Raw genomic sequence first — 57,671 nt, 5'->3', positions numbered from 1 at the left:
TCGGCTCGCTGATCGTCGCGGTGGCCCTGGAGCGCGGCCTCGCGGTGACGGTCGACATCCGGCGCGGCGAGCAGCAGGTCTTCCACGTCGCGCTGCCGGGCACCAGCGCCGACAACGACGACTGGATCAGCCGCAAGGCGGCCGTGGTCCGCCGGTTCGGCGAGGCATCCTACCTGGTGGGCGAGCGCCACCGGGTCAAGGGCCGGGCCTTCGACCTCGACCCGGCGCGCTACGCCGCGCACGGCGGCTCCTTCCCGCTGCTGGTGCGCGGCACCGGGATGGTCGGCACGGTCACCGTCTCCGGCCTGCCGCAGGTGGAGGACCACCGCCTGGTCACCGAGTGCCTGGCCCGGTACCTGGCGCAGACCGGACACTAGGGCGCGTCCGTCCGGCGCAGGGCCAGCACCGTGTTGTGGCCGCCGAAGCCGAGCGAGTGGCTGAGCGCCAGCCGGGGGCCGTGGTCGCGGGGGCGGCCGGTGACCAGGTCGATTCCGGCGGTGTCGGGTCCGGGGGCGTCGTGGTTGGCGGTGGGCGGGGCGGTGCCGGTGCGCAGGGTGCGGACGGTGAGGGCGGCCTCGATCGCGCCGGCCGCGCCCATGGTGTGGCCGAGGGCGCCCTTGGCGGAGGTGACGCTGGGCGGGGTGCGGGCGAACAGGTCGCGGATGGCGGCGGCCTCGGCCCGGTCGCCCCGCGGGGTGCCGGTGCCGTGCGCGTTGACGTGCTCGACCTCGCCGGGTGCGGCGTCCGCGGCGCGCAGCGCGAGGGCGACGGCGGCGCGCAGGCCGCGGCCCGCCGGGTCGGGGGCGGTGGGGTGGTGGGCGTCGGAGGTGGTGGCCCAGCCGGCGAGGTGGGCCAGGGCGGGGGCGCCGCGGGCGGCGGCGTCGGCGGCGCGTTCCAGCACCAGGACGCCCGCGCCCTCGCCGAGCACGAAGCCGTCCCGGTCCCGGTCGAAGGGCCGGGAGGCGGTGGCGGGCCGGTCGGTGCGCCGGGACAGCGCGCCGGTCCGGGCGAACGCGGCCGCGCACAGCGGGGTGGCCATCGCGTCGGTGCCGCCCGTCACGGCGAGGTCGCAGGCGCCGGTGGCGAGCAGCAGGGCGGCGTGCGCGATCGCGTTGGCGCCGGAGGCGCAGGCGGTGGAGGTGTGCAGGGCGGGGCCGGTGGTGCGCAGCGCGAGGGCGAGGTGGCCGGCGGCGGACAGGTTGGGCAGGTAGCCGGTGAGGGTGAGCGGGGAGAGCGCACCGGGGCCGCGTTCGAGCAGGCGGCGGTGGGCGTCCTCCAGGACGGCCACGCCGCCGGCGGCCGAGCCGACCACCACGGCGACCCGGGCCGGGTCCCAGTCGGGGGGCCGGGTGCCGAACGCCTCGATCCCGGCTTCCCGGAGCGCTTCCTGGGCTGCGGTCAGCAGGTAGCGGGTGGAGCGGTCCAGCCGCCAGCCCTGCCGGACGGGGGCGTCCTCGGGGTGCGGCGGGCGGCAGCTGATCGGTACCGGGGTGCCGTCCAGGGCGGGGTCGTGCCGGGCGGTGCCGCGGCCCCCGCACAGGGTGCGCCAGGTGGCGGCCATCCCGTCGCCCCCGGCGGTGACGGCCCCGGTGCCGGTGACGACGATCCGTGCCCGGTCGGTCCGGTCAGTCATCTCCGGGTCGCCGCCCGTCCAGCAACGTGCGTACTTCGTCGGCGAGTTCACCGACCGTCACGTCGCCGGTGGCGGCTTCGGCGTCCAGCGGGACGCCCCACTCCTCCTGCAGGGTGACGTACAGCTCGACGACGGACAGCGAGTCGAGGTCGAGGTCCTGGAAGCTGGCCCGGGCGGTGATGAGGTCGGCGGGGACGTCGAACTTCCCGGTGAGGACGGCGGCGATGCGTTCGGTGACCTGGTCCACGGGGTCTCTCCTCCTGGTGGGACGTCAGTCCAGGGTGCGGCGGACGGGGGTGGCGGCGGGCCAGGTGAGGGCGACGGACGCCCAGGTCAGGCCGCCGCCGAAGGCGGTGAGCAGGGTCGGGGTGCCGGGGGCGAGGGCGCGTTGCGGGCCGTCGTCGGCGAGCACCAGCGGGATGGACGCGGCGGCGGTGTTGCCGAGTTCGCGCAGGTTGCCGAAGCGGACGGCGGGCGGCAGGCCGAGGCGGTCGGCGACCGAGTCGAGGATCCGCTGGTTGGCCTGGTGGGCGACGAACGCGCCGAGGTCGGCGGGTTTCCAGCCGGCCCCGGCCAGCGCCCGGGCGGCGGAGTCGGTGAGGTGCCGGACGGCCCGGCCGTAGACGGAGCGGCCGCGCATCCGGAACCAGTGCCCGTCCGGATCCTGCCGCTGCCGGTCGGGGTGGCGGGAGCCGCCCGCGTCGATGGTGATCAGGGCGGCACCGCCGCCGTCGCTGCCCAGGTCGGCGGCGTGCAGCGCGCCGGGCGCGCCGTCCTCGGCGGCGGCCAGCAGCACCGCCCCGGCGCCGTCGCCGAACAGGGCGGCGGTGTCCCGGTCGGTGGGGTCGACGATGGTGGAGTAGGTGTCGGCGCCGATCACCAGCGGGTGGCGGCAGGCCCCGGCGCGGACCAGCGCGTCGGCGGTGGCCAGCGCGTACAGGAAGCCGGAGCAGACCGCGGACAGGTCGAGGGCGGGGACCCGCGGCAGGCCGAGCCGGTGGGCGACGGCGGGTGCGGTGGCGGGGCAGGGGTGGTCGGGGGTGGTGGTGGCGAGCAGCACGAAGTCCGGTGCGGCGTCGGCGGATTCGATCGCGGCGGCCGCGGCGTACACGGCCAGGTCTCCGGTGGCGGTGCCGGGTGCGGCGCGCCGGCGGCGGTGGATGCCGGTGCGCCGGCGGATCCACTCGTCGCTGCTGTCGAGGCACCCCTCGGTGATCACCTCCTGGTTGTCGACGCTGCGGGCGGGCAGGCAGGAGCCGATCCCGACGACGGCTGCGCGGGGCACCGGACGCCCCCTCAGGCCGCGAACGGGGAGGGCGGCTTGGGGATGGCCCCGAGTCCGCCGTCGGGGGTGCTCAGGCCGCCGTCCAGCACCAGGGCCTGCGCGGTGACCAGCGCGGAGGCGGGCGAGGCGAGGAACAGCACCGCCCCGGCGACGTCCTCGGGGGTGCCCCAGCGGCCCTGCGGGACGTGCGCCATCAGCCACTGCGAGAACGGCTCGGTGCCGGACGCGAAGCTGGTCATGTCGGTGGTGATCCAGCCGGGACAGACCGCGTTGACCCGGATGCCCTCGCGGGCCCAGCCGACGCCCAGGCTGCGGGCCAGCGAGATCTGCCCGGCCTTGGTCGCGGCGTACGCGTCCAGCAGCGGGGTGCCCATCACTCCCGACGCCGAGGACATCAGGATCAGCGAGGCCCGGTCAGACGCCGCCAGGTGCGGGTGCGCGGCCCGGCAGATCTCGGCCGTCGCGTTCAGGTTGACGGCGATCACGTGCTCCCAGTCCTGCTGGGTGGAGTGCTGGAACGGCACCAGGACGGGGCTGCCGTCCGCCGCGGTGGGCAGCACCCCGGCGTTGTGCAGCAGCACGTCGATCCCGCCGAGCGCCGCGGCCGCCCGCTCCACCAGGGCGCTCGGCGCGCCCGGGTCGGCCAGGTCCGCGGCCAGCGCCACGGCCCGCACCCCGTGCCCCTCGGCCTCCTCGGCCGCCTCCCGCAGCGCGGCCCCGGTCCGGGCGCTCAGCACCAGGTCGCACCCGGCCTCGGCCAGCGCCAGCGCGCAGGCCCGGCCGATGCCCCGCGACGCCCCGGTGACCAGCGCGCGGGCGCCGTCCAGCCGGAACGCCCCCGGCAGTGTGCTCTTGCTCATGGCAGTGCGTCCTTCCGTTCGTGGTCGGTTCCCCCCGGGGCCGCGGACCAGCGCAGCAGGGCGCTGCCCCAGGTCATGCCGGCCCCGAAGACGGTCAGCAGGATCAGGTCGCCGGGCCGCAGCCGGCCCTCGGCGTGCGCGGTGGCCAGCGCGTACGGGGCGCTGGCGGCGCCGATGTTGCCCACCAGGTCGCCGACCACGGTCATCCGGTCGGCGAGGCCCGCCTCGGCGGCGAGCCGGCGCACCAGGACCGGGTTGGGCTGGTGGGTGATCACGTGGTCGATGTCGTCGACGCCCAGGCCGTGCCGCTCCAGCGTCTCGTGCAGCATCCGCGGGAAGGCGTCCCGGATGAACCGGCTCACCGTCCGGCCGTCCATCCGGATCCGGTGCGCGCCCTCCGCGAGGGTCTCCCGGGTCGCCGGGCGGCGGCTGCCCCCGGCCGGGATCAGCACCCGGTCGGCGAGCCGCCCGTCCGTGCCGAGCCGGAACCCGCCCAGCCCGCCCGGCGGTTCCACCGGGCCCAGCACGGTGGCGGCGGCGCCGTCCGCGAACAGCACGGCGGTGGCCCGGTCCGCCGGGTCCAGGAACTTCGAGTACGCCTCCGCCCCGACCACCACGGCGAGCACCGGCCCGTCCGCCTCGCGCAGCCAGTCGTGCGCGACCTTCGCCCCGAACAGCCAGCCCGAGCAGGCCGCCGACACGTCCAGCGCGACGGCGTTGCCGGCCCCGACCAGCGCCTGCACCCGGCAGGCCGTGGCCGGGCCCAGCTCGTCCGGCGTGGACGTCGCGCACACCAGCAGGCCGAGCCGCTCCGCCGGCACCCCGGCCGAGGCCAGCGCCCGGCGCACCGCCTCGGCGGCGAGGTCCGAGGCCGCCTGCCCGTCCGCCGCGACGTGCCGCCGCCGCACCCCCGTCCGCTCCGCGATCCACTCCGGCGTCACCCCGGCCCCGGCCGCCACCTCCCCGTTGCCCCGCACCCGCACCGGCACGTACCGCCCGGTGCCCCACACGCCCACCGCGTTCACCACCGCGCACTCCTCACTCGGGGAACCCCCGCCCGGACGGGGCGTTCGGCCCCTCGGGACGGCCCTCCCGGGCGGGGCCGTCGGGGAAGCCTTCCGGGAACCCGTCGGGGGATCCCTCCGGAAGGACGATGTCGTCGGGGAAGGCGAAGGCCCGCTCGACCTGCTCCAGGTGCGGCAGCAGCCGGTCGTAGCCGCGTTCGAGGGCGTTCTCCAGCCCGGCCAGCTCGCCGGGGGCGAGGGTGCGGTGGCGCAGCAGGGCGCCGGCCGTCCGGTCGGCGGCGCGCAGGGCGGCGAGGTGGGCGAGGGCGTCGGTGGCCCCGTCCGGCGGGAGGGCGGCCAGGGCGCGCGGGAGGTCCTCGGCGGCGAGCCGGGCGGCGTACGCCGCGCCGAGTTCGGCCGCCCGGTCGAGCAGCGGGTTCCACACCTCGAAGGGGGTGGCGCCGCCGCGGGCCCGCTCGGCGGTGGCGCGCCGCAGCCAGTCGGTCAGGGTGTGCTGGTGCCGGGCCAGGACGGCGGGCCACCAGCCGGGGTCGCCGAGGTCGGCCGGGACCGGCGGGGGCCCGCCGGGGCCGGCCTCCGCCAGCAGGGCGCGCCCGAGGTCGTAGCGGATCAGCCGGCTGTCGCCGCCGGCCGGGTCGAAGGAGCGGGCGAAGCCGTGGTAGCCGGCCAGCCGGTTGCCGTCGGCGAGCCCGGCGTGGCCGCAGCGGCGCTGGCACTCGGCGATGATCCGCTCCGCCTCGTCGGCGCAGTGCGCCTTGTACGCGGACAGCGGGCGGCTGACGGCGGCCCACGGCGCGAAGCCGCTCTCCGCGCCCGCGGCGTCGGACTCCCGGGCGGCGGCGAGCAGTTCGCGGGCCCGGGCGGCGGCGCAGCTGAGCGCGAAGGCGTCGGCGAGGGCGCCGAGCAGGGCGCGCTGCTGGCTGCGGTGGGCGAGCAGCGGGCTGCCGGGGGCGAGCGCGGCCCGGGTCTCGCGGTGGCGGGAGTGCCGGACGGCGAGCACCGCGGACTGCCGGGCGAGCGCGGCCAGCGCGGTGGGCAGGACGCCCCACAGGTCCTGGCCGACCGCGAGGGTGCGGCGCAGCCGGTCCTCGGGGGTGCGCGGGTCGTGCAGGTGCCCGTCCGCGTCGAGGTCGGCGTCGTCGCGCAGCCAGTGCGCCTCGGGGACGCGGACGCCGTCGAACCGGACCCGGTGGTAGCTGAGCGGGAGCGCGCCGACCGGGACGGGCGGGGAGAGCGCCACCCCGGGGCGGGGCCCGTCGTGGTCGGCGAGCCGGACCAGGAAGGCGAACACCCCGCCCGCCCGGCCCGCCGCGTCCACCGCGCGGGCGATCACCACGGCCCCGCGCGGGCCCGGGTACTGCGGCACCCCGCCGAACTTGACGTCCGCCTCCTCGGCGGTACGCAGCACGAACTCCCGCCGCTCCGGCCGGAATTCGGCCACGGTGCCGGCGCCGAGGTGGCTGCTGGCCCGGCCCGCCTCGGTCACCAGGTAGCCGATCCGCAGGTCGCCCGCGTCGACCGCGCCGAGTTCCGGGGCGACGCCCTTGCGCGCACCGGCCAGCCGCAGCAGCGACCCCTGCCCGAGGACGCTCTGGGTGACCACCGTCATCCCGAGCCGGGGATCGGCGACAGCGGCCCAGGCCAGCGCCGCGGCCAGCCCGTCGGGGTCGGCGTGCAGGTCGGCGGCCGCGGGCAGGGCCCGCAGCAGGGCCCGCAGCCGGCGGTACAGGTAGGGCTCGCGTTCGGCCGCGGCCTCGGCGACCCGGTAGGGGTACCGGGCCAGCGCCCGGTGCAGGCGGGGCAGCCGGCCGGGGTGGTGGCGGCCGTGCAGCAGTTCGTCCAGGGTGCGGTCCGTCGTCACCGTTCGCGGTCCCCTCTCGCTGTCTTCCTCCCCCGTGGCGTGCACGCGGGCGCCGGTGCCGCGCAGGCAGTCGGCGGCGTTGCGGCCGAGCGCGCTGCCCGGTCCGGCCTCGCGGTAGTCGGTGTGGCCGTGGGCGGCCAGCAGGGCGAGGACCCGGGGCAGGTGGGCGGGCCGGACCAGGCAGTCGGCGACGCGGGCCGCCAGGTCGTCGGCCGGGGTGTAGCGGCGTCCCGCGACGGCCGAGTAGACCGGCACGGCGGTCGGCCCGATCGGCGGCCCGTCGCGCAGCACCTCCTCGAACTCGCCGCGCTGCCGGCCCAGTTCGGGGTGGTGCGAGCCGAACGGGAGGTGCAGCCGGACGGCGCTCAGTCCCTCGGCCGCTGCCAGCCCCTCGACGGCGGCCAGCCGGTCCGGCGGCCCGCCGAGCACGCACTCCCGGGGGCTGTTGACGCAGCCGACCGCCACCCGCCCGCCCCCGGCCCGCGCCGCCAGTTCGGCCGCCCGCGCCTCCCCGCACCCGATCAGCGTCAGCCCGCCGGGCGTCCGCGCCAGCACCCCGGCCAGCCCGTACGCGGCCCGCGCCCCGGCCCCGACCGTCCAGGCGCCGGCCGCGGTCAGCGCGGCGAGCTCACCGAAACTGACGGCCAGCAGCGCGTCCGGCGGCCCGTACCGCGCGGCCAGCACCCGCTGCCAGGCCACCGCCGCCCCGTAGTGCGCCACCTGCTGGAGCCCGACCGGCCCCCGCGCCAACTCCCGCCCGCCGGGCGGGTCCGCACCCAGCAGCAGAGCGGCCGGCGACGGCAGTGCCCCGGCGCCGGCGCTGGCGTCGATCTCCTCGTAGACGGCCCGCAACGCGCGGCGCAGCGCCCCGTCCCGGGCGGCGGCCCGGGACAGCACCTGCACGGGGAAGTCCCCCTGGCCTGGAAACATGTGAACCGACACGGGCATGACTGCACGCTCCGCAGCAGCGAGAGGGCCGATCCGGCAGGGGCCGCACCACGCCCGCCCCCGCGCCGACCCCCCTCGGCGCGGCCGGCGTCCGGCCCGCCACCACAGTGCCCAATCAGTACACCCACCATCCAGTCATATGAGCCTTGAATGTGTTGAAAGTTCCACCCCCTGTTGAACACCCGCCCCGGAAGCCCCCCGCGCCGACCTCCGGCAAGAACAGCCGACCGGCCGGCCGACCGGAGCGGACACGGGCACGGGCACGGACGTCGAGGAGAGGCCGGAACGGCTCGGTCGACGCCAGGAGGCGAATTGCCCGTCCGCCCGCCGTCGGCCGGACCCTATGATCAGCCCGTGCAGCCGCCCTCCACCGGCAACGCCCCGCTGACCGCCGCGTTCCCGGCCGAACTCGCCGAAGACGCCCGAGCGGTGCTGGCGGTCATGCCCGCCTCCCGTTTCCGGCCGATCACCCCGTTCCCCGTCCTCGTCGGGGGCCGGCAGGTCACCGTCCCCGGGCGCCTCTACAACGACGAGCCGCCGGCCCGCGCGGTGGCGTCGCTGTCGGAGCGCCAACGGCAGCTCCTGCACTGCCTCTACACGCGGAGCCGGGACGGGCGAATCCGGCAGCGCCACCTGGAGGAGATCGTCGGATCCGTAGACCCCTGGGTCGTCCCGTTCGTCGTGCAACTGGTCGGCGAGTACGTCCTGGAGATCCTGGTCGTCATCCGCGACGCGCTTTCCGGCCTCGCCGCCCCGGGCACCGCCGCACACCTCGCCTACGGACAGTTCATCGCGGAGAACCCGGCCTTCTTCGCCCGCACCCAACGGCGCGTCGTGAGCTACTGGAGCTGCTACCACCGCGCCGCCCACCCGAGTTTCCGCAACCACCCGGGGCACACCGTCCTCGACCTCCTACGCTCCGCCGCCTCCACCCGGACGGGACACCCCTGGCCCGACCTCACTCCGGCCGCCACCCGGGCGGGCGGCCACCGCGACTTGCCGGCGCAATAGCCCACACTCGACCCGTCCGGCCGGGTCGGAGCGCTTGACCGCCTCCCGGAGCGCCCGCACTCGACCAGCGTGGACGCAGGTGCTGGCTGGCCTGCTCGACGACGGCGACTTCGCACAGGTTCTACAGCGACTCGACGACGACTGACCGTCCGGCTCCCATGCTGAAACGATCAGTCAACGACCGCGTACGACCCCCTCAGCCGGGGTTTCCGTCAGGTGGGGCGTCACGGACCATGCGGAGGTTCGGCAGTTTCCCCCGCCAGAGCTCTCGTTCGCCTGTCGCCTCGAATCCGTGGCGCCGGTAGAAGCGGATCGCGCGTTCGTTGTAGTCGGTGACCCACAGGCGCACAGGCGCGGCTCCCGCCCAGGTGAGGAACTCGTCCATCAGCCGGTCTCCGGTGCCCCGGCCCTGGGCCTCGTCCAGCAGGTACATCGGTCCGAGGGCGACCATCTCGTCCCGGCGGCCGCACAGGAAACCGACGATCTCCGTTCCGGAGCGGACGACACGGCAGAACAGCAGGTCCGGCTGTCTCGCCGCCGCTTCGATGAACTCCCGCCACCGGGCGATCCCCTCCGCGGTGGCGGAGGAGCCGCGGTGCTCGCGGATCCAGCCCTCGTCGATCCCGGCGTCCGTGCAGGGATACGTCTGCAGCCAGACCCTCAACTGCAGCGGGCCCAGCGCCGCGGCGTCGTCACGGCCAGGGGGTTCGATCACGTGGCGGCCCATGGTGACCATCATCGACGAATCCCACCGGCCGGCTCACCTGTTTTTCGCCGTCTCACCGTCGCGGACCGGCGTTCTGGCACTGGGACAGGTGCTACGCGAAGCCACTGGCCGCTCCCGGCCTGCCCGACACCGGCTGACGTGGCCCCCGGCAGGACGGTCGGCCCGCGCCGGCCGTCCGCGCCCTACACCTCCCGCGGACCGGGCCATCCGCCACCACCCGCCCCGCGCAGCGCAGTTGAGTACGGGTACTCTGTCCGCCGATCCACCGCACACGGAACGATCGTCACACCGCCGGGCCGCCGGGCCCGCCCCACCGAACCGACCGGAGCGCCCACCGTGAAACGTCCCGCCCTGGCCGCGGCCACCGCCGCACTCGCAACGGGCGCCCTGCTCACCGGCTGCGGCTCCACCCACGCCCCCTCCGACCAGGCGGGCGCCGCACGCCCCGCCGTCTCCGCCTCCCCTTCCGTCTCGGCCTCCGCGTCCGGTTCGGCGGGCAGCACCCCGGAGGAGGCCCAGCGGAAGTTCGAGGAGCAGCGGAAGCAGGCGGCGGCCGAGCACGACAGGACCTTCCCCGCCGTCGCCGCGGCCTGCGCGGGCAAGTCCACCGCGACACCGTCGCCCGCCGCCACGGCCACGGCGTCCGGCGGCTACCAGCCCGAGAACCCCAAGTACAACGAGAACCACGTCTACGCCCAACTGGTGCCGCTCAACCCGCTCCAGCAGTGCCGCGGCGACGCCCACGCCGCCCGCGTCACCGCCGAGGTCGCCAAACAGCCCCCCACCGGACCGGACCAGGCCAAGGCCCTGCTCACCCGCCTCGGCTACCCCGGAGCGGCAGTCGGCCAGACCACGAACGGCGTCCAGTTCTCCGTCTCCGTCCCGGGAGTCGGCCCCTGCCTGTCGGGCACCCTGTCGGCCACCCCCCGGGTCGAGGCACACGGCCCGTACCTGGAGGGCGGCTGCGAACGCCCGAAGGGCGGCCACTGAGAGCCCCGGGGAAACCCCTCGCCGACGCGTCAACCGCCCGGCTCCGCTCAGCGACGGGCCGAGACCAGCAACGCCGCGTGCGGGAGGGCCAATCCGCCGTCCGCCGTGCGGAACTCCTCGGCGAGGCGCCCGAACTCCCGCCGGACCCGGGTCCGGACGGCCGGTGGCTGGCTGTGCAGCAGTTCGCCGAGGAAGGCGACCCGGGTGGCGGGGCCGGACCACCACTCCTCCTCGGTGGTGCGGTGGTCCCAGCGCAGGGTGCGGCACTGCGCGTCGTGCAGGCCGCCGGCCGTGAGCAGCGCGGTGAAGCCGTCGGGGCTGCCGAGTGCCTGGAGTGCGGCGGGTGGTGGCGGGAGGTGGGCGGGCCGGGGCACGCCGGCGGCTTCGACGGCCCGGCCCAGCAGGGCCTGTCCGGGCGGGGCGGGGGTGGCCCAGGCGGTGAGGGCGAGGCGGCCGCCGGGGCGCAGGACGCGGCGCAGTTCGGCGACGGCGGCGCGCTGCCGCCCGACGTGGTTGATCACGAAGTTGCCGACCACCGCGTCGAACGAGGCGTCGGCGAAGGGGAGTTCGGGGAGCGTCGCGGCGCGTACCTCGGCCGCCGGGGCGTTGCGCCGGGCCTCGGCGAGCATGCTCGGTTCGGCGTCGACGGCGGTGACCCGGGCGTCGCGCGCGCAGGCGGCGGCCGCGGCGGCGTCCAGCAGCGCGGGTACCGGGTGGGCGCACAGGCGGGCGAAGCTCGCGGCGTAGGCGGCGGCCCGCCCGCTCCACATCCGCCGTTCCAGAGCGTCGAACGCCTCAAGGACGGCCGCCGTGTCCGGTACCCCGGCCGCGTCGTCCACCGCGAAGCCCGCCATCCACCCCACCCGCCCCTTCGCCTGCACACCGGTTCGCCCGTTACACCGGCCGTCCGCACGCCGGTTCGACCGCAGCCTACCCAGCCGCCCCGCTCCCCCTGGCGGTGGTTCAGCCCGTCGGCGCCGTCTCCCCGCGGACCTTGGCCAGGAAGGCCGCCAGGTTGCCGCGCATCCGTTCGATCCGCTGCTCCTGCGTCAGCGACTCGTGGATCTTGGTGCCGGTCTCGCGCAGGCCGCGGACGTACAGCGGGCAGGCCAGGTCGCTGCATATGTACGCACCGACCGAGTTGCCCTGTCGCCCGGCGGGGCCGGCCAGCGGGGCCACCAGCAGGGAGACCCCGCCGGTGTGGGTGGTGACGCAGAGCGAGCAGATGCTGCGGCGGGGCTGCCAGGACGCGCCGGAGGAGGAGCGCAGGACGACGGCCTGCGGGCGGCCGTCCAGCTCGGCGACCAGGTAGGCCCGGTCGGGGGCCTGCGGGTCGCGCCAGCCGAGGAAGTCCAGCTCCGGCCAGGGCTGTTCGGGCAGCTCGCGGGGCAGGTTCAGTCGTTTCGCCTCGCCCTTGGAGCAGTTCAGGAACGCGGCGCGGATCTCGGGGTCGGTCAGCTGTCTCACGAAACACCACGCTAATTTGCCTAAGTCGTTTAGGCAAATGGATAATGGGTTCAGGAAGCGTGACCGGACGACGAGGAAGGGACGGGTGACCGCGGTGGCACGTGCAGGTCTGACCCCGGAGGTACTGGCCCGAGCGGGCGCGGAACTCGCCGACGAGGTGGGCTTCGAGCAGGTGACGGTGACCGAGCTGGCCCGCCGCTTCGACGTCAAGGTCGCCAGCCTGTACTCGCACGTCAGGAGCTCGCACGACCTCAAGGTGCGGATCGCCCTGCTCGCCCTGGCCGAACTCGCCGACCGCGCCACCGACGCCGTCGCCGGCCGGGCCGGCCGCGACGCCCTGGCCGCCTTCGCCGAGGCCTACCGCGGCTACGCCCGCGAGCACCCGGGCCGCTACGCCGCCGCCCGGCTGCGCCTCGACCCCGAGACCGCCGCCGCCAGCGCCGCTCCCCGCCACTCCCGGCTGACCCGGGCCATCCTCCGCGGCTACCACCTCCCCGAGCCCGCCCAGACCCACGCCGTCCGCCTCCTCGGCGGCGTCTTCCACGGCTACATCGACCTCGAGGCCGCCGGGGGCTTCGCCCACACCCCCGTTCCCGCGCAGGAGTCCTGGGACTGGATCGTCGACTCCCTCGACACCCTCCTCCGTACTCACCCCGCGCCGGGGTCACAGCCGCTGCAGGAGCCGTAGCGGCCGTACGGCCGACGGGTCGTCAGCCCGCGGGGCGGCGCCCGGTGCCGCTCACCGGCCGCCCCACCCGCCGGCGACGCCGGACGCGGCCGCCTCCCGCCACTTCGCCCGCCGGCGCTTCTCCTCCTCCCGCTGGGCGGCGACGTCGGGGATCGCGGCGATCGCCTCGGCGAACCGGCCCTGCCGGATCAGCAGTTCGGCCAGCTGGGTGCCGGCCCGCTTGCCCGGCATCCCGCGCAGGAGGGCGTCGGCCTCCGCGACCCGGCCGTCCTGGGCGAGCAGCCAGGCGATGGTCAGCTCGCGGTCGTCGACCTCGTCGGCCCCGTCGACCGGCAGGGCCTCGATCTCCGCGAGCGCCTCCGCGGCCCGGCCCGCCTCGCCCATCAGCCACCAGCGGTTGGAGCGCACCCAGTACGCCTCGTTCTCGGCGAGGAATTCGGGGCTGCGCTCCCGCGTGAGCGCGATCGCCCGGTCGTGCAGGCCGTGTTCGGCGAGCAGGAGCAGGGCCGACTGGAGGAGGTTGTCGTCGTAGAGGTCGTCGAACGTGCCGGCCGCGGCCTCGATGCCGTCCGCCGGGCGGCCCTGTCGGAAGAGCAGCTCCATCAGCATGCTCTCGTACCAGCCGGGCTTTCCGGCGGCGATGAGGCCGCGCAGGTACGCCTCCGCCTCCCCCGCCCGTCCGGCGTCCTCCAGGGCCCTGACGTACCTGGGGACGGCGGCGTGGCTCTCGGTGTCGGCGAGGCTCCGCAGCTCCTCGATCCGGCCGTGCCGGGCCAGCAGGTCGGCGTAGGACTCCACGTTGTTCAGCGGCCCGTACCGGCGCGCGGCCACGTCCGCGCCGAACTGCCGGATCGCCTCGTCCACGCGGCCGGAGCGCTCCAGCACCCGTGCCTGCCCGGACAGCACCTCCCACGGGCCGCCGCTCCCGCCCCGCCCCGGGCTGCGCCGGAACTCGTCCGCCAGCCGGGCCAGCAGCTCCAGCACCCGCTCGTCGCACCCCTGCCCCTCGGTCAGCTCCACCAGGGCGCCCAGCACCCGCCGGTCGCGCAGGTGCGGCGCCAGGACGTCGACCGCCTCCTCCGCCCGCCCCGCGCGGACCAGCACCTCGGCGTGGTCCCGCACCGCGGCGGCCAGGTCCTCCGTCCCCGCGCTCCCCGCCGCCACCGTCCCCGCCGGGCGCGACAGCTCCAGCGCCTGCTCGATCCGGCCCCACCGCACCAGGACGTCGGCCCCCACCCGTACCGCCGGCCGCCACCCCGTCCCCACGAACGGCTCCACCACCGCCCAGGCCCGCCCGAACTCCCCCGCCGCGCACAGCCCCCGCACCGCCCCCTCGGCGCAGAACCAGTCCCCCCGCTCCTCCGCCGCCCCCACCAGGGCCTCCAGCCCGCCGCCATCGAGGACCTCGTCCACGATCCGCGGCAGGACACCGCAGAGGTTCGTCACCTGCCACTGAAGATCATCCACGTTCACGGGGGCACCCTACGGCCTGCCCGGCGGGCGGTCACCCCGCGCAGCCCCCCCCCCCGGTGGAGCCGCCGGGGGGCGCCCGCCGTACTGTGGCCCGTCACGATCATGGGGAGTGCAGTATGGACGTCGCGCTGTTCTCGGCGGGCCACCACGCCTGGCTGGGCGGGTACGACAGTGCGACGGCGTGGACGCCGCTGCCGTGGGACTGGTGCGAGGTCTCGGCGGTCGAGGTGGACGCGGTCCGGACCCCGGACGGCACCGTCACCGTCGGCCGCTGGCACCGCGCGCTCGGCGCCCAGCTGGTCCGGGTGACCGACGGCGTGATCCGCGAAGTCCCGGGGCCCGCGGTGACCGGCGGCCCGCACTGGCTGCGCGTGCTGCCCAGCGGCCGGGTGTTCGTCGGCAGCGAGGGCCCCGAAGGCCCCTGGCTGCTGGCCCCGGGCAGCGAACAGTGGATCAACCTGCCCGCCCAGGACGGCCCCTGGATCTGCCGCAGCGGGGTCCGGGACCTCCCGGACCGCGTCCTGCAGGTCGACCGGGACGACCCCGCCCGGGTGCTCGCCGAACTCGACCCGTCCACCGGCCGCCCGCAACCCGCCCCGGACGGCACGACCCTGCCCTGCCTCGACGTGCCGCGCGGGCCGCGGCGCCGTTCCTTCAGCCGGCCGGCCCTGCGGATGGCGGACCCGGACGCCCTGCCCGGCGGCCTGCTGACCGGCGAGGAGAGCTTCGGCGGCCGCTCCGGCCGGGCCCGCACCCTGCTGCACGCCGCCGGCCCCGGACCGGGCGCCCGGGTGCACAGCCGCCGACTGCGACGCAACCGCACCGCGATGCGCCACTTCCTCCCCGCCGACGGACGCGTCCTGGTGGTCGACGACTTCGCCCACCTGTACACGACCGGCCCCCGCCCCGGCCGCTGGTCCCGGACCCCCCTGTGGCGGCGGATCGCCGAAGTCTGCGGCCAGCGCGACCTGCGCCGGTTCCAGCTGCTCGACGCGGTCCTGCGCGGCGAGACCCTGCACGTGGCCGTCCAGTTCGGCGACCGCCCCGCCTACTACGCGGACCACGTCGTCGCCGCGTCCCTCGACGGCTCGCACGCCGAACTCCTCCACCGCGCCAACCCGGGCATGTCCGTGCTCGCACTGGCGTAGGCCCCGGATCGGGCCCGGATCGGGCCCGGGCCGCCGCTGCTCCGCCCCACTCACCGCGAACGGCGGCCACCGGAACCGGTGGCCGCCGCACCCCTTGGTGTTTCGCCCCTCAGCCCTCGACGGGGCCTCCGGTCACGCGCCCTCGCGCACCGGTCACGCGCCCTCGCGCACCGGGAGCTTCCAGCCCGGGCGCGGGTAGTGGCAGGTGTAGCCGTTGGGGTAGTGCTGCAGGTAGTCCTGGTGCTCGGGTTCGGCCTCCCAGAAGTCGCCGACCGGGGTGACCTCGGTGACGACCTTGCCCGGCCAGAGGCCGCTCGCGTCGACGTCCGCGATGGTGTCGAGGGCGGTGGCGCGCTGGGCCTCGTCCGCATAGAAGATCGCCGAGCGGTAGCTGCTGCCGATGTCGTTGCCCTGCCGGTCCAGGGTGCTCGGGTCGTGGATCTGGAAGAAGTACTCCAGCAGCGTCCGGTAGCTGATCCGCTCCGGGTCGTAGACGATCTCCAGCGCCTCGGCGTGGCCGGGGTGGTTGCGGTAGGTGGCGTGCGCGTTCTCGCCGCCGGTGTAGCCGGTGCGGGTCGACTGGACGCCGGGGAGGTTGCGGATCAGCTCCTGCATTCCCCAGAAGCAACCGCCGGCCAGGACAGCACGGTCCGTGGTCATCTAGTACTCACTCCTCGCATGGGACGTCGACTCGTCCCGCCCGGGCGCCGCCCCGGCGGGACCATCCGGTCCAACCTCCCGGACGCCCCCGATGTTCCCCGTCCTGCTCCCCGTGCGCCGGGGCTCCCGCTCAGCCGGCCAGCCCCTCCAGCACCTGCGCGCCGGGCAGCGCGCCGACGACCGTGCCGGGCAGGATCAGCTTTCCGCGCCGCCGCCCGCTGCCGACCAGCACGTACGGGGCCGCGGCGACCGCGGCGTCGACCAGCAGCGGCCAGTGCGCGGGCAGGCCGACGGGGGTGATGCCGCCGTACTCCATGCCGCTCTCGCCGACGGCGGTGTCCATCGGCGCGAACGAGACCTTGCGCGCGCCCAGGTGGCCGCGGACCGCCTTGTTGACGTCGAGCCGGGTGGTGGCCAGCACCAGCCCGGCCGCCAGTGCGCTCTCGCCGCCGCGCTTGGCGGCGACCACCACGCAGTTCGCGGACGCCTCCGCCGGGACGTCGTACGCGGCGCAGAACACGGCGGTGTCGGCCAGTTCGGGGTCGGTGTCCACGTAGAGCACCTGCCGGGCCAGTTCGGCGTCCCAGCGCCCGAGCAACTCGGCCACCGGCGGCGCCAGTTCCCCGGCGACGTCCACCGCCCGCCGCACCTTCGGGAAGTTCCCGAACGGCGCCCGCACCGACTGCCCCAACTGCTCCACCTGCTCCGTCTGCTCGCTCATCCTCCGACTCTAGCGAAGCCGCCGGCCCACCCCGCCGGCCGCCTCGGCTGCTACTCGGGGAGCGCCGCCCGCCACGTCCAGGACTCCCGGCGCGGGCGGCCCGGCAGTTCGGCGCGGCCGGTGCACCAGAGCAGGACGGGGGCGGGGTCGCCGGCGGGGGCGTCGGGGAAGAGCCGGGCCAGGACGGCGGCGCAGAGCGCGGGCGGCGGCGTCCGGTCGAGGGCGAGGCCGGTGGTGATGTCGTGGGTGTGCAGCAGGGTTTCGGCGACGCCCATCGCGGCGAAGCCGGCCGGGTCGGTCGGGCCCCAGTGCCAGGCCCGCAGGCCGGGGTCGGCGGCGGCCAGCGCGAGGGCCAGCAGCTCGCCGCAGGCCAGGGCGGTGGCCAACAGGTCGGCCGGGTCGGCCTCCTGGCGCACCGTCAGGTCGAAGGGCAGGTAGCGGTCGGCGGGCCGGGCGGTGAGCTGCCCGGCGTAGGCGAGCAGGTCGTGGCCGAGGTGGGCCAGCGTGTCCCGGCAGTTCCACTCCAGCGGACCGGCCGGGACGCCCCAGTCCCGGCCGAGGTGCGGGGTGAGGACGTTCCGCGTCTCCGCCAGGGCGGCGCGCAGTTCCCGGTGACCGATCCGATCCATCGGCCCATCCTCGCACCCGCGCCCCGCGCCTCACGCCCCGCCCCCCGCGCCCGAGGCCGCACCCGCCGACCCGCGTCAACGGGTCGGCGGGGAACGGCGGTTCAGCGGTTCGACGACGGCTCAGCGGCTCACAGGTAGGGGCGGGTGATCAGCTCCAGCCCGTGCCCGGCCGGGTCGAGCACGTAGACGCCGCGGCCGCCGTGCTCGGTGTTGGTCTCGCCGGGGCGCTGCATCTGCGGGTCGGCCCAGTGGTCGATGCCGCGTTCGCGCAGCATGGCGTGGGCGCGGTCGAACAGTTCGTCGTCGACCAGGAAGGCGTAGTGCTGCCGCTGGATCTCCACCGGCGGCTCGGCGAACTGGAGCAGCACGCCGTCGGTGAGCTGCAGGTTGGTGAACGGGCCCCAGGAGGGCGCCTGTTCGGCCTCCAGCAGGTCCTGGTAGAAGCGGGCGGACGCGGCGCGGTCCTTGGAAGCGATGATGGTGTGGTTGAAAGCGGCGGGCATGGTTCGGGTCTGACCTCGTTCCGGATCCGGTCGGCAGGGGGGCGTGTACGCGCACTGCTCCGAGGAGGTGGTGGTCCTCGGGCGTGCGAGCGCCCCTGCGACACCCGGGGCGCGGTCAGTCGCCCACCGGGTCGCCGATCCGTGCGTGGCCCATGGCCGTTCCGGTGTTCACCCGGACACCGTACGGAATACCGCTCCCTCTCGCCAACCCTTTTCCCGCCGCACCCACCGCCCACGAACCCCCGCCCCCGGACCCCCGCCCCCGGACCCCGCCGGAAAACCGGGCGCGGCCGGCACCCCGTCGGCGCTACCGTCGCGCGGGTGGCCGACGAATGCTTCACACTGCCCCGGCTGGCGGCGCTCTACGACGCGCTCGACCCGGAGCGCGACGACCTGCTGCCCTACCTGGCCCTGGTCGACGAGCTGGGTGCCTCGCAGGTGCTCGACCTGGGCTGCGGCACCGGGGTGTTCACCCTGCTGCTGGCGGGGCGCGGCGTGCGCGTGCTGGGGGTGGACCCGGCCGCGGCGTCGGTCGCGGTGGCCCGCCGCAAGCCGGGCGCCGAGCGGGTCCGCTGGCTGGTCGGGGACGCGACGGACCTGCCGCCGCTGGGCGTCGACCTGGTCACCATGACGGCCAACGCCGCCCAGGAGATCACCGGTCCGGACCACTGGCGCGCCACCCTGCGGGGCGTGCGCGACGCGCTGCGCCCGGGCGGCCACCTGGTGTTCGAGAGCCGGGTGCCGGCCCGCCGCGCCTGGGAGTCCTGGACCCGGGCGGCCTCCCACCGGGTGAGCGACCTGCCGGGCGTCGGCACGGTCGAGGACTGGGTGGAACTGCTGGACGTCACCGGCCCGTTGGTGGCGTTCCGCCGGCACTACGTGTTCGCGGCGGACGGGCAGCACCTCACCTCGGACTCCACCCTGCGCTTCCGCGAGCGCGCCGAGGTGGAGGCCGACCTGCGCGCCGCGGGCCTCGAACCGCTCGGGGTCCGGGACGCACCGGACCGCCCGGGCCGGGAGTACGTCTTCCTGGCCCGCCGCCCCGCGGAGCCCACCCCTTGACACCCGTCCCCGAACCGGACCGCCCGGCAACGGACTTGACGACGCGGCTGGTCGAGGCGGTGCGCGGCGGGGACGCCGGCGCGGTGGACGCGCCGTGCCGGGCGGGCGCCGACCCGGACGCCGTCGACGGGCACGGCACCCCGGTCCTGTCGCTGGCGGTGCGGGCGTTCGACGACCCGACGGCGCAGGCCCTGGTCGCGGCGTACGCCTCGCCGGACCGCACCGACGCCCTCGGACGCAGCCCGCTGCACCTCGCGGTCGAACTGGGCTGCTACGACCTCTTCCGGCTGTTCGCCGGCCACGGCGCCCGGCTCTGGCGCCCGGACGCCGACGGGCGCGACGCCCTGGCACTGGCCCGGCACTGGCACGGCGTGGACCTGGCCGCCGAGCTCCGGCGCCGCAGCGGTCTCGCCGGGCCGTCGAGCGGCGCACCGTCCGGTCCGAAACGGGGGCCTGCGAGCGGCTCTCGCTGGGCGGGCACGCCTTCCTGACCGGGCACGCCGCGCTGCTCACCGGCCTGGAGGGCTCGTACGGCGTCCCCGCGCCCGCCGCGGACCTGCTGGCCCGCGCGCTGGCCGCGCCCGACCTCGAGCACGTGGTGTGGTCCGAGACCACCCGCGCCGTCGCGGAGCGCCGCATCCCCGCAGGGCACCACACCTCCGCGGGGCACCACACCGGCTGGGACTTCGCGGCCGCCCTGCGCGACCGGTCCGACCCGCGGGAGCGGTACTTCGGCGCGGAGGTGCTCCGGACGGTCCACTTCTCCGCGGAGGTCGACGGCGACCAGCACGGGGACGACAACCCGTTCGACGCCCCGCTGGTCGACCTCTTCCTGCCCTGGCTGGCCGCCGAGCCCGACCACCGCGTAATCCTGGCCCTCACCGCCGGCCTGGGCGCGGCCCGGGACCGGCGGGCCGCGGAGCCGCTCCGCGCGCTGACCCGCCATCCCGACCGCCGGGTCCGGACCGCAGCCCGTACCGGCCTGGCGGGTCGCGGGTGAGTCGCCGGTAGGTCGCCGCCCCCTCCGCGACAACTGGTGTCCATGCCAAGTTCCTCGTTTCACAACGTTGGAAAGACTGCTCCCGCGACACCAGAGCACCCGCCGCCACCGCTGTCCAGCCCTCGCGCAGCGCTGCCCCCACCCTTTCCAACATCGGCGCAGATCAGCAGCCACACCACAGCATTGACGCCCCGTCGGGTCGCCACGAGTTGACGCGCGACTTCTTGACACTGTCCGGCGGAATGCCCCATCGTCCCTCTACATCGTTGGAAACCGGCGGGTAGCCGGTGACTTCCCCACGCAGTCAAGGATGTGATCGGGCGTATGAACCCCACCCTGCGCGCCAAGTCCGCCGTCGCCGCACTGCTCGTCGCGGGACTGTGCGCGTCGGCGTCCGCCTGCACCAACCAGGGTTCCGGCCAGGGCTCCGGGAGCGGAGCTGCGGCGGCGGGCGCGAACAGTGCCGCCGCCCAGCAGGTGGTCTCGCCGTCGGCGAGCGCGAGCGGCCCCGGCTGTACGGCCGACACGTACGGCGCGCCGAAGCTGGACCTGGCCGACGGGAAGACCGTGGTCGGGTTCTCGCAGTCGGAGTCGACCAGCAACCCGTTCCGGGCCGCGGAGACCGCCAGCATCGAGGCGGAGGCGAAGAAGCTCGGCGTGAAGCTGATCGAGCGCAACGCGAACGCCGACGTCAACGCCCAGAACGCGCAGATCCAGGACATGATCGCGCAGGGCGCGCAGGTACTGATCGTGGCGCCGGAGAACTCGGACGGCCTCGGCCCGGCGCTGGCCGCGGCGAAGGCGAAGAAGATCCCGGTGCTGACCATCGACCGCACGGTGACCGGCACCGCGTGCGGCGACTTCGTCGCCTTCATCGGCTCGGACTTCTACGGGCAGGCGCAGATCGCCGCGGACGACCTGGCCGCCGCGACCGGCGGGCAGGCGCACGTGGCGGTCCTGCAGGGCACGCCCGGCAACAACGTCTCGGCGGACCGCACCAAGGGCTTCACCGACCGGCTCGCCGCCAAGTACCCGAACGTGCAGGTGGTGGCCTCGCAGACGGCGAACTTCGACCAGACCGAGGGCCAGAAGGTGATGGAGCAGCTGCTCCAGGCGCACCCGGACGTCAACGCCGTGTACGCGGAGAACGACGGCATGGCGCTGGGCGCGATCCAGGCGATGCGCTCGGCCGGGAAGACCCCGGGCAAGGACATCCGGATCGTGTCGATCGACGGCATCCGGCAGGCCGTGCAGGGCGTGGTGGACGGGCAGCTGGTCGCGGACATCGAGACCAACCCGCGGTTCGGCCCGCTGGCGTTCCAGTCGCTGAAGGACTTCTACGGGACGGCGGGCGTCCAGCCCAAGGTGATCATCAAGGACGGCCACTTCACCAAGGACAGCGCCCAGCAGGCCCTCGCCCAGGGCCTCGTCTACTGACCCCGCGCGGCCCCGCGCGACCCCGCGCCGCCGCCGGGGGCGTTCCCCGCCCGGCACGCCCCCGGCGGCGGCCCGCGACCACCCACCGCGACCCGAACAGGAGGACCCATGCCCGAGGCGGACACCCCACCGACCGCCCCCGCGCCGACACCGCCCGGCCCCGCCCCCGCACCCCCGCCGACCACCCCCGTGCTGACGGCGGCCGGCATCGACAAGAGCTTCGCGGGCGTGCACGCCCTGCGGGGCGTGGACCTGGTGCTGCGGGCCGGCCGGGTGCACGCCCTGGTCGGCGAGAACGGCGCCGGCAAGTCCACCCTGATCAAGGTGCTGACCGGCGTGCACCGCCCGGACGCCGGCCGGATCGAGCTGGCGGGCCGTCAGGTCGCGTTCCGCACGCCGCTGGAGGCGCAGCGGGCCGGGATCTCGACGGTGTACCAGGAGGTCAACCTGGTGCCGATGGTGTCGGTGGCCCGCAACCTGTTCCTCGGCCGGGAGCCGCGCCGCCGGGGCCTGCTGGACGTCCGGCGGATGAACCGGGAGGCGGCCGCGCTGCTGGCCCGCTACGGGGTGCGCGCCGAGGTGTCCCGGCCGCTGCGCGAACTGGGCCTGGGCGCGCAGCAGATGGTGGCGCTGGCCCGGGCGGTGCAGCTGGAGGCCCGGGTGGTGGTGATGGACGAGCCGACCTCCTCGCTGGAGCCGCGCGAGGTCGACACGCTGTTCGGGGTGGTCCGGGAGCTGACGGCGCAGGGCATCGCGGTGGTGTACGTCAGCCACCGGCTGGACGAGCTGTACGCGCTCTGCGACGAGGTGACGGTGCTGCGCGACGGCCGGGTGGTGCACGCGGGCGACCTGGCGGGGCTGGGCCGGCGGGAGCTGGTGGCGCTGATGCTGGGCCGGGAGCCGGGCCCGGGCACCCGTGCGCCCGGCACCCGGCGGGCCCCCGTGGCAGCGGTGGCGGGCGACGACGTCCCGGTGCTGCGGGCCGAGGGCCTGACGGTGCGCCACAAGGTCCGCGGGGTGGGTTTCGCGCTGCGCCGGGGCGAGGTGCTGGGGCTGGGCGGCCTGCTCGGGTCGGGGCGCAGCGAGACCGCGAAGGCGGTGGTGGGCGCGCTGGGCGCGGACGCCGGGCGGGTGGAGGTGGCGGGGCGGGTGCTGGCGCGGCGCAGTCCGGCGGCGGCGGTCCGGGCGGGGGTGGTGCTGCTGCCGGAGGACCGGAAGGCGGAGGGGATCGTGCCGGGCCTGTCGGTGCGGGAGAACATCGTGCTGGCGGCGCTGCCCCGGCTGTCCCGGGCGGGTCTGGTCTCGCGGGCCCGGCAGGACCGGATCGTGGAGACCTTCATGACCCGGCTGCGGATCAAGGCCGCGAGCCCGGAGCAGAAGGTGTCGGACCTGTCGGGCGGCAACCAGCAGAAGGTGCTGCTGGCGCGCTGGCTCTGCCTGGGCCCGAAGGTGCTGCTGCTGGACGAGCCGACCCGGGGCATCGACGTCGGCGCCCGGGCCGAGGTGCAGGCGCTGGTCGACGAGCTGGCGGCGGAGGGCCTGGGCGTGCTGCTGATCTCCTCGGACGCCGAGGAGCTGATCGCGGGCGCGGACCGGGTGCTGGTGCTGAAGGACGGCGCGGTGGTGGAGGAGCTGACCGGCGCCTCGGTCAGCGCGGACGGCCTGCTGGCCGCCCTCTCGCACGACCCCGACGGCCCCCCGGACGACCCCGACGACCCCCACGTCCCGCACGTCCCCGACGACCCCCGGCATCCCGACGGTCCCCCGGACGATCCGCACGTCCCGCACGTCCCCGACGACCCCGACGGCCCCGGCCGTCCCGCCGACCTCGACGACCCGGAAGGAGGCCCCCGGTGAGCGCCCTGACCCTGGCGGGTGCGGTGCGCGGGCGCGGGCCCGCGCTGAGTCTGCTGCGGCGCTACGGCGTGTACGCGGCGCTGGCCGTGCTGTTCGTGGTGGCGGCGGTGCTGGACGGCGGGTTCCTGTCGGCCGGGAACGTCCGCATCCAGCTGTTCCAGGTCGCGCCGACGCTGCTGGTGGCGCTCGGGATGGCGCTGGTGATCGGCACCGAGGGGATCGACCTGTCGGTGGGCGCGGTGATCGCGCTGGCCGCGGCGGTGGTCCCGCTGTACATCGGCTGGGGGCTGCCGGTGGCACTGCTGGTGGCGGTGGCGCTGGGCGCGGTGAGCGGGCTGGCGGGCGGCGCGATGGTGGCGTTCACCCGGGTGCAGCCGATCGTGGCGACGCTGGCGCTGATGATCGGGGTGCGGGGCGTGGCCTCGCTGGTCAACGGGGCGTCGGCGAAGCCGGTGACGGATCCGGCGCTGCTGCGGCTGGGCGCGGAGGCGTTCGCGGGCGTCCCGTGGACGGCCTGGCTGGCGGCGGGGTGCGTGGCGCTGACCGCGGTGCTGGTGCACCGGACCACGTTCGGGCGGCAGTTGGTCGCGGTCGGCGACAACCGGCGGGCGGCCCGGCTGGCGGGGCTGCCGGTGCGGCGGGTGCTGCTGACGGTGTACCTGCTGTCGGGGGTGCTGGCGGCGGTGGCCGGGGTGCTGATCGTCGGCCACGGCGCGGAGGCCGACCCGGCCAACCAGGGCCGCAACGTCGAACTGGACGCGATCACCGCGGTGGTGGTCGGCGGGACGCCGCTGGCGGGCGGCAGCGTGCGGGTGCTCGGCACCGTGGCGGGGGCGCTGTTCATGCAGCTGACCACCGCGGTGCTGACCCAGCACGACGTGCACAGCTCCATCACCAAGATCGTCGAAGCGGCCGTCATCTGCCTGGCCGTGTACGCCTCCCGGGAGCGTGGTACCCGATGAGCCCGACCCTTCCCTCCGCCGCCGGGGCGGGCCCGCTGGCCCGCCGCCGCCGGCTCACCGCGGAGACCCCCGCCGAGCGGCTGGCCGGGCGGATCCGCCGGCACGGCGCGCTCACCGTGCTCGTCCTGCTGGTGCTGGGCGCGGCGGTGTTCTCGCCCGGCTTCGCCGGCGCCGACAACCTGGGCGCGATCCTCGGCAACAACGCCTTCGGCTGGCTGCTGGCGCTCGGCCTGACCTTCGTGATCCTCACCGGCGGCATCGACCTGTCGGTGGGGTCGATGTACGCGCTCGGCGGGGTGCTGGCCGCCTGGGCGGCCCAGCACCACGGCACCTGGGCGGCCGTGCTGCTGCCGCTCGCGGTGGGCGCGGTCTGGGGCTGCGTGCACGGCCTGCTGGTGTCCCGGGCCGGCCTGGCCCCGTTCATCGTGACGCTGGCGGGCCTGCTCGGGGCGCGCGGCCTGCTGCAGCTGATCACCGCCGAGGGCACCCAGACGTACCTGGTGCCGCGCGGTTCGGCGTTCCGGGCGCTCGGTGCGGGGACGTGGACGCCGGTGCTGATCGCCGCCGCCCTGTTCGGCCTGGGCGCGCTGCTGCTGACCAGGACGAAGTTCGGGGCGGCGACCACCGCGATCGGCGGCAACGAACCCGCGGCCCGGCTGATGGGCCTGCCGGTGGCCCGCACCAAGACGCTGGTGTACGTGCTGTCCGCGACGCTGGCCAGCGCGGCCGGGGCGCTGGGCAGCGCCCGGCTGGGCTCGGGCGTCACCACGGTGGGCGTCGGCTACGAGCTGACCGCGATCGCCTCGGTGGCGATCGGCGGCACCCTGCTGACCGGCGGCAGCGGCTCGGTCGGCGGCACCGTCGCGGGCGTGCTGCTGCTGTCGGTGATCCACAACCTGATCGACCGCTCGGCCTCGCAGTACGGCTCGGCCGTCACCGACACCGTGAACGGCGCCTTCCTGGCCGTGGTGGTGCTGGCCCAGGCGCTGCTCGACCGCGGGCGCCGCGACGAATGAGCGGCCACGGGGAGCGGGGAGGCGGGGGGACGCGCGGCGGCGGACCGGTCGGGACCGGGCCGGGAGAGCGAGGGGGCGGGGACGTGGGCGTGAGCCTCAAGGACGTCGCGGTGCGGGCCGGGGTGTCCGTCAAGACCGTCTCCAACGTGGTCAACGACTACCCGCACGTCAGCCCGGCCACCCGGGAGCGGGTCCGGCGGGCGGTCGACGAGCTCGGCTACCGGCCCAACGCGACGGCCCGCCGGCTGCGCACCGGCCGCAGCGGGATCATCGCGCTGGCCGTGCCGGAGCTCGGCAACCCGTACTTCGCGGACCTCGCCACGGCGGTGATCGACGCGGCCGCGCACCACGGCCGCACCGTCCTGCTCGACCACACCGCCGGGCTGCGCGCCGAGGAGGCCCTGGTCTCGCAGGGCTTCCGCAGCCACCTGATCGAGGGGCTGATCCTCAGCCCGATCCGGCTGGAGGCCGAGGACCTGCTGCGCCGCCCGGCCCGGCCGCCGCTGGTGCTGCTCGGCGAGCGCGAGTACGACGCCCCGTTCGACCACATCGCCATCGACAACGTGGCCGCCGCCCGGCTCGCCGTCCGCCACCTGATCGGCCTGGGGCGGCGCCGGATCGCCTTCGTCGGCGCCCGCCGGGACAGCCGCCGGCAGCCCGCCCACCTGCGGCTGCGCGGCTGGCGGGAGGAGATCCTGGCCGCCGGCGGCACCCCCCGGGAGGAGCTGGTGGCGGCCACCGACGGCTACGACCGGCTGGACGGCGCGGTGGCGATGACCCGCCTGCTCGACCTGCCGGAGCCGCCCGACGCCGTCTTCGCCTACAACGACCTGGTCGCCCTCGGGGCGCTGCGGGTGCTGGCCGAACGGGGCGTCCGGGTCCCCGAGGAGGTCGCCGTGGTGGGCTTCGACGACATCGAGGAGGGGGCCTACGGCGCCGTCACCCTGACCAGCGTCGCCCCCGACAAGGCCGCGATCGCCCGGCTCGCCGTGGACTGCCTGGTCGCCCGGATCGAAGCCGCCCCCGACCGGCCCCCGGCCCGGCCCCGCCGCATCCTGCCCGGCCACGCCCTGGTGGTGCGCGAGTCCACCGTCGGCCGCGCCGCGCACCGCTGACGCCCCGTCACCCGCCCGCCGGAACCCCGCCGGGATCCCGCAGATCCCCGCCGACCCCGAGGACCCCCCGTTGCCGCTCCCGTCCGCCACCCGCGCCCCGTCCGTCCACCGCAGCCCGTTCGGCGTCCTGCCCGACGGCACCCCCGTCGACCGCTGGACCCTCGACGCCGGGACCGGCGTCCGCGCCGAGGTGCTCGACCTGGGCGGCATCCTGCACCGGCTGGAGGTCCCCGACCCGGACGGCCGACCCGCCTCGGTGGTGCTCGGCCGCCCCGACCCGGCCGGGTACGCCGCCGACACCGCCTACCTGGGCGCGCTGATCGGCCGCTACGCCAACCGGATCGCGCACGGCGGCTTCCGGCTCGACGGCCGGGTCCACCGGGTGCCCGCCGCCGACCGCGGCCACGCCCTGCACGGCGGCCCGGACGGCTTCCACCGCCGCCGCTGGCGGGCCACCGCCCGGCCGGGCCCGGACGCCGCCGCGCTCCGCCTCGACCTGGACAGCCCGCACGGCGACATGGGCTTCCCCGGCCGCCTGCGCGTCACCGCCGTCTACACCCTCGACCGGCACGGCACCCTGCGCCTGGACTGGACCGCCCGCGCCGACCGCCCCACCCCCGTCAACCTCACCCAGCACGCCTACTTCCGGCTGTCCGGGCCGGGCGGCGGCAGCGTGCTCGCCCACCGCCTCGCCGTGGACGCCGACGCCTACCTGCCCGTCGACCCGACCGCCGTCCCGCTGCCCGGCCCGCCCGCGCCCACCGCCGGCACCCCCTTCGACCTGCGCGAACCGCACCCGATCGGCGAACGGCTGGCCCTCCCGCACCCCCAGCTGCGGGCCGCCGGCGGCTACGACCACTGCTGGGTGCTCACCCCGCCGCCCGCCCCCGGCGTGCTGCGCCGGGCCGCCCGCCTGGACGACCCGGCCGGCGGCCGCCGGATGGAGGTCTGGACCACCGAGCCCGGCCTGCAGGTGTACGCCGGCAACGGCCTGGACGGCCGCCCGCACCCGCGCCACGCCGGGATCTGCCTGGAGACCCAGCACTTCCCCGACTCCCCCAACCGCCCCGACTACCCGGACACCGTGCTGCGCCCCGGCGCCGTCCGCCGCAGCACCACCGAGTTCCGCTTCCCCCACCTGCCCGCCCCGCCGGGGAGCCCGGCGTGAGCGGCGGGGCGGGCCGGGGCCGCGGGGGCTCCCGCTCAGCGGGCGACGGTGCTGCTCTCCCGGACCACCACCCGGAAGCCCGGCGTGATCCGCCGGCCCGGGCCGGTGTAGCGCTGTTCGATCCGCTCCTCCAGGCAGCGGACGGCGAGTTCGGCGATCAGCCGCTTGTCGGGGGCGACGGTGGTCAGCGAGGGGATCGCGTACGCCGCCTCCTCGACGTCGTCGAAGCCGACGATCGCCAGGTCCTGCGGCACCCGCAGCCCGGCCTCGTGGGCGGCCCGCAGCGCGCCCAGCGCGAGCAGGTCGTTGAAGCAGAACACCGCGTCGGGCCGCTGCGGCAGGCGCAGCAGCCGGCGCATCGCCGAGGCGCCGTCGGGCCGGAAGTACGCGCGGACGGGCGGCAGCAGGTCCTGGTCGACCGTCAGGCCGGCGCCGGTCAGCGCCTCCCGGTAGCCGGCCAGGCGCTGTTCGGCGGTGGCCCGGGGCGCGGGCTGCTGCCAGCCGATCGCGGCGATCCGCCGGTAGCCCTCGTCGATCAGGTGGCGGGTCACCTCGCGGGCGCCGGCCACGTTGTCGATGTGCACCCGGTCGGCGACCGGGCCGAGGTCGGCCTCGCCGAGCAGGACCAGCGGGATCTCCCGGGAGCGGGCCAGCAGGGCGGCCCGGTCCAGGCCGAGCGGGCTGAGGATGACGCCGTCGATCATCGGTCCGCCGAGGCCGGAGGCGATCCGGAGTTCGGCGGCCGGGTCGCCGCCGGTGTCGTCCATCAGCACGGTGATGCCGACCCGGCGGGCGGCCGCGATCACTTCGACGGCGAGTTCGGCGAAGTAGGGGGACGGCAGTTCGGGGAAGGCCAGCGCGATGACGCCGCTGCGTCCGGTGCGCAGCCGGCGGGCCGTCAGGTTGGGCTGGTAGCCGAGCCGGTCGATGGCCTGCTGGACCCGCTGCCGGGTCGGTTCCGCGACGGGGGTGGTGCCGTTCACCACGTTCGAGACGGTCTTGACGGAGACTCCGGCCAGTTCGGCCACGTCTTTCAGGCGCGGCGCCGCGGCGCCGGTCCCGTTGTTCGGCACGGACAAGACCGCACCCCCTCCTCCCGCCGGCCGGGCGCGAGGGAGCGGGGCCGGCACCACCAGGACGCCGCTGTTTCAACGTGAGAATACAAGGTCGCCGATGATCCGCCAGCCTTTCCCCGCCCGCGGCCGGTCGCCGCCCCGGGTCCCGTTCCGCGTCCCGGTACCGCCCCTGCACCCCCACCCCGAAGGAGCGCACCTTGTCCCGTCGATTCCCGCTGCCCGCCGGGCAGTTGTGGCGCACCGCCAGGTCGGCCGTGGCCGCCCTGGCGCTGCTGGTCGCCGCGCTGATCGGCCTGCCCGGCACCGGCCACGCGGCCGGTTCGCTGCCGTGCGACCTGTACGCGTCCGGCGGCACGCCCTGCGTCGCCGCGCACAGCACCACCCGGGCCCTGTTCGCCGCTTACAACGGCCCGCTGTACCGGGTGACCCGGGCCTCCGACGGCGCGTCCGCCGACGTCGGCCTGCTCGCGGCGGGCGGCTACGCCGACGCCCAGGCCCAGGACCGGTTCTGCAACGGCAGCACCTGCCGGATCACCCGGATCTACGACCAGACCTCCCGGCACAACGACCTCACCCCGGGCCCGGCCGGGACCGCCGGCATGGGCGACGACCGCGGCGCCGACGCCTCGGAGATCGCCGTCACCGCGGGCGGCCACAAGGTCTACGGCGTGTGGATCTCCCCCGGCGTCGGCTACCGCTACACCGGCGTCGCCTCGGGCGTGGCCGTCAACGGGCAGCCCGAGGGCGTCTACATGGTCGCCAGCGGCACCCACGTGGGCGCGGACTGCTGCTTCGACTACGGCAACGCCGAGTCGACGCCCGCCGACACCGGCAACGGCCACATGGACGCCGTCTCCATCGCCACCACCTGCTACTTCCCGCCGTGCAGCGGCAGCGGCCCGTGGATCGAGGCCGACCTGGAGAACGGCATGTTCCAGGGCGACAACGGCTCCAACACCGCCAACCTCGGCAACAACAGCCCCTACGTCACCGCCGTGCTGAAGAACAACGGCCAGACCACCTACGCCCTCAAGGGCGGCAACGCCCAGTCCGGCGCGCTCACCACCTGGTGGAACGGCGCGCTGCCCAGCCGCTCCGGCTACCGGCCGATGAAGCAGGAGGGCGGCATCATCCTGGGCATCGGCGGCGACAACTCGAACTGGAACCGCGGCACCTTCTTCGAGGGCGCCATGGTCGCCGGCTACCCGGGCGACGCCACCGAGAACGCCGTCCAGTCCAACGTCACCTCCGTCGGCTACGGCGGCCGCACCGACCTGCCCAACGGCCCGCAGGGCACGGTCACCGGCCCGGGCGGGCAGTGCGTGGACGTCGCCGCCGACGACACCGGGGCGAACGGCGCCGCCGCCCAGCTGTGGAACTGCCAGTCCTACGCCGAGGACCAGCACTGGACGCACAACGTCGACGGCTCCCTCACCACCCTGGGCCGCTGCCTGGACGCCACCGGCAACGGCACCGCCAACGGCACGCCCCTGCAACTGTGGGACTGCAACGGCGGCGGCGCCCAGAAGTGGACCCAGCAGGCCGACGGCTCACTGCTCAACCCCCAGTCCGGCCGCTGCCTGGACGACCCCAGCGGCAACACCGCCAACGGCACCCGCCTGCAACTGTGGGACTGCAACGGGAGCGCGGCGCAGAAGTTCACCGTCAACGGCGGCGGCCCCGTCGCCGCCCCGGGCGGGCAGTGCGTGGACGTCGCCGCCGACGACACCGGGGCGAACGGCGCCGCCGCCCAGCTGTGGAACTGCCAGTCCTACGCGGTCGACCAGCACTGGACGCACGCCGCGGACACCTCGCTGCACACCCTGGGCCGCTGCCTGGACGCCACCGGCAACGGCACCGCCAACGGCACGCCCCTGCAACTGTGGGACTGCAACGGCGGCGGCGCCCAGAAGTGGACCCAGCAGGCCGACGGCTCACTGCTCAACCCCCAGTCCGGCCGCTGCCTGGACGACCCCAGCGGCAACACCGCCAACGGCACCCGCCTGCAACTGTGGGACTGCAACGGGAGCGCGGCGCAGAAGTTCGCCCTGCGCTGACCGCTGACCGCCAATCGCTGACAGCCGCAGCCGGTCCCCGCTCCCGGGGGCCGGCTCCGGCCGGTGCCGGTGGCCGGGCCGGTGCCGGTGGCCGGGCCGGGCCGGTGCCGGTGCCCGGGTCGGTGCCGGTGCCCGGGTCAGTGCCGGTGCCCGGGTCAGTGCCCGGACGCGAGCGGCTCGCCGTTCTCGAACCTCCGGATCTGCTCCCGCAGGACCCGCTCGGCCCGCGGCAGGAAGGCGCTGCTGGGGCCGCCGACGTGCGGGGTGATCAGTACCCCGGGGGCGTGCCAGAGCGGGTGGTCGGCGGGCAGCGGCTCCGGGTCGGTGACGTCGAGCGCCGCCCGCAGGCGCCGCGCGGAGAGCTCCTCCAGGAGCGCCCCGGTGTCGACGACCGGCCCCCGCGCGACGTTGACCAGCAGCGCGCCGTCCTTCATCCGGGCCAGGAACCCGGCGTCGACCAGGTGGCGGCTCTCCGGGGTGAGCGGCGTCAGCAGCACCACCACGTCCGCGGACGGCAGCAGTCCGGCCAGCTCCGCCACCCCGTGCACCCGCTCCTCCGGGCGGGCCCGGCGCGCGACCCGGACCACCTCGCACTCGAAGGGCTCCAGGCGCGCGGCCAGCGCCCGGCCGATCGAGCCGTACCCGAGGATGAGCACCGTCCGGTCGGCGAGGGACTGGTGGAACTCCGTGCTCCAACGCCCCTGGTCCTGGAGCCTGGTGAAGTGCGGGACGCCCCGCAGCGAGGCGAGGATCAGCGTCACGGCCAGCTCGGCGGTGCTGGCGTCGTGCAGCCCGCGCGCGTTGCACGCCACCACCCCGGCCGGCACGTGCGGCAGGACGTCGTCCATCCCGGCCGTGAGCGTCTGGACCGCCTTCAGCGACGGCAGCCGCGCGATCACCGGCAGCGCGACGGCGTGCCGCAGGTAGGGCAGGCAGAAGAACTCCACCTCCCGCAGCGCCTCGTCCGACGGCACCGGCCCGTCCCCGTCCCACACCAGGGCGTCAAGACCGGCGGGCAGGCCGCCGATCGCTTCGGGGGCGTACGGGAGGAGGTAGCGAGCGCTCATGCCCCCGACCTTAGCCCCGCCCCCGCCGCTCCCCCCGCAGCACCTCCGTCACCTCTGCCGGCCGGGCCCGCCCGACCGTTTATCGGCTGTGTAGTGCGGGCCGCCATGCTCCTGTCCGGCAGCACGATCCGAGGGGGCACCTTGTACTACCACTGCGACCGTTGCGGGTACATCCACCACCACACCGGTGCCCAGGACCAGCACGGCCTGCCGTGCCGCGCCTGCGGGTCGGGCCGCCTGCTCCGGGGGCGCCCGGACCGCGGCTACCTCCTGACGGACACCTTCCACGCCGAGCCGCACAACCTCCCCGCCACCGGCTACCGGCCGGTCCCCACCGGGCAGATGGACACGCCGGGCGACTTCAACTACTTCTCCGGCGTCGCGGGGCAGCCCTTCCTCGAGTTCGTCCGCCGGCGCACCTGCTACGTCGGCCGGTTCACCAACCTCCTGGTGCCGCAGGCGGACCGGTTCGGCTGGCTGTCTCCGTACACCGGCAACAAGCACAACCGCTCGCACTTCACCCAGTTGGTGCTCGCGCACGTCGCCCGCGCCAAGTTCGCCGACAACCGGGGCCGGCTGCCCCGGCTGATCGAGCCGTTCGTCGGGTCGGGGCAGATCTTCCTCAACTCCTCCTGCTGGGGCCCGGCGATCAACGACGGCATCCCGCTGTTCCGGTCCGTCCTGGCGGGCGACCTCAACCACTACGTGGTCGTCGCGTACCGGCTCATGCAGCAGCACGGCCACTCCTTCGTCACGGGCTACGTCAAGCAGGCGGCGAGCTGGGACCACCTCGCCCAGGCCCAGATCTACCCCCAGCTGATCGCCGACCTCCGCGAGGGCAGGGAACTGCTCACCGACCCCGACGCGAACCCCGCGCACGTGCTGAAGACCGTCTTCAAGTACATCTGGCTGGTCAACCGCTGCGTGCGCGGCACCAAGCTCACCGACACCGGCGGCCTGGTCGGCACGCCCAAGGGCCTCTCCGAGGATCAGCTCGACGAGCTGCGCGAGCGGGAGCGGACCCGGCTCGGTGCGGTGGTCGCCCAGGTGCTGGCCGTCGACTTCTCGGTCGAGTGGCAGGACTTCCGGCTGACCTGCGCGGAGGCCGAGCCGACCGACGTCGTCGTGCTGGACTGCCCGTTCCCGGCGTTCACCACCCTGGTGCCCCCGCTCGGCCACCCCTCGCCGGAGACCTTCCACACCCAGGCCGCGCACACCTACGGGGTCGGGGACGACGGCGCCGCGCTCCAGCAGGCCATCCTGAAGGCCGCGGCGGACCTGGTGGCCAACGGCACGACCGTCGTCCTCTGCAACTTCGCGAACCCGGGCCTGGTCCGGGCCTACTCCGAACTGGTGCAGAACGGCGTGGCCACCGAGGACCTCAAGTACTTCACCTACACGTACCGTTCGCCCAGCACGACCAGCGAGGCGTACCAGCTGACCATCCTCCCCGGCCTCGGGAACGCCAACGTCACCCGCGTCCCCGCCACCCTGCTGCCCGCCTGGCTGGCCTGCGGCGGCGACGACCTGGCGCAGCAGGAGTTCTTCGCCCCGCGGCAGCGCGCCCTCACCGCCGCGGACCTGGCCTACCAGGACGCGCACGACGCGTCCGAGGAGGAACGCCAGAACGGGGGCTCTGACTACGAGATGAGCCTGGAGGACTAGGTTCTGTCCGGCCGAGCCGTTCCCCGAACCTGCGTGCCGACCGGCCCGAGGCCCGGCGTCGAACACCCCGGCGCCGGGCCTCGCGGCAGCTCCGGCCCTTCCCTGAGCGCCCGTCAACTCGCGACTGTTTACCACCCCTTGACGCACCCGCCACTCTGCTGGCTTCATTGGGACGAGTGGGAGCGCTCCCACTCCCGTGCATCCCCCCTGCACCCCTCCCCCACACAGGAAGGCCCCCACCCGTGCCTCCGATCCCCTCCGGCCGCGGGCTGTCCCGGCGCGCGGCCGCCGTACTGACCGGCCTGGCGCTGGCCGCCGGCGGCGTCACCGCGCTCTCCCCGGCCACCGCCGGCGCCGCCACCGCCACCCCCGGCTCGGCCACCGCCGGCGCCGCCACCGCCACCCCCGGCTCGGCCGCCGTCGGTGCGCCCGCCGACTTCCCCGTCCGGGTCAACCAGCTCGGCTACCTCCCGGACGGCCCCAAGCGGGCCACCGTGGTCAGCTCGGCGACCGCCCCGCTCGCCTGGCAGCTGCGCGACTCCGCCGGCGCGCAGGTCGCGTCCGGCACCACCACCGTGCACGGCGCCGACCAGGCGTCCGGCCAGTCCACCCACCTGGTGGACTTCGGCGCGTACACCGGCACCGGCAGCGGCTTCACGCTGGTCGTCGGCGGCCTGGCCAGCCACCCGTTCGACATCTCGGCCGCGCTGTACGACGGCCTGCGCGCCGACAGCCTGAACTTCTTCTACCAGCAGCGCAGCGGCATCGCGATCGACGCGAACCTGGCCAGCGGCAGCGCGTACGCCCGCCCCGCCGGGCACCTGGGGGTGGCGCCGAACAAGGGCGACACCAGCGTGCCGTGCCAGGCCGGGGTGTGCGACTACCGGCTGGACGTGCGCGGCGGCTGGTACGACGCCGGCGACCAGGGCAAGTACGTGGTCAACGGCGGCATCGCCACCTGGGAGCTGGTCAACTCCTTCGAGCGGGCCCGCCGTTCGGGCGGGGACGCGGCGCTCGGCGACTCCACGCTGCGGGTGCCCGAGCGCGGCAACGGCGTGCCGGACGTGCTGGACGAGGCCCGCTGGGAGCTGGACTTCCTGCTGCGGATGCAGGTCCCGGACGGCAAGCCGATGGCCGGAATGGCCTTCCACAAGATCCACGACGCGCAGTGGACCGCCCTGCCGACCCGCCCCGAACTCGACGACCAGCAGCGCGAGCTGCACAAGCCGTCGACCGCCGCCACGCTCAACCTGGCCGCCACCGCCGCCCAGTGCGCCCGGGTCTACGCGCCGTACGACGCCGCCTTCGCCGCCCGCTGCCTGGACGCGGCCCGCCGCGCCTGGACGGCCGCCAAGGCCAACCCGAACGTGCTCGCCCCGGCCACCGACAGCACCGGCGGCGGCGCCTACGAGGACGCCGACGTCTCCGACGAGTTCTACTGGGCGGCCGCCGAACTCCTCGCCACCACCGGCGAGTCCCAGTACCGGGACGCCGTCACCTCCTCCCCGCTGCACACCAAGCCGGTGGACGCCTTCTGGTGGGGCGGGACCGCGACGCTCGGCCGGATCACCCTGGCCACCGTGCCCGGTGTCGCCCTGCCCGCCGACGACGTGGCCCGGCTGCGCGGCCTGCTGACCGGTGCCGCCGACGGCTACCTGTCCACCATGGGCGGCCAGGGCTACGCGGTGCCGCTCGCCCCCGACGGCTACGTGTGGGGCTCCAACAGCTCGGTCGCCAACAACGCGATGGTGCTGGGCGTCGCCTACGACCTGACCGGCGCCGCCCGCTACCGCACCGGCGCGCTGGAGACGATGGACTACCTGCTGGGCCGCAACGCCCTGGACCGCTCCTACGTGAGCGGCTACGGCGAGCGCGCCTCGGAGAACGATCACCACCGCTTCTGGGCGCACCAGAACGACGCCTCGCTCCCGCACCCGCCGGCCGGCTCCTTCGCGGGCGGCCCCAACTCCGGCCTCCAGGACCCGGTCGCCGAGGCCCAGCTCGCGGGCTGCGCCCCGGCCGCCTGCTACGTGGACGACATCGGCTCGTACTCGACCAACGAGGTGGCGATCAACTGGAACGCCTCGCTGGCCTGGCTGGCGGCGTTCGCCTCCGAACGGCACGCGGCCCCGGCGACGCCCGCCGTGCAGGTGGCCCCGGCGGCGGTGACCGTCCCCGAGGGCGGCTCCGCGACGGTCGCGGTCAAGCTCTCGGCCGCGCCCGCCCAGGACGTGACGGTGACGGCCACCCGCACCTCGGGCGACACCGACCTGTCCGCGACCACCGCTTCGCTGCTCTTCACCCCCGCCAACTGGGCCACCGCGCAGCAGGTTTCGCTGTCCGCGGCGCAGGACGCGGACACGGCGGCGGGCAGCGCGCTCTTCACGGTCGGCGGCCCGGGCGTCCAGTCGGCGACCTTCACGGCCACCGAGGCCGACGACGACACCGCGCCGCCCGCGGCGTCCTGCGCGGTGGCGTACAAGGTGGACAGCTCCTGGGGCAACGGGTTCACCGCGACGGTGACGGTGAAGAACACCGGCGCCTCGGCCGTCTCCGGCTGGACGCTCGGCTGGAGCTTCGGCGGTGACCAGCGGATCAGCAACGCGTGGAACGCGACGGTCTCCCAGAGCGGCAGCACCGTGACCGCCCGGGACGCTGGGTGGAACGGCGCCCTGGCCCCCGGCGCGAGCGCGAGCTTCGGCTTCCAGGCCACGTACTCCGGCACCAACGCGACCCCGGCCCGGTTCACCGTGAACGGCGCCGACTGCGCCTGAGCACCGGCCCGGCCGCCGACCCGCGCGGGTCGGCGGCCGGGCCGTCACGCCGTCAGCCCAGCTTCCACTGCTGGTTGCTGCCGCCGCTGCAGCTCCACAGCTGGACGGGCGTGCCGTCGGCGGTGCCCAGCCCGGCCACGTCCAGGCAGAGCCCCGACTGCACGCCGGTGACCGTGCCGTTGGAGTTGACCTGCCACTGCTGGTTGGGCTGGCCGTTGCAGGACCAGACGATCGCCCTGGTGCCGTTGGCGGTGCCCTTGGCCTCGGCGTCCAGGCACAGCGTGGTGCCGCCGACGGTCACGGTCAGCTGGTTCGACGCGGTGCGGGTCCAGGTCTGGTTCGCGGCGCCGTTGCAGGCGGCGATCTGCTGCTGGGTGCCCGCCGCGGTGCCCGGGTCGGCCAGGCACTTGCCCGCGCCGACCGCGCGCAGCGGGCCGGTGCCGCCGCCGGAGGGGGCGGTGTCCAGGCCCATGAAGTGGATCGCGTTGGCGGCCATCCCGGCGCCCTGGACCGGCAGTTGGTGTCCGGCGCCGGAGATGCCGTACGCCTCGACCTGGGTGGTGCCGGAGCCGTTGTTGTAGCGGGTCCTGGTCCAGCCGGAGGCGGGGGTGTCGGTGGCCGAGGGCGTCTGGCTCACGCCGAGGACGTCGGTCCACTGCTTGATCTCTTCGCCGAGGTTGTTGTAGTTGAGGATGGTGTCGGCGGTGCCGTGCCACAGCTGCACCCGCGGGCGCGGGCCGCTGTAGCCGGGGTAGGCGCCCCGCGCCAGGTTGCCCCACTGCTGCGGGGTCATCGAGACCTGGCCCTGGGCGCAGGCCGAGTTCCAGCCGCGCACCGAGCCGGTGTAGAAGCAGTGCTGGGGCACGCCCATGAACGCCGCGCCGGCCTTGAAGACGTCCGGGTAGTCGGCGAGCATCACGTTGGTCATCATGCCGCCGGAGGACTCCCCGGTGACGTACACGGCGTTGGCGTTGCCGCCGTAGCGCTGCTCGGTGTAGGTGATCATCGACATCAGGCCGACCGGGTCGCTGCCGCCGCCCCGGGTCAGCGCCTGGTCGGAGGAGGCGTCCCAGCAGCTGCCGCCCGGGTTGGTCGACGGGTAGACGACCAGGAAGCCGTACTGGTCGGCGAGTTGGCCGAAGTCGGTGCTGGAGTACAGGTAGGGGCCGCTGCCCTGGCAGCCGTGCAGGGCGAGCAGGATCGGCGGATCGGGCTTGACCGAGGCCGGCACGTACAGGTCCATGAGCAGGCCGGTCGGGTTGGTGCCGAAGTTGGTGATCCGGGTCAGTGAGGCCGCGGAGGCGCGGGGCGCCGTCTGCAGGTTGAGGCCGAGGGCGAGGGCGAGCACGGCGAGGACGCCGACCAGCCTGGACGCGAACGAGTGGATTCGGGGCATGGTGCCTCTCCGTCGGGAGTGCCAACGGCGTGAAGAGGGTCCGGCGCCACCACGGATGAGCGACCGATGGTACCCGCCTCACGCCCCCGCTGTCGCCGACTGCCTTGTCGGCGGCAGGAGTTGACCGAGGCGCCGCGCCCCTTCCACCTGGGGTTCCACTGGGCGGCGGCGCCCGCCGCCCGTCGTGAAAGTTGCAGGTCGCGAGGGGCCGGGCCCGCCGTGGGGGCCGGACCGTCGGCTCGGATCGGCCGCTGCGCGGAGTATTGACAACCCGGGGCGCCTGGTACACATTTCACCGGGGCAACCATGGAGAAGCGTTCTTTCTCGCAACAATGATTGTTAGCGCTAACAGCATGATCGAGGACCCGGCGCCCACCTCCCCCCTCGATCGCTTCTCCCGCCCCGCGCGCCCTGCCGGTCAGGAACGACCCGGCGGGGCACGCGCCCGCACGACCGTCGGCGCGAGGCACCAGGTCTCCCCGGCGCGCACTCTCCTCCCCCACCCAAGGAGAACGATCCGTCATGCCACGGCCCAACGGAAAGACCCGTCTCCGCACCTTCCTGACCCCGGCCGCCTGCACGGCGGTCGGCCTGGTCGCGGTCCTCACCGCCGGCCCCACCGCCCAGGCGGCCGGGGCGACCACGCTCGGCGCCGCGGCGGCCGGCAGCAACCGCTACTTCGGCACCGCGGTCGCCTCGGGCCGCCTCGGCGACTCGACGTACAGCACCATCCTCGACCGGGAATTCAACATGATCACCCCGGAGAACGAGATGAAGTGGGACACGGTCGAACCGTCCCGGGGCTCGTTCAACTTCGGCCCCGGCGACTCGATCGTCAACCACGCCAACGCGCACGGCCAGCGGATGCGCGGCCACACCCTGGTCTGGCACAACCAGCTGCCCGGCTGGGTCAGCTCGATCGGCGACGCCAACACGCTGCGCAGCGTGATGAACAACCACATCACCCAGGAGATGTCCCACTACAAGGGCAAGATCTACGCCTGGGACGTGGTCAACGAGGCCTTCGCCGACAACGGCACCGGCCAGCACCGCAGTTCGGTGTTCCAGAACGTGCTGGGCAACGGCTTCATCGAGGAGGCGTTCCGCACCGCGCGCGGCGTCGACCCCGCGGCCAAGCTCTGCTACAACGACTACAGCATCGAGGACTGGTCCTCCGCCAAGACGCAGGGCGTCTACAACATGGTGAAGGACTTCAAGGCCCGCGGCGTGCCGATCGACTGCGTCGGCTTCCAGAGCCACTTCGGCAGCGGCGGCGCGCCCGCGAGCTTCCGCACCACGCTGTCGAACTTCGCCGCGCTCGGCGTCGACGTCCAGCTCACCGAGCTCGACATCGCCCAGGCCTCCTCCGGCGCGTACGCCAACGCCGTCCAGGCCTGCCTCGACACCGCCCGCTGCACCGGCGTCACGGTCTGGGGCATCCGCGACAGCGACTCCTGGCGCACCGGCGAGAACGCGCTGCTGTTCGACAACAACGGCAACAAGAAGGCCGCCTACACCTCGGTGCTCAACGCCCTGAACGGCAGCAACGGCGGCGGTGGCACCCCGACCGGGGGCATCGTCTCCGGCAACGTGTACGCGCTCACCGACGTGGCGGCCGGGCGCGTCCTGGACGAGCCCTCCGGGCAGAACGGCAACGGCACCCAGCTCCAGGTCTGGGACGCCAACGGCACCGCCGCCAACCAGCACTGGCGGGCCACCCAGAACGGCGACGGCAGCTACACCCTGACCAACACCGCCAGCGGCCGGGTGCTGGACGAGCCCGGCAGCCAGACCGCCAACGGGACGCGGATGCAGGTCTGGGACGCCAACGGCGGCGCCAACCAGCACTGGCGGGCCACCCAGAACGGCGACGGCTCCTACACCCTGGTCAACGTCGCCAGCGGCAGGGCGCTGGAGATCCCCGGCGGCCAGACCGGCAACGGCGCGCCCGTCCAGATCTGGGACTCCAACGGCGGCGCCAACCAGCACTGGGCCTTCCAGTGAGCCCGGCCGCCCGGTCGATCCGCTGAACCGCTGAACCGCTGAACCGCACCACCGTGCCGGCCCGCTGAGCCGGCCCACCGAGCCGAGCCGCGCCCGCCTCCGGTCCACGGACCGGGCGCGGCTCCTTCCGGCGGCCCGACCGCGAGTCCGAGCGCACAGGACTGTGAGCGCTCACATCCGGGCCGCGCCCCCACCCCTCCCCCACCCCGAGGAGATTTCCGTGCACAGCCGAAATCCGAGCCGCAGGCAGCTGTCCGTGCTGCTCACCGCGATGGTCGCGACCGTGGCGGCGCTGGCGGCGATGCTCGTCGCCGGCCCCGCCGCCCGGGCGGCCACCACCGGCGCCCTGAAGAGCACTTCCTCCGGCCGCTGCCTCGACGTGTCGGGCGGCAGCCAGACCGACGGCGCGCTGCTGCAGATCTACGACTGCTGGAACGGCACCAACCAGCAGTGGACGCTGACCTCCGCCAACGAGCTGACCGTCTACGGCAACAAGTGCCTGGACGTCCCCAACCACGCGACCGCCGCCGGCACCCGGGTGCAGATCTGGGCCTGCAGCGGCGGCGCGAACCAGCAGTGGCGGTTGAACGCCGACGGCACGGTCGTCGGCGTCGAGTCCGGCCTGTGCCTGGACGTCACCGGCGGCGCCACCGCCAACGGCACCGCCGTGGAGCTGTGGACCTGCAACGGCCGCAGCAACCAGCAGTGGACCGGCCTGGGCACCAGCAGCCCGACCACGCCCCCGTCCACCGGCGGCACCACCTGCCCGCTCCCGTCGACCTACCGGTGGAGCTCCACCGGCGCCCTGGCGCAGCCCGCCAACGGCTGGGCCGCGCTGAAGGACTTCACCGACGTCGTCTACAACGGCAAGCACCTGGTCTACGGCTCGAACGTGAACGGCTCCTCGTACGGCTCGATGGCGTTCGCGCCGTTCACCAACTGGTCCGACATGGCCTCGGCCGCCCAGACCGGGATGGGCCAGGCCGCGGTGGCGCCGACGCTGTTCTACTTCGCGCCGAAGAACATCTGGGTGCTGGCCTACCAGTGGGGCGCGTGGCCGTTCATCTACCGCACCTCCAGCGACCCGACCAACCCCAACGGCTGGTCCGCGCCGCAGCCGCTGTTCACCGGCAGCATCCCGAACGCCGCCCCGATCGACCAGACCCTGATCGCCGACGACCAGAACATGTACCTGTTCTTCGCCGGTGACAACGGGAGCATCTACCGGGCGAGCATGCCGATCGGCAACTTCCCGGGCAACTTCGGCTCCTCCTACACCACGGTGATGAGCGACACGGTCAAGAACCTGTTCGAGGCCCCGCAGGTCTACAAGGTCAAGGGCCAGAACCAGTACCTGATGATCGTCGAGGCCCGCGGCGCCAGCGAGCAGCGCTACTTCCGCTCCTTCACCGCCACCAGCCTGAACGGTTCCTGGACCCCGCAGGCCGCCACCGAGGCCAACCCGTTCGCGGGCAAGGCCAACAGCGGCGCCGGCTGGACCAACGACATCAGCCACGGCGACCTGGTCCGCAACAACCCCGACCAGACCATGACCATCGACCCCTGCAACCTCCAGCTCCTCTACCAGGGCAAGTCCCCGACCGCTACCGGCCCCTACGACCAACTCCCCTGGCGCCCGGGCGTGCTGACGCTCCAGCACTGACCCGGCCCGAGCCGCGGTGGGCGCCTCCTGACGGGCGCCCACCGCACGTGAAGGGGCCCCGGCCGTTGGACGGCCGGGGCCCCTTCGCGTGCGGTGGCGGGATCAGTCGCGCGGGCTGAGGTGCAGGATGATGTACTCGTACGCCTGGGAGTTGGGCGCCGGGTTGACGTACGGGTCGCTCTCGTTCGGCCAGCCGGTGAAGTCGGTGTCGTTGTACTCGTACCAGGCCGCGCCGTAGAACACCGGGACGGCGGGGACGTCGTCCGACATGATCTGCTGGAGGGTGTTCAGCGCGGTCTTCTCGGCCGCGGCGTCGCCCGCGTTCTGGAACGCCTTGACGGCGTCGCGGACCTTCGGGGAGTCGTACTTGCTGAAGTCACCGGCCGCGACCTGGCCGGCCTCGGCGCCCATGCCCGGGTCGAGGACGTACTGCAGGCGCTGGAACGGGGTGCCGCCCTGGCCCCAGTGGATGGCGGCCTCGTAGTTGCCGGTGGTGATGGCGGTGTTCCAGCTGTTGAAGTCGAAGGCGCCGTTGGTGCTGACGTCGAAGCCGAGCGCGTTCAGGTCCTTGGCCATCGCCTGCGCGGTGCACCAGTAGTCGGAGAACGAGTTCGGGTCGATGACGGTGAACTTGATGGTCTTGCCGTCGCGGGTCCACTTGCCGCTGCCGTCCTTGGTCCAGCCCGCGGCGCCGAGCAGCGAGTCGACCTGGGCCGCGTCGGCGTCCGGCTTGAGGTCGTTCGCCAGCGCCGGGTTGACCATCGCCTGGTCGGCCGGCAGCAGCAGGCCGCCGGAGGAGGTGGCGGGGCGGGCGTAGTCGGTCTCGCACTGGCTCGCGTAGGCGCGGCGGTTGAGGCCGGCGCTGATCGCCTTGCGGACGGCGGGGTCGGCGAGCGCGGGGGAGGTGGTGCTCTTGTTGTTGAGCATCAGGGAGACCGTGTTGGCCGCCGGGAAGTACGGCGCCGTGGCCTGGAACAGGTGGTGGTGCTCCGGGTCCTTGCCGACGAAGGTGTTCTGGACGTTGGTGATGTTGTTGCCGGTGAGGTCGATCTCGCCGTTGTTGAGCGCCAGGGTGGCGGCGTCGTTGGTCGCGTAGGCGGGGAAGGAGACGTGCTGCACCTTCGGCTTCTCCCGGAAGGCCGGGTTGACCTTGAAGGTGACGTTCTGCGCGGTGAACCTGTCCACCAGGTACGGGCCGGTGCCGATCGCCTGGTCGGCCTTGACGACCGCGTTGCCGGGGCTGCTGATGGTGGACCAGATGTGCTCGGGCACGATCAGCTGGTTGCCGATGCCGATGAAGTTGGCCTTCTGCGGGCCGTCGAAGTCCAGCACCACGGTGGTGGCGTCCGGGGTGGTGATGCTGCTGGGCAGCGGCGCGCCGCCGGTGTTGGTGGCCGGGTTGGCCTTCAGCATCTCGAAGGTGAACTTGACGTCCGCGGAGGTGAAGGGCTTGCCGTCGCTGAAGTTGATGCCCGACTGGAGCGCCAGGGTGAGCGTCCGGTTGTCGTTCGACCACGCGAAGGACTTGGCGAGCCAGGGGATCGGCGGCTGGTCGGCCTTGAGGGTGTTGAACTGGAAGAGCGGCTCGAAGATCAGCGAGCGGGCGTTCTGGGCGGAGAGGAAGGAGTTGCCGTCGAAGGGGTTGTAGTTCTCGGTGAACGACGGCATCGGGGTCGACTCGACCACCAGGGTCCGGTCGGCGCCGGCGTCGGTGGACTTCGAACCGCCGGAGTCGGTGCAGGCGGTGGCGCCGAGGCCGACGGCGGCGACCAGGGCGAGGGCTCTGAGAGCGGTGGAACGGCGCATGGCTGGGAACTCCTGGAGTGGGTTTCTCGGGTGGGGGTGCGGTCGCTCAGGCGGGCGTGGTGCCGGGTGCCCGTTCGGGGTCGAGCAGCCAGCAGGCGGCGACCTGGTCGCCCGCGGCGGGCCGCACCGGCGGCGCGGTCTCGGCGCACACCGGCATCGCGAGCGGGCAGCGCGGGTGGAAGCGGCAGCCGCTCGGCGGGTCGATCAGGCTGGGCGGCGCGCCGCGCCCGCGCAGCACCACCGGTTCGCGGCGGTGCGGGTCGGGGGCGGCGCTCAGCAGCAGCCGGGTGTAGGGGTGCGCGGGGGCGTCGGTGACCTGGACGGCCGGGCCGGACTCGACGACCTGCCCGGCGTACATCACCACGACGGTGTCGGCGAGGTAGCGGGCCGAGGCGATGTCGTGGGTGACGTACAGGATGGCGAGCCGTTCGCGCTCGCGCAGTTCGTCGAGCAGGTTGAGCACGCCGAGGCGGATCGAGACGTCGAGCATGGAGACCGGCTCGTCGGCGAGCAGCACCCGGGGCCGCACGGCGAGGCCGCGGGCGATGGCGACCCGCTGGCGCTGGCCGCCGGACAGCTCGTGCGGGAACTTGTCGAGGTAGCGTTCGGCCGGGGTGAGGCTGACGCGTTCGAGCAACTGCGCGGCGCGGGCGTCGAGTTCGCTCCCGCGCAGGCCGTGGTGCAGCTTGAGCGGGCGCCGCAGGTGGTAGCGGATGCTGTGCACGGCGTTCAGCGAGGAGAACGGGTCCTGCAGCACCAGGTGCACCTGGCCGGCGTAGGCGCGCCGGGCCCGCGCGGAGCCGCCGACCGGTTCGCCGTCCAGCAGCAGTTCGCCCGCGGTCGGGGCGGTGAGCCGGGTCAGCAGCCGCGACAGGGTGGACTTCCCGGAGCCGGACTCACCGACCACGGCGGTGACCGTGCCCTCCGGCAGGGCCAGTGAGACGTCCTCGACGGCGCGCACGACCCGGCCGCGCCGCAGCCCCCCGTGGACCGGGAAGTGCTTGGTGAGGCCGCGGGCCTCCAGGGCGGGGGTGCCCGGGCGCTTCGGGCCGTGCACCACCCGGGCGGTGTCGGTGCTGGTCACAGGGTGCTCCCAAGGACTCGGGCGAGCGGCGCCGGGACGGGCTCGCCACCGGTGTGCAGCCAGCAGGCGGCCGAGCGGGCCACGGGCGCTCCGTCGGGTTCGGCGGGTTCGGCGGGTTCGGCGAGCCCGGGTTCGGTGAGCCGGGGGACGTCGTGCGCGCAGCGCTCCAGCGCGAACGGGCAGCGCGGATGGAAGGCGCAGCCGGCGGGCAGCGCGGTGAGCGCGGGCGGGGCTCCGGGGATGCCCTCCATCCGCACCCGTTCGCCGTGCAGCGCCGGGAAGGAGTTCAGCAGCCCCAGCGTGTACGGGTGCCGCGGGCTGTGGAACAGCCGCTGGGCGTCGGCGAGTTCGACGATCCGCCCGGCGTACATGATGGCGATGGTGTCGGCCAGTTCGATCAGCAGCGACAGGTCGTGGGTGATGAACACGATCGCGAAGCCGAGGCGGTCCTTGAGCTGCATCAGCTCGTCGAGGATCTCCCGCTGCGTCACCACGTCCAGGGCGGTGGTCGGTTCGTCCATGATGACGACCCGGGGCTCCAGGGCCAGCGCCATGGCGATCATCACGCGCTGGCGCATGCCGCCGGACAGTTCGTGCGGGTAGCTGCGCAGCCGCTCCTCGCCGATGCCGACCAGGCGCAGCAGTTCGACGGCGCGTTCCCGCCGTTCGGCGGCGCCGAGTTGGGAGCGGTGGGCGCGGAGCGCGTCGGTGAGCTGGGCGTCGATCCGGGCGACCGGGTTCAGCGCGTGCATCGCGCTCTGGAACACCACCGAGATCTGGTCCCAGCGGACCTTGCGCAGCGTGGCGGCGTCCGCCTCCAGCAGGTCGAGGACGCCGTCCGGGCCGTGGAAGCGCACCTCGCCGCCGGTGATCACGCCGGGGGCGCGCAGCAGCCTGGTGACGGCGTACGCCAGGGTGGACTTCCCGGAGCCGGACTCGCCGGCCAGGCCGAGGACCTCGCCGCGGTGCAGGGTCAGGGTGGCGTCGGTGACGGCGCGCACGCCGCCCCGGCCGACGCCGTAGTCGACGCACAGGTCGCGGACTTCGAGGACGGGTTCGCCGGTCACGGCTGCGCCTCCTTCAGCGGGGCGGGGTTCGGCGGAGCGGCTTGCGGCGCGGCGGACTTCAGCACGGGGGTGAGGCCGAGGCGGAAGACCACCCCGCGGGCCCGGCCGGTGCGGGCCGAGGTGAGCCGGGGGTTGATCACCTCGTCGATCCCGAAGTTGACCAGGGCCAGGGCGATGCCGACCAGCGCGACGGCCAGTGCGGGCGGCAGGTACCACCACCAGTAGCCGTTGACGGCGGCGCCGGATGCCTGGGCCTCGTTGAGCACGGTGCCCCAGGTCACCGAGGCGGGGCTGATCACGCCCAGCCAGGCCAGCGCGGTGTAGGTGCCGATGCCGTAGATGACGGTGAAGATGAACGCCGAGGCCAGGATCGGCAGCAGGTTCGGCACCACCTCGAACAGGATGATCCGCCAGGTGCGTTCGCCGATCACCCGGGCCGACTCGACGTAGTCGGCGGCGCGCAGCGCCAGGGTCTGCGCCCGCAGCACGCGGGCGCCCCAGGCCCAGGCGGTGAGGGCGATCACCGAGCCGATCAGCAGCGGGTCGCTGGTCTCCGAGGGCGGTAGCGGCTTCATGATCACCATCAGGATCAGCAGGCCGGGCAGCGCCAGGAAGATGTTGGCCAGGGCGGAGAGCAGGTCGTCCACCAGGCCGCCGACGAACCCGGCGGTGACGCCGACCACGACGGACAGCACGCAGGCGAACAGCCCGGCGAGGAAGGAGATCAGCAGGGTGTCGCGGCCGCCGGTCAGCAGCCGCGAGAACAGGTCGTGCTGCTGCTGGTCGGTGCCGAGCCAGAACCGGCCCGAGGGGGCGAGCGGCAGGCCGCTGGTGCGGTCGGCCTGCCAGTCGGCGGAGTGCGGCGCGATCAGCGGTCCGACCACGGCCAGCAGCAGGAGCAGCAGCAGCAGGACCGAGCCGGCGAGCACTTTCGGGGAGCGGAGCACGCGCATCGCTCAGGCCTCCTTGCGGGCACGGGGGTCGAGGGCGACGTAGGCGAGGTCCGCGACCAGGTTCACGGCCAGCACGGTGAGGACGACGACCAGCAGGATCCCCTGGAGCAGCGGGTAGTCGCCGGTGAGGATGGCCTGGTAGATCTGCCAGCCGACGCCGGGGTAGGTGAAGACGATCTCGGTGACCAGTGAGCCGGTCACCACCAGGCTGATCGACAGGGCGAAGTTGGAGATGGTCGGCAGGATCGCGTTGCGCGCCGCCACCGCGGCCACCCGCCACTGCGGGAGCCCCTTCGCGGCGGCGACCAGGACGTAGTCCTCGTCCATCGTGGTGATCATCATGTTGCGCATGCCGATCATCCAGCCGGCCAGCGAGGCCAGCACCACGGTCAGCGCGGGCAGCGTGCCGTGCTCGATCACGCTGGTGACGAACGGGCCGTTCCAGCCCGGCGTCAGGTGGGCGTGCCGGCCGATGTCGTAGCCGTTCTGGTAGGGGAAGAAGCCGCCGAAGTAGCCGAGCGTCATCATCACCAGGAAGGCCAGGATGAAGTACGGCACCGACTGGAAGAAGGTCACGGCGGGCAGCAGGCCGTCCAGCAGCCCGTTGCGCTTCCAGCCGACGACGATCCCGGCCAGCGTGCCGACCACGAAGGCCAGCGCGGTCGCCGTGCCGACCAGGCCCAGCGTCCACGGCAGGGTGCTGCCCAGGATCGAGGACACCGGCGCGGACTGCGAGGTGGACAGGCCCAGGTCCCCGTGGAGCAGGCCGGACAGGTAGGTCAGGTACTGGCTCAGCAGGCTGTGGTCGGAGCCGGTGCCGTACTGCGCCTCCAGCGCCCGGATCGCGTCCGGGTCGAGGTTGGCGCCGCGCAGCTTGGCGAGCGCGTTCTGCAGGGCGCTGCCGGGCAGCAGCCTGGCCAGGAAGAAGTTCAGGGTCACCGCGGCGAAGCCGGCCAGCAGGTAGAAGCCGAGGCGGCGCAGTAGCGTCCGCATGCCGATGCTCCCTTCGGGGTCCTCGGGCGCCACTGGCGCGTGGGTGGTCGGTGCGGCCGGACGGCCGCGGGACGGGCGGGGCGGGGCACGGTCAGGACAGCGAGCGCGGGACGGCGCCGGTGCGGCAGGCCCGGCCGTACCAGTGCGCGCTGTTCTTCGGGGTGCGCCGCTGGGTGGGGAAGTCGACGTGCACCATGCCGAAGCGCTTCGCGTAGCCGTACGCCCACTCGAAGTTGTCCAGCAGCGACCACAGGAAGTAGCCCGCCACCGGTACGCCCGCCTCGATCGCCCGGTGCACCGCGGTCAGGTGCTGGTGGACGAAGGCGATCCGGTCCCGGTCGTTCACCTCGCCCTCGGGGGTGACGTAGTCCTCGCAGGCCATGCCGTTCTCGGTGATGATCACGGGCAGGCCGGGGCGCTCCAGGTGGATCCGGTCGAGGAGGTCGCGCAGGCCGGTCGGGTCGATGCTCCAGTTCATCGCGGTCAGCTCGCCGGGCGGCTGGTGGAAGGCCACGTGCTCCGAACCGGGCCACGGCGAGTGCTCGCTGCTGCCGTGGCAGTTGTCGCGGGAGGCGCCGCTGCCGGAGACCACCGCCGGGGAGTAGTAGTTCAGGCCGAGTTGGTCGATCGGCGCGCCGATCGCCGCCAGGTCGCCGGGGCGCACCAGCTGCTCCCAGTCGACCAGGTGCGCGGTGTCCTGGTACAGGTCCGTGTCGTAGCGGCCGCGCAGCACCGGGCTCAGGAAGATCCGGTTGCCGACGGCGTCGATCCGGCGGACGGCCTCCTGGTCCTCGGGGCTGTCGGTGAGCGGCCGCACCTGGTGCAGGTTGAGCGAGACCGAGAGCTGGGCGGTGCCCGGCAGGGCGGCGCGCAGTGCGGCCGCGCCCCGGCCGTGCGCCAGGTTGAGGTGGTGGGCGGCGCGCAGCGCGGTGCCGGGGTCGGTGCGGCCGGGGGCGTGCACGCCGGAGCCGTAGCCGAGGAAGGCCGAGCACCAGGGCTCGTTCAGCGTGGTCCAGTGCCGCACCCGGTCGCCGAGGGCCCCGGCCACCAGGGACGCGTACTCGCCGAAGCGCTCCGCGGTCTCCCGGACCGCCCAGCCGCCGGCTTCTTCCAGGTGCTGCGGCAGGTCCCAGTGGTACAGCGTGGCCAGCGGGGTGATGCCGGCCGCCAGCAGTTCGTCCACCAGGGCGCGGTAGAAGTCGAGCCCGCGTTCGACGGCCGGTCCCCGGCCGGTCGGCTGCACCCGGGGCCAGGCCACCGAGAAGCGGTACGCGCTCAGCCCGAGGTCCTTCATCAGCGCGACGTCCTCGCGCCAGCGGTGGTAGTGGTCGACCGCCAGGTCGCCGGTGTCGCCGCGGTTGACCTTGCCGGGCGTGTGGCTGAAGGTGTCCCAGATGGACGGGGTCCGGCCGTCCTCGGCGACCGCGCCCTCGATCTGGTAGGCGGAGGTGGCGGTGCCCCAGAGGAAGTCCGGCGGGAAGCGGAGGAAGTCGTCGGTACGGGCTTCGGCGGCCTTGCGGTCCTGGACCTCGGTCATTGTGGGAGCGCTCCCATGCATTCGGAACGGCTGCCGCCACGGCGTCTGAACGATGCGCCGGGCAGGCAGGAAAGAAGTGAGAAGCTCACCAGAAGCCGGAAGCGCTTCCAGTAGCGGTGCCGGAAGTTTCTGGCTTGTCAGGTGGAGGTGTCAAGAGTTTCGACGGCCGATACCGGAATGAAACTGGAAGCGCTTCCAGTCTGTGACCGGAGCGGCCCGCCGGACGACGCGCGCAGCCCGGCCCCCGCCCGCACGTGCGGGCGGGGGCCGGGCTGCGCCGCAGGGGCGGATCAGTCCCCCGTCGGCAGGTCCGGGGCGGACTCGCGCACGGTCAGGCGGGTCGGCAGGATCAGCGGGCCGGGGTCGTTCCCCTCGATGGCGTCCACCAGCATCCGGGCCATCTCGCGCCCCAGCGCCCGCACCGGCTGGTGCACGGTGGTGAGCGGCGGGGCGGTGTGCCGGGCGCTGGCCAGGTCGTTGAAACCGATCACCGCGACGTCCTCGGGCACCCGCAGCCCGCGCGTGCGCAGCGTGCGCAGCGCGCCGATGGCCATCGCGTCGGAGGCGGTGAACAGCGCGTCCGGCGCGGGGTGGGCCGCGAGCAGCCGCTCCATCGCCGCGGCGCCGCCGTCCTCGGTGAAGTCGCCGGCCTCGACGCCCAGCAGCGGCACCCCGGCCAGGGTCAGGCCCTCGGTGAAGCCCCGCTCGCGGGCGGCGGCGACCTGGGTGTCCAGCTGGCCGGTGATCATGACGGGCCGTCGGCGGCCGGTCCGGACGAAGTGCTCGGCCGCCAGTCGGGCGCCGCCCCGGTTGTCGGCGTCCACGTACCAGCGCGGCTCGCCGGTGAGCGGCAGGCCGCCGAACACCACCGGGAGGTCGGTCTGTTCGGCGAGCCGGCCGAGCGGGTCGTCGCCGCGCAGCGCCATCAGCATCACGCCGTCGGCGCGGCGCGAGCGCAGCAGCCGCTCCAGCCGGTCGCGCCCGCGCGGGGTGTTGGCCAGCAGCAGGACCAGCTCCAGGTCGGTCTGCTCCAGCGCGGCGCTCACGCCGACGATCACCTCGGCGAAGAAGGGGTCCGCGAACAGGCCCGGTTCGTCGCTGGAGACCGCCAGCACCACCGCGCCGACCCGGCGGGTGGCCAGGGCCTGCGCGGTCGGGTTGGGGACGAAGCCGAGTTCGCGCACCGCGCGTTCGACCGCCTCCCGCTTGGCCCGGCTGACGTGCGGGGCGTTGTTGATCACCCGGGAGGCCGCCGTGCGCGAGACGCCGGCGCGCTGGGCCACCTCGTCGAGAGTGGGCATGCGCTTGGGGGACGACTCCATGGAAACGGCTGCTCCTCGGGCTGCGGCGTCGGACAGGGGTCATGATTCCACGGCACCCGGCGGCCACGGAGCCTGCGGAGAGCGGCCTCTGCCCCGGCTCGGCCGTGGAAACTGGTAGCGCTTCCAGCGTACCCCGGCCAAGGTGGAGCGACAGTGGCCGAACCAGGCGGGTCCAGGAAGCCCCTGGTGCAGAAAGTATTGACACGACTACCCCACGGGCTCAATCATCCCCATCACGCGATTCGATTCGCACGAAACTGGAAGCGCTTCCACTTCTCCGCCCCCACCCCCGGAGGAAGAACCGTGCGCAAGCCCACCCGAGCGGCAGCCGCCCTGCTGGCCGGCCTGCTCGCCACCGGCCTCGCCCTGACCGACGCCGGTCCGGCCTACGCGGCCGACCCCACCACCATGACCAGCGGTTTCTACGTGGACCCGGACAACTCCGCGCTGCGCTGGGCCGACGCCAACCCCGGCGACGGCCGCGCCGCCGCGATCCGCGCCAACATCGCCAACACCCCCGCGGCCCGCTGGTTCGGCAACTGGAGCGGCGACATCGGCACGGCCACCGGCGCCTACGTCGGCCGCGCCGCCGCCTACCGCAAGCTGCCCGTCCTGGTCGCCTACAACATCCCCAACCGGGACGTCTGCGGCGGCCAGTCCGGCGGCGGCGCGGGCAGCCGCGCCGCCTACGACACCTGGATCGCCGCCTTCGCCAGCGGCATCGGCAACCGCCCGGCGGTCGTCATCCTCGAACCCGACGCGCTCGGCGACCAGAGCTGCCTGACGCCCGCCCAGGTCTCCGACCGCAACGCCATGCTGAAGAACGCCATCGCGCAGTTCAACGCCAAGGCCCCCAACACCTGGGTCTACCTCGACGCCGGCAACCCCGGCTGGATCAGCGCCCCCACCATGGCGCAGCACCTCGCCGCCGCCGGGGTCAGCGGGGCCCACGGCTTCTCGCTGAACGTCTCCAACTACTTCACCACCGGCCAGAACACCACCTACGGCAACGCCGTCAACGGCGCGCTCGCCGGGTACGGCTACACCAAGCCGTACGTGATCGACACCAGCCGCAACGGCAACGGCTCCAACGGCCAGTGGTGCAACCCGGCCGGGCGCCGGACCGGCACGGCCACCCGGACCGGCGGCGGCGCCGAGATGCTGCTGTGGATCAAGGAGCCGGGCGAGTCCGACGGCAACTGCGGCGTCGGAGCGGGCTCCTCGGCGGGGCAGTTCCTGCCGGAGGTCGCCTACAAGATGATCTACGGCTACTGACGCCGCGTCACCGCGCCGGACGCCCACCGCACCACCGGGCGGGCCCGGGGAGCCGCTCCCCCGGGCCCGCCACCACCGACACCCACCCATCGAAGGAACACCGTGCGCATTCCCCTGCACCGCGCCGCCCTCCCGGTGAGCGCCCTCGCGCTGCTGATCGGCGGCGCCGTCCCGGCCGCCGCCGCCGAGCCCCACGCCGCCCCGGCGTCCCACACGCTCGCCCCGAACACCGTGTTCTACGTGGACCCCGACAGCGACGCGACCCGCCAGGCGCTCACCGACCTGAAGCACCACGACCTCGCCGGCGCCAGGGACATGGCGAAGCTGGCCAGTTGGCCCGAGGCCGCGTGGTTCACCGGCGGCACCCCGGCCGAGGTCGAGTCCCAGGTCCGCGACCTGGTGCGGCGCGCCGGGCGCGCCAAGGCGGTGCCCGTGCTGGTGGCGTACGACATCCCGCTGCGGGACTGCTCCCAGTACTCCGCCGGCGGCGCGCAGTCGGACGCCGAGTACCGGGCCTGGATCGACGCCTTCGCCCGGGGCCTGGGCAGCAGCAAGGCCGTGGTCGTGCTGGAGCCGGACGGGCTGGCCAACCTACCGGCCGACTGCGCCCCGGGCGCGGACCCGACCGGCGAGCAGACCGCGGGCCGGCTCGCCGACCTCAACCACGCGGTCGACGCGCTGGAGCGGCAGCCGAACAGCGTGGTCTACCTGGACGCGGGCAACAGCCACTGGCAGAGCGTCGGCAACGCGGCGCAGCGCCTGGTCGACGCGGGCGTCCAGCGCGCCCAGGGCTTCTCGCTGAACGTCTCCAACTACTTCGCCACCGACCGGGCCACCCGCTACGGCACCTGGGTCTCGCAGTGCGTGTGGTTCGCCACCGAGGGGCCGGACTGGGCCAGGGGCCACGCCGACTGGTGCGCGAGCCAGTACTACTCCCCCGCGGCGCCGAACGACGGGCAGCCGGGCGACGCGGTCGACGTGGAGGACCCGTCCACCTGGCACTGGACCGACCAGTGGTTCCAGCAGAACGTCGGCAGCCCGTCCGCCGGTGAGCTCGCCCACTTCGTGGTCGACACCAGCCGCAACGGCCGCGGCGACTGGAAGCCCCCGGCCGGCAAGTACAGCGGCGACCCGCAGACCTGGTGCAACGCGCCCGGCAGCGGGATCGGCGACCGTCCGACCGCGAACACCGGCGTGCCGCTCGCCGACGCCTTCCTGTGGATCAAGACCGTGGGCCAGTCCGACGGCCAGTGCAACCGCGGCGTCCCCGGCGGCACCGTCGACCCCGAGTACGGGGTCGTCGACCCGGCCGCCGGCGCCTGGTGGTCCGAGCAGGCCGCGTCCCTGGTGGAGAACGCCGCTCCGGCGCTGACCTTCAACACCGCCCGGCACTGACCGCCCCCGCCGCACGGCCGGTCGCCGTCCCTCCCCGCCCGGGGGGACGGCGGCCGGCCGTGCCCCTTCGCGGCCCTACCGGGCGGAGAGCCGGGCGAGCGTCTCCAGCGGCCGGGCGAGCACCTCGGAGAAGGCCAGTTCGGCGGCGCCGATCAGCACGGTGTCGTCGCCCAGTTCGCTGACCCGCAGGCGCAGTTGCTCCCGGACGGCGGCCAGGGCGTTGGTGTTGATCCGGCTGCGCACCTGGGCGGCGGAGCCGAGGAAGACGTCCCGGAGGGTGCCGCCGAGGACGACCAGGTCCGGGTCGAAGAGGTTGGCCAGGTTGGCGATGCCGATGCCGAGCCAGTCGCCGACCCGGTGCAGGGCGGCGCGCGCGGCGACGTCCCCGAGGTCGGCGGCGGTGACGACGGCGCGCACGGCCTCGCTGCCGGTGCTGCGGCCGTCCCGGCCGGCGGCCTCCAGCAGGGCCCGCTCGCCGGCCTCGGCCTCCAGGCAGCCGCGGGCCCCGCAGCCGCACGGCCGCCCCTGGTGCGGGTTGACGGTCATGTGGCCGATCTCGCCGGCGTACCCGCGTTCTCCGCGCAGCAGTTCGCCGGCGGTGATCACCCCGGCGCCGATCCCGATCTCGCCGTGCAGGTAGACCAGGTTGCGGCTGCCGCGGCCGATGCCGCGGCGGTGCTCGGCGAGCGCGCCGAGGTTGGCCTCGTTGGCGACCAGGACCGGCACGTCCGGGCGGAGCCGGTCGGTGAGCGCCCCGGCGAGGTCGACGCCCTTCCAGCCCATGTTGGGGGTGAGGCCGACCAGGCCGTCGGGGTGGCGGACGAGGCCGCGGACCGCCGCGGCCACGCCGACGCAGGTGCTGCCGTCGGGCGTGCGGGCCAGCATCTCGCGGGCGGGTCCGGCGAGCAGGGCGGCCACCTCGGCGGGGTCCTGCGGCGGCCCGTCGGGCCACGGGTGCTCGCGGCGGTCCAGGAAGACGCCGCCGAGTCCGACCAGCGCGGCGGACAGCCGCTCCACGCCGACGTCCAGCGCGAGGACGTGCGCGCGGGCGGGTTCCGGGCTGACGACCAGTGAGGGCCGGCCGGCCCGGCCGGTCTCCTGCGGCAGTTCCTCGCGGACCAGGCCCGCGGCCGCCAGGTCGCCGACCAGGCCCAGGATGGTGCTGCGGTTGAGGCCGAGCCCGGCCGCCAGGACGGCCCGCGAGGTCGGCCCCTCGTAGTGGACGTGGCGCAGCAGCGCGCCCAGGTTGTGCTGGCGGACCTCTTCCTGGGAAGGACCGGCTTTCATCGCGGGTGACCCTCATCGTCGGGCGGTGCGGCGGCGGGACATGGCGTCCACGCCGGCGGCCACCAGCAGTACCGATCCCGTGACAGCGTACTTGACGCCCGAGCTGTACCCCATCAGTCCCATGCCGTTCTGGATCACCGCGACGACCAGGCCGCCGAGCACCGCGTCGACCACCCGGCCGCGGCCGCCGAACAGGCTGGTGCCGCCGATGACGGCGCTGCCGACGGCGAGCAGCAGGACGTTGCTGCCACCGGTGTTGGGGTCCACGGAGTTGCCCCGGGAGGCGGCGATGACGCCGCCGACGGCGGCCAGGCAGGAGCAGATGACGAAGGCGGCGATCCGGATGAAGGCGACGTTGATCCCGGCCCGGCGGGCGGCCTCGGCGCTGCCGCCGACGGCGTAGACGTGCAGGCCGAAGTTGGTGCGCTGGAGGGTGAAGGTGCCCAGCAGCAGCAGCGCGCCGATCACCGGCACCACCAGCGGGACGCCCTTGAGCGAGTTGACCAGGACGTTGCGGCTGCGCTCCTGGTTGAGCAGGGCCACCGCGACGGCGCCGAGCACGACGACGGCGCCGATCCGGACGGCGAGCAGCGCCGTCGGCGTCCCGGCCAGGCCGCGGCCGCGCCGGTCGCGGCTGCGGCGCACCTGCAGGACGGCGTAGCCGGTGGCGCAGGCGGCCAGCAGCAGCCAGCCGAGGAGGGGGCTGAGGTTGTCGTTGGCGATCGCCAGGACGGTCGGGTCCTTGATCGAGACGTTGGTGCCCTCCTTCAGCAGGATCAGCACGATGCCCTGGAAGCCGAGGAACGCGGCCAGCGTCACCACGAAGGACGGGATGCCGACCTTGGCGACGAGGGCGCCGAGCAGCAGCCCGATGGCCGCGCCGGTCAGCAGGGCCGCGGCCACCGCGGCGTACCAGGGCCAGCCGTGGTTGGTCAGCAGGATGGCCAGCACGGCAGCGCAGACGCCGCTGGCGTACCCGGCCGACAGGTCGATCTCGCCGAGCAGCAGGACGAAGACCAGGCCCATGGCGATGGCGATGCTGCCGGCGCTCTGGGTGAGCAGGTTGGCGAAGTTCAGGTTGGACAGGAAGACCGGGCGCAGCAGCGCGAAGAAGACGCACAGCACGACCAGGCCGGCGACGGCGGGCAGCGAGCCGAGTTCGCCCGCGCGGATCCGGTCGAGGTAGCCGCGGCCGAGGTCCGCCAGGCCCCCGGTGGCAGCGGGCTTCACGGGGTCCCCGGGGTCGCCGGGCTTCTCTGGGGCGAGGGCGGTCATGCGGCGGCTCCCTTGGGGGTGTGCTGCGGGCCGAGGTCGCCGCTGCGGCCCGAGGTGATCAGTTCGACGACCTGGGCGTGCGTCACGTCGGTGGCCTTGACCTGGGCGGCCATGCGGCCGAGGTAGAGCGCGGCGATCCGGTCGGAGACCGCGAAGACGTCGTTCATGTTGTGCGAGATGAGCACCACGGCCAGGCCGTTGTCGGCCAGGCGGCGGACGAGTTCGAGGACCTGGGCGGTCTGGGCGACGCCGAGGGCGGCGGTGGGCTCGTCGAGGACCACCAGCTTGCTGTTCCACAGCACGGCCTTGGCGATGGCGACGGTCTGGCGCTGGCCGCCGGAGAGGCTGGAGACCTTCTGGCGCAGGGACTTGACGGTGCGCACCGACAGGCTCTTGAGCGTGGCGGCGGCCATCTCCTCCATGGTCGCGTCGTCGAGCACCAGGCCGCGGCGCTTCTCCCGCCCGAGGAACATGTTCTGGACGATGTCGAGGTTGTCGCAGAGCGCGAGGTCCTGGTAGACGATCTCCACGCCGAGCGCGGCGGCGTCGCGGGGGCTGTGCACCTGGACCGGTCGGCCTTCGAAGAGGTAGTCGCCCGCGTCGACGGGGTGGATGCCGCCGATGCACTTGACCAGCGTCGACTTCCCCGCGCCGTTGTCGCCGACGAGGGCGGTGACCTCTCCCGCGCGGGCGCTGAGCGCGACGTCGTGCAGGACCTGGACGGGGCCGAAGCTCTTGTCGATCCCGCGCAGTTCGAGGACCGGTGTGTCTGTCATGGGTGGGGCTCCTGGTGGGAGTCAGCGGGGATGCGGCGGGGCGGGCCCCGTGCCCCGGGCGGCACGGGGCCCGCGGGCGCAACGGCCGGGCGCGGGCGCAACGGCCGGGCGCGGGGGGCTACTTGATGCCGGCCTTCGTGCACGGCTCCGCGTACTCGCCGGTGCACAGTTCTGCCTTGGTGACGTACCCGTCGGTGACGACGTCCTGGACGTTGTCCTTGAAGATCGCCTGGGGGGCGAGCAGCACGGCCGGGACGTCCCGGTTGCCGGTCGGGTCGTGGACGGTCGCACCGGGGTTGCTCTTCTTGCCGCCGGCCAGGTCGACCGCGAGGGCGGCGGCCGCGTCGGCCTCCTTCTTGACCGCCTTGTAGACGGTCATGCACTGGTCGCCCGCCAGGATGTTCTGCAGGCCCTGGACGGTGGCGTCCTGGCCGGTGATCGGGACCTGTCCGTTGCGGTGGTTCTTGCGCAGCACGGCGATGGCGGAGTTGGCCAGGCCGTCGTTGGCGGCGAGCACCCCGGCGACGTCCGGCCGGCTGGTGTACATCTGCTCGAAGATGGTCTGGGCCTGGGCGTTGTCCCAGTCGGGCACCGACTGGTTGGGGCCCTTGGTGTACTCGCCGGAGGCGTACAGCGGGTCGAGCACGCCGTTGTAGCCGTTGGCGAACAGGGTGGCGTTGTTGTCGGTCGGGGAGCCGTTGAGCTCGGCGACGACCGGGTTCTTGGTGCCGTTGTCGGCCAGGCACTTCACCAGGCCCTGGCCCTGGAGCTTGCCGACCTGGGTGTTGTCGAAGCTGACGTAGTACTGGGCGGAGCCGCCGAGGGTGAGCCGGTCGTAGTCGATGGTGGCCACGCCCTGGGCCTTGGCCTTGTCGAGGACGGCCTTGCCGGTGCCGCTGTCCAGGTTGACGATGACCAGCACGTTCACGCCGCTGGTGATCATCTGGTCGGCGATGGTCTGGAAGGCCTGCTTGTCGCCCTCGGCGTTCTGGATGTCGTAGTCCACCCCGGCGGCCTTGAAGGCGGCCGAGAGGTAGGTGCGGTCGGCGGTCTCCCAGCGGACGGACGACTTGCTGTCCGGCAGGATCACGCCGATCTTCGGCTTCTTGCCGCCCGCCGAGCCGCTGTCGGTGCCCGTGGAGGAGCAGGCGGTGGCCGTGGTGAGCAGGGTCGCCGCCAGGGCGGCGGTGGCGAACAGGAGCCCCTTGCGCATGGGCAGGGTCCTTTCGGGGCGTGTCCGGCCGGTGCCGGACGTGCGTGACTGCGGACGGGTGGGAGAGGACGCGGGCACGGGGCGGGGAAGCAGCCCCGGCGCGGTTTGTTGCCTGCGACAACATACGACCTGCCGAGGGGCCCGCCAAGCCCTCGTACCGACGCCGACGGATAACGATCACATCACCGGACACCGGCGGCCCGGCCCCCGGCAGGAAGCCAACTCGCCTACCGGGAAGGGGGGATGGCCCACGGCGCCGCCCCGGCCCGACGGCACTGGCGGCGCCCTCCGGGGGCGGGCGCTCGGGGTCGGACGGGCTACCGGCGGTCGGTCACCGCCAGCGCGGCGCACTGTCCGGTCGCGGCCCGGGCGGTGTGGTTCACCGCTCCGCCGTCGACGGGCGCGGGGTCGTTGCCGGTGCAGCTCAGGACGCCGTCGACGCCGTTGCCGGAGAGCAGCGGCGCGCTGCCGGTGTTGCCGGTCAGGCGCACCGGCCCGGCGAAGGTGTTGCCGGTCAGAATGATCCGGCCGGTGGTGCCGGAGAGCGTCGCGTTCCCGGCGAAGGTGCTGTCCTCCGCCACCACGGTGTTCCCCCGGTGGACGTTCAGCGGCCCGCGGACCGCGCTGTCGACCACGACCAGGACGGCCGCGTCGTCGACCACCGTGACGGTGCCGACCTCCGCGTCCTTCACGCAGGTCGTCCCGGCGGAGACGACCAGGGCGCTGCGGCTGTGCCCGGT

The 57,671-nt window shown here is 74.6% G+C and carries 49 protein-coding genes and 1 pseudogene (2 of these 50 cut by a window edge); 21 read left to right on the top strand and 29 right to left on the bottom strand.

The window, feature by feature from the left end:
- A protein-coding gene (locus EDD39_RS36180) for a heme-degrading domain-containing protein (protein WP_123563810.1) crosses the window boundary here: on the top strand, positions 1-377 show its 3' portion. It extends 127 nt beyond the left edge of the window; only the last 377 of its 504 coding nucleotides appear in the window; the start codon falls outside the window, past its left edge; its stop codon occupies positions 375-377.
- Here EDD39_RS36180 and EDD39_RS36175 read toward each other — a convergent pair.
- Genes EDD39_RS36175 through EDD39_RS36150 form a run of 6 tightly spaced genes read right to left on the bottom strand, consistent with a single transcriptional unit; the run spans position 374 to position 7,567 of the window.
- Positions 374-1,633 (bottom strand): beta-ketoacyl-[acyl-carrier-protein] synthase family protein, encoded by a 1,260-nt coding sequence (locus EDD39_RS36175; RefSeq protein WP_123563809.1) that lies wholly within the window; start codon positions 1,631-1,633, stop codon positions 374-376. The two genes, EDD39_RS36180 and EDD39_RS36175, sit on opposite strands and share 4 nt — an antisense overlap.
- Positions 1,626-1,880, bottom strand: coding sequence for an acyl carrier protein (locus EDD39_RS36170; protein WP_123563808.1), 255 nt, complete (start codon positions 1,878-1,880; stop codon positions 1,626-1,628). The genes EDD39_RS36175 and EDD39_RS36170 overlap by 8 nt, the downstream gene beginning before the upstream one ends.
- Positions 1,881-1,904: 24 nt before the next feature.
- Positions 1,905-2,918 carry a beta-ketoacyl-ACP synthase 3 gene (locus EDD39_RS36165; protein ID WP_123563807.1) on the bottom strand — a complete coding sequence of 338 codons (1,014 nt, stop codon included), beginning with the start codon at positions 2,916-2,918 and terminating at the stop codon, positions 1,905-1,907.
- Positions 2,919-2,929: 11 nt separating this feature from the next.
- Positions 2,930-3,778, bottom strand: a complete 849-nt coding sequence (locus tag EDD39_RS36160) for an SDR family NAD(P)-dependent oxidoreductase (protein ID WP_123563806.1) — start codon at positions 3,776-3,778, stop codon at positions 2,930-2,932.
- Complete coding sequence (locus EDD39_RS36155) at positions 3,775-4,803, bottom strand: 3-oxoacyl-ACP synthase III family protein (RefSeq protein WP_123564085.1); 1,029 nt, start codon at positions 4,801-4,803, stop codon at positions 3,775-3,777. Before EDD39_RS36155 ends, EDD39_RS36160 begins: the two co-directional genes overlap by 4 nt.
- A gap of 13 nt (positions 4,804-4,816) precedes the next feature.
- Positions 4,817-7,567, bottom strand: a complete 2,751-nt coding sequence (locus EDD39_RS36150) for an acyl-CoA dehydrogenase family protein (protein WP_123563805.1) — start codon at positions 7,565-7,567, stop codon at positions 4,817-4,819.
- A gap of 399 nt (positions 7,568-7,966) precedes the next feature.
- Between EDD39_RS36150 and EDD39_RS36145 the strand changes: the two genes are divergently transcribed.
- Positions 7,967-8,623: a hypothetical protein gene (locus tag EDD39_RS36145; protein WP_123563804.1), complete on the top strand. Its 657-nt coding sequence runs from the start codon at positions 7,967-7,969 to the stop codon at positions 8,621-8,623.
- Between the two features lie 196 nt (positions 8,624-8,819).
- Here the strand turns inward: EDD39_RS36145 and EDD39_RS36140 are convergent, their stop codons facing one another.
- On the bottom strand, positions 8,820-9,362 hold the full coding sequence (locus EDD39_RS36140) for a GNAT family N-acetyltransferase (protein ID WP_123563803.1): 543 nt from the start codon (positions 9,360-9,362) through the stop codon (positions 8,820-8,822).
- A gap of 324 nt (positions 9,363-9,686) precedes the next feature.
- Here EDD39_RS36140 and EDD39_RS36135 point away from each other — a divergent pair, with 324 nt between their 5' ends.
- Positions 9,687-10,340, top strand: a complete 654-nt coding sequence (locus EDD39_RS36135; RefSeq protein ID WP_123563802.1) for a hypothetical protein — start codon at positions 9,687-9,689, stop codon at positions 10,338-10,340.
- Positions 10,341-10,387: 47 nt separating this feature from the next.
- Here EDD39_RS36135 and EDD39_RS36130 read toward each other — a convergent pair whose 3' ends face one another.
- Both EDD39_RS36130 and EDD39_RS36125 read right to left on the bottom strand, forming a co-directional pair.
- Positions 10,388-11,194: a class I SAM-dependent methyltransferase gene (locus tag EDD39_RS36130; protein ID WP_123563801.1), complete on the bottom strand. Its 807-nt coding sequence runs from the start codon at positions 11,192-11,194 to the stop codon at positions 10,388-10,390.
- Between the two features lie 109 nt (positions 11,195-11,303).
- Positions 11,304-11,807 carry an FBP domain-containing protein gene (locus tag EDD39_RS36125; protein ID WP_123563800.1) on the bottom strand — a complete coding sequence of 168 codons (504 nt, stop codon included), beginning with the start codon at positions 11,805-11,807 and terminating at the stop codon, positions 11,304-11,306.
- Positions 11,808-11,901: 94 nt separating this feature from the next.
- Between EDD39_RS36125 and EDD39_RS36120 the strand changes: the two genes are divergently transcribed.
- A complete protein-coding gene (locus EDD39_RS36120; RefSeq protein WP_123564084.1) occupies positions 11,902-12,495 on the top strand; it encodes a TetR/AcrR family transcriptional regulator in 594 nt (197 codons plus the stop codon).
- A 51-nt stretch (positions 12,496-12,546) separates the two neighbouring features.
- Here EDD39_RS36120 and EDD39_RS40040 read toward each other — a convergent pair whose 3' ends face one another.
- Positions 12,547-13,962: a hypothetical protein gene (locus EDD39_RS40040; RefSeq protein WP_162870331.1), complete on the bottom strand. Its 1,416-nt coding sequence runs from the start codon at positions 13,960-13,962 to the stop codon at positions 12,547-12,549.
- Between the two features lie 122 nt (positions 13,963-14,084).
- On the opposite strand from EDD39_RS40040, the gene EDD39_RS40035 reads away from it, so the two are divergent.
- A complete protein-coding gene (locus EDD39_RS40035; protein ID WP_162870330.1) occupies positions 14,085-15,116 on the top strand; it encodes a hypothetical protein in 1,032 nt (343 codons plus the stop codon).
- Positions 15,117-15,269: 153 nt separating this feature from the next.
- Here EDD39_RS40035 and msrA read toward each other — a convergent pair whose 3' ends face one another.
- The 4 genes from msrA to EDD39_RS36090 all read right to left on the bottom strand — a co-directional run bounded on the left by msrA (position 15,270) and on the right by EDD39_RS36090 (position 17,629).
- The gene (gene msrA, locus EDD39_RS36105) at positions 15,270-15,776 is read right to left on the bottom strand and encodes a peptide-methionine (S)-S-oxide reductase MsrA (protein ID WP_123563797.1); all 507 of its coding nucleotides are present in this window, start codon (positions 15,774-15,776) and stop codon (positions 15,270-15,272) included.
- Positions 15,777-15,906: 130 nt separating this feature from the next.
- Positions 15,907-16,497: a YbaK/EbsC family protein gene (locus EDD39_RS36100; RefSeq protein ID WP_208765754.1), complete on the bottom strand. Its 591-nt coding sequence runs from the start codon at positions 16,495-16,497 to the stop codon at positions 15,907-15,909.
- Positions 16,498-16,547: 50 nt separating this feature from the next.
- A complete protein-coding gene (locus EDD39_RS36095) occupies positions 16,548-17,126 on the bottom strand; it encodes a maleylpyruvate isomerase N-terminal domain-containing protein (protein ID WP_208765753.1) in 579 nt (192 codons plus the stop codon).
- Positions 17,127-17,254: 128 nt separating this feature from the next.
- Positions 17,255-17,629 (bottom strand): VOC family protein, encoded by a 375-nt coding sequence (locus tag EDD39_RS36090; protein ID WP_123563796.1) that lies wholly within the window; start codon positions 17,627-17,629, stop codon positions 17,255-17,257.
- Positions 17,630-17,950: 321 nt separating this feature from the next.
- Between EDD39_RS36090 and EDD39_RS36085 the strand changes: the two genes are divergently transcribed.
- The 9 genes from EDD39_RS36085 (at position 17,951) to EDD39_RS36045 (ending at position 27,246) form a co-directional block, all read left to right on the top strand.
- Positions 17,951-18,691, top strand: a complete 741-nt coding sequence (locus EDD39_RS36085) for a class I SAM-dependent methyltransferase (RefSeq protein ID WP_123563795.1) — start codon at positions 17,951-17,953, stop codon at positions 18,689-18,691.
- Positions 18,688-19,182 carry an ankyrin repeat domain-containing protein gene (locus EDD39_RS36080; RefSeq protein ID WP_148089594.1) on the top strand — a complete coding sequence of 165 codons (495 nt, stop codon included), beginning with the start codon at positions 18,688-18,690 and terminating at the stop codon, positions 19,180-19,182. The genes EDD39_RS36085 and EDD39_RS36080 overlap by 4 nt, the downstream gene beginning before the upstream one ends.
- Positions 19,183-19,286: 104 nt before the next feature.
- Positions 19,287-19,691, top strand: coding sequence for a HEAT repeat domain-containing protein (locus EDD39_RS36075; RefSeq protein ID WP_148089593.1), 405 nt, complete (start codon positions 19,287-19,289; stop codon positions 19,689-19,691).
- 324 nt (positions 19,692-20,015) lie between these two features.
- Positions 20,016-21,128, top strand: coding sequence for an ABC transporter substrate-binding protein (locus tag EDD39_RS36070; RefSeq protein WP_123563792.1), 1,113 nt, complete (start codon positions 20,016-20,018; stop codon positions 21,126-21,128).
- Between the two features lie 108 nt (positions 21,129-21,236).
- Positions 21,237-22,985, top strand: a complete 1,749-nt coding sequence (locus EDD39_RS36065) for a sugar ABC transporter ATP-binding protein (protein WP_123563791.1) — start codon at positions 21,237-21,239, stop codon at positions 22,983-22,985.
- Positions 22,982-23,947, top strand: a complete 966-nt coding sequence (locus EDD39_RS36060; RefSeq protein WP_051816956.1) for an ABC transporter permease — start codon at positions 22,982-22,984, stop codon at positions 23,945-23,947. Before EDD39_RS36065 ends, EDD39_RS36060 begins: the two co-directional genes overlap by 4 nt.
- On the top strand, positions 23,944-24,963 hold the full coding sequence (locus tag EDD39_RS36055) for an ABC transporter permease (RefSeq protein ID WP_123563790.1): 1,020 nt from the start codon (positions 23,944-23,946) through the stop codon (positions 24,961-24,963). The genes EDD39_RS36060 and EDD39_RS36055 overlap by 4 nt, the downstream gene beginning before the upstream one ends.
- A gap of 83 nt (positions 24,964-25,046) precedes the next feature.
- On the top strand, positions 25,047-26,078 hold the full coding sequence (locus EDD39_RS36050) for a LacI family DNA-binding transcriptional regulator (protein ID WP_123563789.1): 1,032 nt from the start codon (positions 25,047-25,049) through the stop codon (positions 26,076-26,078).
- Between the two features lie 70 nt (positions 26,079-26,148).
- On the top strand, positions 26,149-27,246 hold the full coding sequence (locus EDD39_RS36045; protein ID WP_123563788.1) for an aldose epimerase family protein: 1,098 nt from the start codon (positions 26,149-26,151) through the stop codon (positions 27,244-27,246).
- 35 nt (positions 27,247-27,281) lie between these two features.
- Here the strand turns inward: EDD39_RS36045 and EDD39_RS36040 are convergent, their stop codons facing one another.
- Positions 27,282-28,325, bottom strand: a complete 1,044-nt coding sequence (locus EDD39_RS36040) for a LacI family DNA-binding transcriptional regulator (RefSeq protein WP_232794958.1) — start codon at positions 28,323-28,325, stop codon at positions 27,282-27,284.
- A gap of 194 nt (positions 28,326-28,519) precedes the next feature.
- Between EDD39_RS36040 and EDD39_RS36035 the strand changes: the two genes are divergently transcribed.
- A complete protein-coding gene (locus EDD39_RS36035) occupies positions 28,520-30,379 on the top strand; it encodes an arabinofuranosidase catalytic domain-containing protein (RefSeq protein WP_123563787.1) in 1,860 nt (619 codons plus the stop codon).
- Positions 30,380-30,534: 155 nt separating this feature from the next.
- Here EDD39_RS36035 and EDD39_RS36030 read toward each other — a convergent pair whose 3' ends face one another.
- Positions 30,535-31,446: a 2-hydroxyacid dehydrogenase gene (locus EDD39_RS36030; protein WP_123563786.1), complete on the bottom strand. Its 912-nt coding sequence runs from the start codon at positions 31,444-31,446 to the stop codon at positions 30,535-30,537.
- Between the two features lie 141 nt (positions 31,447-31,587).
- Here EDD39_RS36030 and EDD39_RS36025 point away from each other — a divergent pair, with 141 nt between their 5' ends.
- The gene (locus EDD39_RS36025; RefSeq protein ID WP_148089592.1) at positions 31,588-33,111 is read left to right on the top strand and encodes a hypothetical protein; all 1,524 of its coding nucleotides are present in this window, start codon (positions 31,588-31,590) and stop codon (positions 33,109-33,111) included.
- 242 nt (positions 33,112-33,353) lie between these two features.
- Positions 33,354-35,885 carry a glycoside hydrolase family 9 protein gene (locus EDD39_RS36020; RefSeq protein WP_123563784.1) on the top strand — a complete coding sequence of 844 codons (2,532 nt, stop codon included), beginning with the start codon at positions 33,354-33,356 and terminating at the stop codon, positions 35,883-35,885.
- A gap of 52 nt (positions 35,886-35,937) precedes the next feature.
- On the opposite strand, the gene EDD39_RS36015 is transcribed toward EDD39_RS36020, so the two are convergent.
- Positions 35,938-37,281, bottom strand: a complete 1,344-nt coding sequence (locus tag EDD39_RS36015) for an extracellular catalytic domain type 1 short-chain-length polyhydroxyalkanoate depolymerase (protein ID WP_123563783.1) — start codon at positions 37,279-37,281, stop codon at positions 35,938-35,940.
- A 522-nt stretch (positions 37,282-37,803) separates the two neighbouring features.
- Between EDD39_RS36015 and EDD39_RS36010 the strand changes: the two are divergent.
- Positions 37,804-39,282, top strand: a pseudogene (locus EDD39_RS36010) (glycoside hydrolase family 10 protein); the annotation flags it as partial.
- 274 nt (positions 39,283-39,556) lie between these two features.
- The gene (locus tag EDD39_RS36005; protein WP_123564081.1) at positions 39,557-40,948 is read left to right on the top strand and encodes a non-reducing end alpha-L-arabinofuranosidase family hydrolase; all 1,392 of its coding nucleotides are present in this window, start codon (positions 39,557-39,559) and stop codon (positions 40,946-40,948) included.
- 102 nt (positions 40,949-41,050) lie between these two features.
- Here the strand turns inward: EDD39_RS36005 and EDD39_RS36000 are convergent, their stop codons facing one another.
- The 7 genes from EDD39_RS36000 to EDD39_RS35970 form a co-directional block, all read right to left on the bottom strand.
- Positions 41,051-42,754 (bottom strand): ABC transporter substrate-binding protein, encoded by a 1,704-nt coding sequence (locus tag EDD39_RS36000; protein ID WP_123563781.1) that lies wholly within the window; start codon positions 42,752-42,754, stop codon positions 41,051-41,053.
- Between the two features lie 46 nt (positions 42,755-42,800).
- Complete coding sequence (locus tag EDD39_RS35995; protein ID WP_244257483.1) at positions 42,801-43,838, bottom strand: ABC transporter ATP-binding protein; 1,038 nt, start codon at positions 43,836-43,838, stop codon at positions 42,801-42,803.
- Positions 43,835-44,905, bottom strand: a complete 1,071-nt coding sequence (locus tag EDD39_RS35990; protein WP_123563780.1) for an ABC transporter ATP-binding protein — start codon at positions 44,903-44,905, stop codon at positions 43,835-43,837. Before EDD39_RS35990 ends, EDD39_RS35995 begins: the two co-directional genes overlap by 4 nt.
- Positions 44,902-45,858: an ABC transporter permease gene (locus tag EDD39_RS35985; protein ID WP_123563779.1), complete on the bottom strand. Its 957-nt coding sequence runs from the start codon at positions 45,856-45,858 to the stop codon at positions 44,902-44,904. Before EDD39_RS35985 ends, EDD39_RS35990 begins: the two co-directional genes overlap by 4 nt.
- Positions 45,859-45,861: 3 nt before the next feature.
- Positions 45,862-46,851: an ABC transporter permease gene (locus EDD39_RS35980; protein WP_030460241.1), complete on the bottom strand. Its 990-nt coding sequence runs from the start codon at positions 46,849-46,851 to the stop codon at positions 45,862-45,864.
- A 91-nt stretch (positions 46,852-46,942) separates the two neighbouring features.
- A complete protein-coding gene (locus EDD39_RS35975) occupies positions 46,943-48,388 on the bottom strand; it encodes a GH1 family beta-glucosidase (protein WP_123563778.1) in 1,446 nt (481 codons plus the stop codon).
- Between the two features lie 290 nt (positions 48,389-48,678).
- Positions 48,679-49,710: a LacI family DNA-binding transcriptional regulator gene (locus EDD39_RS35970; RefSeq protein WP_123563777.1), complete on the bottom strand. Its 1,032-nt coding sequence runs from the start codon at positions 49,708-49,710 to the stop codon at positions 48,679-48,681.
- 303 nt (positions 49,711-50,013) lie between these two features.
- Between EDD39_RS35970 and EDD39_RS35965 the strand changes: the two genes are divergently transcribed.
- Both EDD39_RS35965 and EDD39_RS35960 read left to right on the top strand, forming a co-directional pair.
- On the top strand, positions 50,014-50,985 hold the full coding sequence (locus EDD39_RS35965) for a glycoside hydrolase family 6 protein (RefSeq protein ID WP_123563776.1): 972 nt from the start codon (positions 50,014-50,016) through the stop codon (positions 50,983-50,985).
- Between the two features lie 102 nt (positions 50,986-51,087).
- The gene (locus EDD39_RS35960; RefSeq protein WP_123563775.1) at positions 51,088-52,380 is read left to right on the top strand and encodes a glycoside hydrolase family 6 protein; all 1,293 of its coding nucleotides are present in this window, start codon (positions 51,088-51,090) and stop codon (positions 52,378-52,380) included.
- A 75-nt stretch (positions 52,381-52,455) separates the two neighbouring features.
- Here the strand turns inward: EDD39_RS35960 and EDD39_RS35955 are convergent, their stop codons facing one another.
- From EDD39_RS35955 to EDD39_RS35935, 5 genes are all read right to left on the bottom strand, one after another.
- Positions 52,456-53,667 (bottom strand): ROK family transcriptional regulator, encoded by a 1,212-nt coding sequence (locus tag EDD39_RS35955; RefSeq protein WP_123563774.1) that lies wholly within the window; start codon positions 53,665-53,667, stop codon positions 52,456-52,458.
- A gap of 12 nt (positions 53,668-53,679) precedes the next feature.
- Entirely contained in the window at positions 53,680-54,942 is a 1,263-nt protein-coding gene (locus EDD39_RS35950) for a sugar ABC transporter permease (RefSeq protein WP_123563773.1), read from the bottom strand.
- A complete protein-coding gene (locus EDD39_RS35945; protein ID WP_030460234.1) occupies positions 54,939-55,718 on the bottom strand; it encodes an ATP-binding cassette domain-containing protein in 780 nt (259 codons plus the stop codon). The genes EDD39_RS35950 and EDD39_RS35945 overlap by 4 nt, the downstream gene beginning before the upstream one ends.
- A 118-nt stretch (positions 55,719-55,836) precedes the next feature.
- Positions 55,837-56,931 (bottom strand): sugar ABC transporter substrate-binding protein, encoded by a 1,095-nt coding sequence (locus EDD39_RS35940; protein WP_123563772.1) that lies wholly within the window; start codon positions 56,929-56,931, stop codon positions 55,837-55,839.
- A 317-nt stretch (positions 56,932-57,248) separates the two neighbouring features.
- A protein-coding gene (locus EDD39_RS35935) for an OmpL47-type beta-barrel domain-containing protein (RefSeq protein WP_162870329.1) crosses the window boundary here: on the bottom strand, positions 57,249-57,671 show its 3' end. It continues 2,700 nt past the right edge of the window; 423 of the gene's 3,123 nt are visible here — the last part of the coding sequence; its start codon lies off the right edge, out of view — the gene reads right to left on this strand; its stop codon occupies positions 57,249-57,251.

The sequence above is a fragment of the Kitasatospora cineracea genome, assembly GCF_003751605.1.
Lineage (GTDB): Bacteria > Actinomycetota > Actinomycetes > Streptomycetales > Streptomycetaceae > Kitasatospora > Kitasatospora cineracea.
This window is presented reverse-complemented; position numbering and strand designations above follow the sequence as displayed.

Coding starts and splice junctions, on each gene's coding strand:
- EDD39_RS35970 (WP_123563777.1), bottom strand. CDS start 49,710: ATGGAGTCGTCCCCCAAGCGCATGCCCACTCTCGACGAGGTGGCCCAG.
- EDD39_RS36030 (WP_123563786.1), bottom strand. CDS start 31,446: ATGAGCGCTCGCTACCTCCTCCCGTACGCCCCCGAAGCGATCGGCGGC.
- EDD39_RS36095 (WP_208765753.1), bottom strand. CDS start 17,126: ATGGATCGGATCGGTCACCGGGAACTGCGCGCCGCCCTGGCGGAGACG.
- EDD39_RS36130 (WP_123563801.1), bottom strand. CDS start 11,194: ATGGCGGGCTTCGCGGTGGACGACGCGGCCGGGGTACCGGACACGGCG.
- EDD39_RS40035 (WP_162870330.1), top strand. CDS start 14,085: ATGGACGTCGCGCTGTTCTCGGCGGGCCACCACGCCTGGCTGGGCGGG.
- EDD39_RS35945 (WP_030460234.1), bottom strand. CDS start 55,718: ATGACAGACACACCGGTCCTCGAACTGCGCGGGATCGACAAGAGCTTC.
- EDD39_RS35940 (WP_123563772.1), bottom strand. CDS start 56,931: ATGCGCAAGGGGCTCCTGTTCGCCACCGCCGCCCTGGCGGCGACCCTG.
- EDD39_RS36000 (WP_123563781.1), bottom strand. CDS start 42,754: ATGCGCCGTTCCACCGCTCTCAGAGCCCTCGCCCTGGTCGCCGCCGTC.
- EDD39_RS36070 (WP_123563792.1), top strand. CDS start 20,016: ATGAACCCCACCCTGCGCGCCAAGTCCGCCGTCGCCGCACTGCTCGTC.
- EDD39_RS36175 (WP_123563809.1), bottom strand. CDS start 1,633: ATGACTGACCGGACCGACCGGGCACGGATCGTCGTCACCGGCACCGGG.
- EDD39_RS36055 (WP_123563790.1), top strand. CDS start 23,944: ATGAGCCCGACCCTTCCCTCCGCCGCCGGGGCGGGCCCGCTGGCCCGC.
- EDD39_RS36015 (WP_123563783.1), bottom strand. CDS start 37,281: ATGCCCCGAATCCACTCGTTCGCGTCCAGGCTGGTCGGCGTCCTCGCC.
- EDD39_RS36005 (WP_123564081.1), top strand. CDS start 39,557: ATGGTCGCGACCGTGGCGGCGCTGGCGGCGATGCTCGTCGCCGGCCCC.
- EDD39_RS35980 (WP_030460241.1), bottom strand. CDS start 46,851: ATGCGGACGCTACTGCGCCGCCTCGGCTTCTACCTGCTGGCCGGCTTC.
- EDD39_RS36140 (WP_123563803.1), bottom strand. CDS start 9,362: ATGATGGTCACCATGGGCCGCCACGTGATCGAACCCCCTGGCCGTGAC.
- msrA (WP_123563797.1), bottom strand. CDS start 15,776: ATGACCACGGACCGTGCTGTCCTGGCCGGCGGTTGCTTCTGGGGAATG.
- EDD39_RS35950 (WP_123563773.1), bottom strand. CDS start 54,942: ATGACCGCCCTCGCCCCAGAGAAGCCCGGCGACCCCGGGGACCCCGTG.
- EDD39_RS35985 (WP_123563779.1), bottom strand. CDS start 45,858: ATGCGCGTGCTCCGCTCCCCGAAAGTGCTCGCCGGCTCGGTCCTGCTG.
- EDD39_RS36090 (WP_123563796.1), bottom strand. CDS start 17,629: ATGCCCGCCGCTTTCAACCACACCATCATCGCTTCCAAGGACCGCGCC.
- EDD39_RS36160 (WP_123563806.1), bottom strand. CDS start 3,778: ATGAGCAAGAGCACACTGCCGGGGGCGTTCCGGCTGGACGGCGCCCGC.
- EDD39_RS35955 (WP_123563774.1), bottom strand. CDS start 53,667: ATGAAAGCCGGTCCTTCCCAGGAAGAGGTCCGCCAGCACAACCTGGGC.
- EDD39_RS35975 (WP_123563778.1), bottom strand. CDS start 48,388: ATGACCGAGGTCCAGGACCGCAAGGCCGCCGAAGCCCGTACCGACGAC.
- EDD39_RS36100 (WP_208765754.1), bottom strand. CDS start 16,497: ATGAGCGAGCAGACGGAGCAGGTGGAGCAGTTGGGGCAGTCGGTGCGG.
- EDD39_RS36065 (WP_123563791.1), top strand. CDS start 21,237: ATGCCCGAGGCGGACACCCCACCGACCGCCCCCGCGCCGACACCGCCC.